The following is a 56,172-nucleotide window of genomic DNA, read 5'->3' on the forward strand; positions in this document are numbered from 1 at the left end:
ATAGTGTTTCGGTGGTCATAGCGTTAGGGAAACGCCCGGTTACATTCCGAACCCGGAAGCTAAGCCTTTCAGCGCCGATGGTACTGCAGGGGGGACCCTGTGGGAGAGTAGGACGCCGCCGAACAATCTTTGTGGGAAGCCCCGCACCGTATGGTGCGGGGCTTTTCTGCGTTTAGGGTCAGAAGCATGCGCTATGACCTGGTCATCTTTGACAACGACGGGGTGCTCGTCGATAGCGAGCCCCTGTCCAACACGATCCTGGCCGGCTATCTCACCGAGCTCGGGCACCCGACGTCGTACGAGGAATCGATACGCGACTACATGGGCTCGGCGATGCACCGCGTTCACGAAATCGTCCTGGAGCGGACCGGGCGGCGGCTGCCGGGGGACTTCGACGAGGTTTTTCACGAGCGGGTCTTCGCGGCTTTCGAGCGGGAGCTGCAGCCGGTGCCGGGGGTGACGGACATCGTGGAGAAGTTGGCCGCGGACGGCATTCCGTACTGCGTCGGCTCGTCCGGGAGTCATGAGCGGATCCGGGTGGGGCACCGCACGACGGGGCTGGACCGGTGGTTCGAGCCGGAGCGGGTCTTCTCCTCGCAGGATGTGGGGCGGGGGAAGCCGGCGCCGGATCTCTTTCTGCATGCGGCGCGTGAGATGGGCGTGGCGCCCGAGCGGTGTGCGGTGGTCGAGGACAGCCCGCTGGGGGTCCAGGCGGCGGTTGCGGCCGGGATGGACGTCTTCGGTTTCACGGCGATGACGCCGGGGGCGAAGCTGGCGGAGGCCGGCGCGACCGCGCTCTTCGGCCGGATGACCGAGCTGCCGGACCTGCTGGTACGCCGGCGCCCCTGAGGGAGTGGGGGGCGAGGGCGGGGCCTGACGTCTCGGGCTGAGGGGCGACGGGGGGCACGGGGGGATGGGGTGTCACCCGTCGGGCGGAGGTCGGAATTGGTGGTGTGATCCATCTACCCAGCGGTAGCCGGGAGTTCTACGCTGAGCGGCCATGACGGCCCCTCTGGTACCGGGAGCGCAGCTGCGGCACGGCCGGGTCTCGCTCGCCCTCAGCTTCTTCGTCCAGGGTGCGGTCTTCGCCCTCCTCGTGACGCGCATACCGGCGATCCAGGACCGGTACGGGATTTCGGACGGGCTGCTGCCGGCGTTCCTGGCGGCGGTGCCGGTGCTGGCAGGCGTCGGCAGTGTGGTCACCGAGCAGCTGGTGAAGCGGGTGCGGCCGAGCCGGGTGCTGCGGTGCGTACAGCCGGTGGTGTGTCTGGCGCTGCTGGCCGTCGGGTCGGTCGGGTCGATGGCGCAGGTGGCCGTGGCGCTGGCGGTGTTCGGGCTGGCGGTGGGAGCGCTGGACGCGTCGATGAACATGCTCGGGGTGAGCCTGCAGCGGGCGTACGGGCGGAGCATCATGCTCGGTTTCCACGCCGCGTACAGCCTGGGCGGCATCGTGGGGGCGTCGCTGGCCTGGGCGGGGGCGCACTGGAAGCTGTCGCTGGGCCTGCTGTACGGGCCGGTGGTGGCGGTGCTGGTGCCGCTGGCGGTGGTCGTGGGCCGATGGTTCGTGGACCAGCGGGACGTGGCCGGGCCCGGGCCCGTTCAGCCGGCGGAGGCCGCTGCCGGAGCACCCTCCGCTCCCGGCATCCCCTCCGCCCCCGTCGCTCCGGCCGCCCCCGCCGCGCTGGTCGCGCCCGTCGCGATGCGGCTGCTGCTGCCGCTGTGTCTGGTGATGGCGTTCGCCTATATAGGCGACTCGACGGTCTCCAACTGGAGCGCCAAGTATCTGCAGGACGTCCTGGGGAGTTCCGAGCAGCTCGCCACGGTTCCGTACAACGTCTACATGGTCACCACGCTGCTCGGGCGGGCGGTGGGGGACCTGGGGGTGCGGCGCTTCGGGGCGGTCGCGGTGGTGCGGTGCGGGACGGTGGTGGCGGCGGCCGGCTTCGCGGTGGTGGCCGCGGCGCCGGGGGCCTGGGCGGGCATGGCGGGGTTCACGCTGCTGGGGCTGGGGCTGTGTGTGATCGTGCCGCAGACGTTCGCGGCGGCCGGGCGGTACGCGTACGACAGCCGGGGTGCCGGGGCTTCGGACATGGCCATCGCGCGGCTGAACATCTTCAATTACGTGGGCTTTCTGATCGGTTCTCCGTTGGTGGGGGCGCTGGGCGACGCCTGGAGCTATCGGGGGGCGATGCTGGTGCCGATGGCGCTGGTCCTGGTGACGCTCGTGTATGCCCGCTCGTTCGGTGCGCCGAGGGCCGGATACGGTGACAGGCATGAGCGGCCGCGCACAGCTGATGTGGGATGAGGCAGTAACGGGCTACAACTTCGGGCCCGGGCACCCGATGGACCCGGTCAGGCTCGCGCTGACCATGCGTCTGGTCGAGGCGTTCGAGCTGGACCGCGGGCCGTTGGAGGTCGTCGCGGCCAAGCCGGCCGGGGACTCCACGCTGCGGCTGGTGCACCGCCAGGACTACATCGAGGCGGTCCGCCGGGCATCGGCGGATCCGGCGGCCGCGGACCTCGCGTACGGGCTGGGGACGGCCGACGATCCGGCGTTCGTGGGGATGCACGAGGTGTCCGCGCTGATCGCCGGGCAGTCGGTCGGGGCGGCGGAGGCCGTCTGGCGCGGCGACGCGACGCACGCCGTCAACTTCACCGGCGGGCTGCACCACGCGATGCCGGGCGGCGCGGCCGGTTTCTGCATCTACAACGACGCGTCGCTGGCGATCGCCCGCCTGCTGGAGCTGGGCGCCGAGCGGATCGCGTACGTCGATGTGGACGTCCACCACGGTGACGGGGTGCAGGCGGCGTTCTGGGACGATCCGCGGGTCCTGACGATCTCGCTGCACGAGCATCCGCGGACGCTGTTCCCGCAGACCGGCTGGCCGGAGGAGACCGGTGGGGAGGGCGCGGCCGGCAGCGCGGTGAACGTGGCGCTGCCCGCCGGGACCGGGGACGAGGGCTGGCTGCGGGCCTTCCATGCGGTGGTGCCGGAGCTGCTGGGCGCGTTCCGTCCGCAGGTGCTGGTGACCCAGCACGGCGCCGACACGCACTTCGAGGACCCGCTGGCGCACCTCGCGGTGAGCCTGGACGCCCAGCGGGCGGTGGCCGAATCCTGTCACTCGCTGGCGCACGAGCACGCGGACGGGCGGTGGGTCGCGCTCGGGGGCGGCGGCTATGCGGTGGTGGACGTGGTGCCGCGCAGCTGGACGCATCTGACGGCGATCGCGGCCGGGCAGCCGATCGAGCCGACCACCCCGGTGCCGGAGTCCTGGCGGCACGAAGTCTTCCGGCGGACGCGCCAGTTGGCGCCGCAGCGGATGACGGACGGCCGGACGCCGGGGTGGCGGGACTTCCTCGACGACGGTTACGACCCGGCCGACCGGCTGGACCAGGCGGTGCTGGCCACCCGGCGGGCGGTGTTCCCGGCGCACGGTCTGCTGCCGTAGCGGAGGCCGGCGGAACGGGACGGTGGGCGCATGCGCCCGGATGTGTGACTACCCGTCGGTTGGGGCATCGACCGGCCGGCCAACGGGTGAGCATGGACGGCGTGTTGGCCACCGGGGAGCTGCGGGCGCATCTGATCGGGGCGCGGCTGGCGGGGACGATCGCGACGACCCGGGAGCAGAGCCTGGGGCGCTACCGGCTCTTCGCGGCGCGCGATCCCCGGGTGCTGCTGGGGCTGGACCCCGAGCGGGAGTGGCCGCTCAGCGCACTCCTGCGACTGATGGGGCGGAAGTGCGGGGTTTCGGTCGATCCCACGCACACTTCCGGCCCGGACATGATCGATCCGGATCGTACGATCGCGGCGCTCGACCGGTTCGCCGACCGGATCGGTCTCGCCGCGGGCCGGGCGGAGCCGGTGCTGCTCGGCACCGGACACCCGCAGGCGCTACTGGAGTTCTACGCCGGCCTCGCAGACGCCCTCTCGGCGGCGGGCTGCCCCGTCCTCACCCCGGCGTATGGCGTCCGTGTCGACATAGCGACCCGGTTCGGCGTACGTACCCGGGCCCTGGGCTACGTACGGGGAGTCGCGATGTTGCGAGAGACCGGCGTGCGGGGCGCGTCCGGGGCGGGGGGCGTACACACCCATTCCCCGCTGCCGGTACGGACCGTTCTGGCGGCCGCCGCGGACGCCGGAGGGCCGCTTCCGGGGCTGGTGATCGGGGACCACGGATGGGCCTGCGGGGCAGGTCAGCTGGGCATTGAGGCGATCGCGCTGGCGGATTCGGACGACCCGGCTCCGTTCGTCGGACAGGCCGAGGGGCGGCTGTCGGAGGTGGTCCCGCTCGACGACGCCGTCCCGGCCGCGTCCTATCGGCCGCTCATGCGCTATGTCCTGGATCGTGTTGGTCTGTCATATTAGGCGGCTGTTCGCTGCTCCTCTTCCCCACTCGCATCACCCGCCCCTAATCTGGGGAGTGAGCGCATAGCGACGAAGAGTCACCGGAGGGGAAGCCGGTGACCGTCTTATGCGGAAGGTGCAGGTGTGTTCATGGCTGCTGACCAGAGGCCTCTGAACGAGGTCGTGTTCCTTACGGTGGCGGAAGTTGCCACGGTGATGCGAGTGTCCAAGATGACCGTGTACCGCTTGGTGCACAGCGGTCATCTGCCCGCGATTCGGGTGGGGAGGTCGTTCCGGGTTCCGGAGCAGGCGGTCCACGACTATCTCCGGGAGTCCTACGTGGGGGTGGAATCGGCCTGACGGACACCTCGCCGACCCTCGGATTACGCCGTTCGCCCGGCGCCGGGTAGGCTGGCCCGATGTAGGTAGTGTGGGCTCGGACGCCCCGCACCGAGTGATTCGAAGTGAGCGAGGGTAGTCGTGGGCTCTGTTATCAAGAAGCGGCGCAAGCGGATGGCCAAGAAGAAGCACCGCAAGCTGCTCAAGCGCACCCGTGTTCAGCGTCGTAACAAGAAGTAAGCGACGCTGATCGCGATTTCGCAGCCCCCCATCGCCTTGGTGCGGTCGGGGGCTGCGGCGCGTTGTGGGCCGTATGGACGGTGGTGGGACGGAAATGTCGTCGTGGGCATCCCGTGGTCATCACTGCGCAACACCGACCCGATAGCGTTGCCCGCACAGCTGGGCTACGCGCAGGTCGCGGCGGGAAGGTGGGGCTGATCTTGGGCAAGGTCGTGCTCGTCACGGGAGTCGCACGGCAGCTGGGCGGCAGGTTCGTCCGCCGGATCCAGCGCGATCCGGACGTCGACCGGGTGATCGGGGTCGACGCCGTGGCACCCGAGCACCATCTCGGCGGCGCCGAATTCCTCCGGGCCGACATCCGGCACCCGGCGATCGCCAGGGTCCTGGCCGAAACCGGCGTCGACACCGTGATCCATATGGACATCAACGGGACGCCGTTGGGCAAGCGCGGCGGCCGCACCTCGGTGAAGGAAACCAACGTCATCGGGACGATGCAGCTGCTGGGCGCCTGCCAGAAGGCCCCGAACGTCGAGCGCGTGGTCATCAAGTCCAGCACCAGCGTCTACGGCTCCGCGCCCCGCGACCCGGCCGTCTTCACCGAGACCACCACCCCGAAGTCGCTGCCCAGCGGAGGCTTCGCCAAGGACATCGTCGAGGTCGAGGGGTACGTCCGCGGCTTCGCCCGGCGCCGGCCCGACGTCGCCGTCTGCATCCTGCGGTTCGCCAACATCCTCGGACCGTGCGCGGATTCCCCGCTCGCCGAGTACTTCTCGCTGCCCGTGCTCCCCACCGTCCTCGGTTACGACCCGCGCCTGCAGTTCGTCCACGAGGACGACGCCCTCGACGTGCTGCGGATCGCCGCCGCCGCGCCGCGCCGGGGCACGCTCAACAGCGGCACCTTCAACATCGCCGGCGACGGCGTCCTGCTGCTCTCGCAGACCTCCCGGCGGCTCGGCCGGCCCACCCTGCCGCTCTTCCTGCCGACGGTGACCTGGGCCGGCACCGCGCTGCGGTCCGTCGGCATCACGGACTTCTCGCCGGAACAGATCCGGCTGCTCACGCACGGCAGGGTCGTCGAGACGACGCAGATGCGCGAGACACTGGGGTTCCACCCCAAGTACACGACGGCGGAGGCCTTCGCGGAATTCGCCCGCAGCCGCGGACCCGGGCTGCTGCCGCCCGAGTCCCTCGCCCGCACCGTCGACCGGCTCGCCGGCGTGCTCACCGCACGCCGGACCCCGGCCCAGTGAGGAGGTCACCCACCATGGCGGACGCCAAGGTCATTCCGTTCGGCGAGGAGCCCCGGGCGCGCCGGAAGGCCCGGCGGGCCGGGCGCGGCGGGCGCGGTACGGCGCTGGCGCCCGTACCGGAGGCCCGGACCGAGCACCCGCCGGCGGCACCCCCGCCGCCGCGGCCGCGCTCCCTGGACGAGCGGATCGCGGGCGGACTGGCGTTCCTGCGCCGCCGGATCACCGGCGACTACGAGGTCGACGACTTCGGCTACGACGAGGAGCTGACCGACCAGGTCCTGATGTCGCTGCTGCGGCCCTTCGCGGAGAAGTACTTCCGGGTCGAGGTCAAGGGCATCGAGAACATCCCCGCGGACGGCGGGGCGCTGGTCGTCGCCAACCACTCCGGGACGCTGCCGCTGGACGGCCTGATGCTGCAGGTCGCGGTGCACGACAACCACCCGGCGCAGCGTCACCTGCGGCTGCTGGCGGCCGATTTGGTGTTCGTGCTGCCGGTGATAAACGAGCTGGCGCGCAAGGCCGGCCATACCCTGGCCTGCGCGGAGGACGCCCAAAGGCTGCTGGAGCGCGGCGAGATCGTCGGGGTGATGCCGGAGGGCTTCAAGGGCATCGGCAAGCCCTTCGCGGACCGCTACAAGCTGCAGCGCTTCGGGCGGGGCGGCTTCGTGTCGACGGCGCTGAAGGCCGGGGTGCCGATCGTGCCGTGCTCGATCGTGGGCGCCGAGGAGATCTACCCGATGATCGGGAACGCCAAGACCCTGGCGCGGGTGCTGGGGCTGCCGTACTTCCCGATCACGCCGACGTTCCCGTGGCTGGGGCCGCTGGGCGCGGTGCCGCTGCCGACGAAGTGGACGATCCAGTTCGGCGAGCCGATCCCGACCGACGGCTATCCCCCGGAGGCGGCGGACGACCCGATGCTGATGTTCAACCTCACCGACCAGGTGCGCGAAACGATTCAGCACACCCTCTACAAGCTGCTGGTGCAGCGGCGTTCGGTGTTCTTCTGACGGCGACGCCCTGCGGCGGCGCGTCCCGTGAAGGGCATCGAACGCCGCCGCACCGGGCGCGGCAGTGGCGCTACTTCGGGAGGTCCTGGCCGTCGATGCCGAGGCCGGGCAGCAGGCCCGGGAGCAGCGGCGGCAGGGTGACGTCGGGATGGCCGCCGGGGTGGCCTCCCGCGCCGTGACCGGCGTCGTGCGGGGACGGACTGCCGGCCTTGTCCTGCGGGTCGAGCAGACCGCCCGTGTTGCCGCCGAGCAGACCGTCCTCCTGGGACGGGGAGGCCGACGGACGGGGGGCGTGCGGGCCCGCGGAGTGGCCCGTGGTGGCGGAGCCGTGGCCCGAGCGGGCCGGGTGGCCGTCGGGACCGGAGCCGGTGCCCGCGGAGGCCGGGGTGTTGCGCGGGTGGTTCTTGCCGTCGGGGGCCTGCGGCAGCAGCGAACGGAGCGGACCGACCTCTTGGTCTATGGCGTCGAAGACCGAGCTCACCTCGTCGCGGACGTCCGTGAGCTGCACCGGGAGCTTGTCGCGCAGCTGCGACCACGTGCTGCGGTGGGACCGGGTGAAGGAGTTCAGCGCCTGGATGGGGCCGAGCGAGCCGTCCCGCTCGTACGCCGCGTGCAGCAGGCGGTGGCCCTCGCCCGCGTCGTGCTTCACCCCGGACAGGGCGCGGCGGACCTCGCCGAGCGACTCGTGGTCGAGGTCGGCGGCCCGGGCCCGCTCCATCAGGCGGCGCACCTCGAACATGCGGGTGGACGCCTGGTCGAGGTAGAGCCGGCCGCGGTCGGAGTCGTCGTCGGCCATGCCGAGCTTGAGGTCCTCCATGCCCCGCTTGAGGCCGTAGAGGGAGTCACCGGGCAGGGCGTCGGAGCTGGCGGCGGCGACCCCGGTGAAGGCTCCGGCCGCGACGCCGACGGTCAGCCCGCCGGCGGCCAGTCCTTTGGAGAGCCGGGAGCGCGGCCGCAGCCGGCCGACCGGTTTGTCGGCGCGGTGTGCGCCCTTGTGTTCGCGCTGCTCGGGCACCCTGGCCCCCTCGGACGGAGCGCCTTCGGCGAAGGCGGACTCCATCGCGGCGAGGAGCTGGGCGCGCTGGACAGTCTTGACCTCGGCGGCCATCTCCGGCCGCGGAAGCCTCCCGAGACCGTCGGCGACCGCCAACAGCCGTGCCTCGCCCGGCGCCTGTGCCGGATTGTCGACCTGCTCCTCGGCCGCCGCGCCCTCGAGGACCTGCTCCTCCAGGGCCTGGGCGAAGGCGTTGGCCCGCCGGTGCACCGAGACATTCGCGATCACGGGCGGCACCTCCTCTCATCATCCCGCTCGACTCCCCGGACTGGCTTTGACTATCCAGACGGACCGGACGGTTGCACACCGATGTCCGCGGCCACTCGATCGAGTGAGAGGCAGCGGGCATGGCGTGACCGCATGGAGCCTGCACTCCGCACAACGAGCGGCGCGGCACTCGGGTTACGCACTCACGATGATCTGACCGACCGGGCACGGCCGGTCACCAGGCGTGAGCGTGGTGCGGCGCGCGGCGGCGCGGAGAAGCGCGGAACGAGGGGGGTGGAGGGTCAGCGGGCGTCTTCGGGGAGGAGGCGCGCGAGGGTGCGGACGGCGCGGTACTGGAGGGTCTTGATGGCGCCCTCGTTCTTGCCCATGACGCGGGCGGTCTCGGCGACCGAGAGGCCCTGCAGGAACCGCAGCGTGACGCATTCCTGCTGTTGGGGGTTGAGCTTGCGTACCGCCTCCAGGAGGGCGGCGTTGGAGAGGGATTCGAGGACCGACTCCTCGGGGCTGCGCTCGACCTCGTTGGCGTCGAGCATCTCTCCGGTGGTGACTTCCAGGCGGAAGCGCGAGGACTTGAAGTGGTCGGCGACGAGGTTGCGGGCGATGGTCACCAGCCAGGCGCCGAAATCACGGCCCTGCCAGGTGAAGGTGCCGATGCGGCGCAGGGCGCGCAGGAACGTCTCACTGGTGAGGTCCTCGGCCGTGGCGCGGCCGCCCACGCGGTAGTAGATGTAGCGGTAGACCGTGTCGGCGTACTGGTCGTAGAGGCGGCCGAAGGCCTCGGCCTCGCCGGCCTGGGCGCGTTCGACGAGGTCCATCATGCGACGGCTGTCGCTGTCGGCGGGGCGCCGGGCGGTGGTCGTGCCGGCGCCGGCGCGGCGGGTTCTGCCGGCGGCCTTGCCGACCGCAGCGCTCCCGTCGGCCAGGGCGTAGCAGGGTCCGGCGGTGGGGACGGCTGAGGCGAATGCGGGGACGGCGTACGCGGTGGGGACGAAACTGCGCAGGTGGTCGACGAGTGTCGTACGCAGCGTAGCCAGGCCCGAGGCGTCAACCCCGACGTGTGGGTACACGGGACTCCCAGAGGCAGAGCTTCCATCACGTGCAGTGCGGGACCGTTCACTCGTCGTAGGGACGTGTGGGTTCCGGATTGCGTCTGAGGAGAATAACGCTTCGTACAGGCAGCGCTACACCCAGTTGCTCAAATCATCGATTACTTACGGTCTGTGACGGGTTGGTGGCAGATCAAGTATCGAATACTGAGCAACTATTGATCGGAAGGGAACGCAATCTGGCTGGTTGGAAGGCGTGTTGTGGTTGTCCCGCGACAAGGGGACTGACCGGGAGCCCGCGGGGGTAGGGAGTGTGGATGGCCCGCCGCGCCGACGGGCGATCAGTGCTGGTCAGCGGCGGCGGCGCTGGAGCGCGACCGCGGCCGCGGCGCCGCCCGCCAGGGCGCCCACTCCGGCCGCCGCGGGGATGCCGATCTTGGCCGCCTTGCGGCCGGTGCGGTAGTCGCGCAGCCGCCATCCGTGTTCCCGGGCGTGCTTGCGCAGCCGGCTGTCGGGGTTGATGGCGTACGGGTGACCGACCAGCGACAGCATCGGGATGTCGTTGGCCGAGTCGCTGTAGGCGGCGCAGTGCGACAGGTCCAGGCCCTCGGCGGCGGCCAGCGCGCGGACCGCCTCGGCCTTGGCCGGGCCGTGCAGCGGCTCGCCGACCAGCTTGCCCGTGTAGACCCCGCCGACGGACTCGGCGACGGTGCCCAGGGCGCCGGTCAGGCCCAGCCGGCGGGCGATGATCGTCGCGGTCTCCACCGGGGCGGCGGTGACCAGCCAGACCTTCTGGCCGGCGTCGAGGTGCGCCTGGGCCAGCGCGCGGGTGCCCGGCCAGACCCGTTCGGCCATGTACTCGTCGTAGATCTCCTCGCCGATGGACATCAGCTCGGAGACGCGGTGGCCCTGGACGATGGACAGCGCGCTGTTGCGGACGTCCGCCATGTGCTCGGGGTTTTCCGAGCCGGCCAGCCGGAAGTAGACCTGCTGCCAGGCGAAACGGGCCAGGTCGCGCTTGTGGAAGAAGTGCCGCTTGTACAGGCCGCGGCCGAAGTGGAACAGCGCGGCGCCCTGCATGACGGTGTTGTCGAGGTCGAAGAAGGCGGCGGCCGCGGTGTCCCCGACGACCGGGAACTCCGGTTCGGCCGGGGTCTCCTCGGCGGCCTGGGCCTCCTCGGCCTCCTGCGAGGTCTTCCGGGCGGCCTCGGCGGCGGCCTCGCCGGCCAGCACGCTGCGGGCGGTGGCGGGGCGTCGGCGGCGCGGGATCCAGCCCAGGTCGAAGAGCGCCCCGGAGGGCATCCAGCCGGAGCGGCGGGCGGGCGAGGAGGAGAGGCGCGTCCCGTCGGGACTCCTGCCGGGGTGGTGGTCGGGCGAGGGGCTGGCCATGGCGCTAGCGTAGCCAGTTTGTTCGGTGCTTCCGGTTACGGGCGCGTGTCCTGTGGGCCGGGAGCCGTCGACGGTCGCATTACGGCCGACTCGCGGGCGGGTCCGGCCGCCCCTGGGACGGCTCAGGCGCCCAGGGCCGTCCGCAGCCGCTGCGGGTCGACGCGCCAGAAGTCGTGCTGGGCGCCGTCGATCAGGACGACCGGAATCTGCTCCCAGTACTTGCGGTGCAGTTCGGCGTCCTCGGTGATGTCCTTCTTCTCCCAGGAGGCGCCGGTCTCGGCGCAGACCTTCTCGATCACCGCCTGGGCGTCGTCGCAGAGGTGGCAGCCGGGCTTGCCGACGAGGGTGACCAGCCGGTCGGCGGGGCGCTTGCGGGGGCTGCGGCTGAACAAGGGGGCCATGGAGCCATTGTGCCGGGTCGGCGGGGAAGCGGGAGGGGCGCCGGGCGGGCCGGGTTCGCTTACCATCGGTGGGCGATTTGTTGGTTTCCGGGGGGTTAGCGGTAAGGAGTGCGCGCGCGTGTCCCCGTCGGTGCTGCCGTGTTGCGCGGGCGGCGCGAGTGAACGGTGTGACGTGGGAGTTGGTTCCACGGAGGGCCGGAAAGGGCGCGTGACCCCCATCACTTTGGCCGGACAAAGCGGACACCATCTTTGTGCACGCGTTCACAAAGACATAGCCTGCAGTAGACAGGGCGGTCGGGTTCCATACGGTCGCCCGCAGCCCCGCTCTACCCGCAGGAGCACCGTGGCAACTGGCCGAACTCACCGACCGGCGACCCGAAGCCGAGGCATCCCCGAGGCCACCGTCGCCCGGCTTCCGTTGTATCTGCGCGCACTGACCGCGCTCTCCGAGCGCTCGGTGCCCACGGTCTCGTCCGAGGAACTCGCGGCCGCGGCGGGGGTCAACTCCGCCAAGCTGCGCAAGGACTTCTCCTACCTCGGCTCCTACGGAACCCGCGGCGTGGGCTACGACGTGGAGTACCTCGTCTACCAGATCTCGCGCGAGCTGGGCCTGACGCAGGACTGGCCGGTTGTCATCGTCGGTATCGGTAACCTCGGCGCCGCCCTCGCCAACTACGGCGGCTTCGCCTCCCGCGGCTTCCGCGTCGCCGCGCTGATCGACGCCGACCCGGCCATGGCCGGCAAGCCGGTCGCCGGCATCGCGGTCCAGCACACCGACGAGCTGGAGCACATCATCGAGAGCAACGGCGTCTCGATCGGCGTGATCGCCACGCCGGCCGGCGCCGCCCAGCAGGTCTGCGACCGCCTGGTCGCCGCCGGCGTCACCTCGATCCTCAACTTCGCCCCGACCGTGCTGACCGTCCCCGACGGGGTCGACGTCCGCAAGGTCGACCTGTCGATAGAACTGCAGATCCTCGCCTTCCACGAGCAGCGCAAGGCCGGCGAGGAAACCCCCGAGGCCGGCGCCCCGGCCACCTCCGGCCGTGCCGCCGCCGTCGCGGCCGCGGCCGAAGCCGCCGCCGCGGCCGACCGCAAGGGACCTGACGGGGACGTGCCCGCCGTGATGCCGGCATGAGTCTTCTCGTCGTCGGACTGAGCCACCGCAGTGCGCCGGTGAGCGTGCTGGAGCGGGCCGCGCTCGCCCCGGAAGCACGCGGCAAGCTGCTGCAGGACGCGGTGTCGGCCGAGCCGGTCACCGAGTCCGCGGTGCTGTCCACCTGCAACCGCATCGAGCTCTACGCCGACGTGGACAAGTTCCACGCCGGTGTCGCCGAGCTGTCCACCCTCCTGGCCCGCCACAGCGGCGTCGGCCTGGAGGAGCTGACCCCCTACCTCTACGTCCACTACGAGGACCGCGCCGTCCACCACCTCTTCTCGGTGGCCTGCGGCCTGGACTCGATGGTCGTCGGCGAGGGCCAGATCCTCGGGCAGATCAAGGACGCGCTGGCCGTCGCGCAGGAACAGCACACCGCCGGACGGCTGCTCAACGACCTCTTCCAGCAGGCCCTGCGGGTCGGCAAGCGCGCCCACAGCGAGACCGGCATCGACAAGGCCGGCCAGTCGCTGGTCACCTTCGGCCTGGAGCAGCTCGCGGCCGGCCGGGACGTCGAGGGCTGGGCGCACGGCAAGCGGGCGCTGGTCATCGGCGCCGGCTCGATGTCGTCGCTGGCCGCCACCACCCTCGTCCGCAACGGCATCGGCGAGCTGGTGGTCGCCAACCGCACCGTCGAGCGCGCCGAGCGGCTGGTGGCCATCCTCACCGAGCCCGGCGGGCCCGGCGCGCGTGGGGGTACCGCCCTGTTCGAGCGGAGCCGAGAACTTGGGGGAGGCCTGACCGCCCGCGCGGTGGCGATGGCCGGCGTCGAGGACGAGCTCGCGCTCGCCGACATCGTGGTGTCCTGTACCGGCGCGACCGGGCTGGTCCTCACCGGCGAGACGGTCGCCGCCGCCCGCGCCGGCCGCACCGCGCCGCTGGCGCTGCTCGACCTCGCCATGCCGCGCGACATCGACGCCGCGGTCCACCGCATCGAGGGCGCCCACCTCGTCGACATCGAGTCGCTGGCCGACGCCTCCGCCGACGCCCCGATGGCGGCCGACGTGGACAAGGTCCGCGGCATCGTCTCCGACGAGGTCGCCGCCTTCGGCGCCGCCCAGCGGGCCGCGCACATCACCCCCACCGTGGTCGCCCTGCGCACCATGGCCGCGGACGTCGTCACGAGCGAGATCGCCCGGCTCGACGGCCGCCTCCCCGACCTGGACGACAAGCAGCGCGCCGAGATCACCCAGACCGTGCGCCGCGTCGTCGACAAGCTCCTGCACGCGCCCACCGTGCGGGTCAAGCAGCTCGCCAGCGAACCCGGCGGCGCCGGGTACGCGGACGCGCTGCGCGAACTCTTCGATCTCGACCCCCAGACTGTCGCCGCCGTCAGCCGGGCCGATACCCGCGGCGGCAGTCATGAAGCACGGGAGCGGGCATGAAAGACAGCACCAACAGACCACTGCGGCTGGGCACCCGCCGCAGTGCGCTCGCCATGGCCCAGTCCGGGCAGGTCGCCGAGGCGGTGCGCGAGCTCACCGGCCGCCCCGTCGAACTGGTGGAGATCACCACGTACGGCGACACCTCCCGCGAGCACCTCGCGCAGATCGGCGGCACCGGCGTCTTCGTCTCCGCGCTGCGCGACGCGCTGCTCGCCGGGGACATCGACTTCGCCGTCCACTCGCTCAAGGACCTGCCCACCGCGCAGCCCGAGTCGCTCACCCTGGCCGCGATCCCCGTACGGGAAGACCCCCGTGACGCGCTGATCGCCCGGGACCGGCTCACCTTCGAGGAACTCACCGCCGACCCGGACCGCGTCGCCCGCATCGGCACCGGCTCCCCCCGGCGGATGGCGCAGCTCAACGCGTGGGCCCGCGCGCTGGGCCGGCACATCGAGACGGTGCCGATACGCGGGAACATCGACACCCGCATCGGTTTCGTCGAGAAGGGCGAACTGGACGCGGTCGTGCTGGCCGCGGCCGGCCTCACCCGCATCGGCCGGATCGACGAGGCGGCGCAGCTGCTGTCGCCCGACGTGGTTCTGCCCGCCCCCGGCCAGGGGGCACTGGCGATCGAGTGCGCCGCCGCCAACGCGGAGCTCGCCGCCACGCTCGCCGAGCTCGACGACCCGGAGACCCGGGCCGCCGTGACCGCCGAGCGTTCCCTGCTCGCCGCCCTGGAGGCCGGCTGTTCCGCACCCGTCGGGGCGCTGGCCGACCTTTCCCCAAGCTCTCGACTTCGTTCGAGCAGGGGACGCCCCAAGGCCGACGAGCAGGCTGTCACCGAATTGCACCTGCGCGGTGTCGTCGGCACGACCGACGGCAGCACGCTGGTGCAACTGTCCACCACCGGGCACGTACCCGCCTCTCCCGACGAGACGTCAGTCCCGCAGCAGCTGGGCCGCGAACTCGCCGTCGAGATGCTCGCCAAGGGTGCGGCCGGTCTTATGGGGGAGCGAGCACTTTGAACCCCACCGCCCCGAACCACTCCACCTCCGGTCAGGTCACCTTCCTGGGTGCCGGGCCGGGTGACCCGGGTCTGCTGACGCTGCGTGCCGTGGAGGCGCTGGCCTCCGCGGACGTACTGATCGCCGACCCGCAGGTGCTCGACGTCGTGCGTGTGCATGCGCGCGCGCAGGTGGACACACCACTGCAGGCGTCAGCTGACGAGGCGTCAATCCCCGCCGACATCCCCACCCTTAGGGACTCCGCCAATCTTGTCATGGCGGCCGCCCGGGCGGGCAAGCGGGTCGTCCGGGCGGTCACCGGCGACCCCGGTCTGGACGGGAACGTCGCCGAGGAGATGCTGGCCTGCGCCGCCGAGGGCATCGTCTTCGAGGTCGTGCCCGGCATCGCCGCGGCCGTCGGCGTGCCCGCGTACGCCGGTGTGCCGCTGCGCGACGCCGAGGGCACCGACGTGCGCTTCGTCGACGCCCGCAGCGCCGATGACCGCTGCTGGTCGGAGCTGGGCACCAGCGACGCCACCGCGGTCGTCTCCACCACCCTGGACGCGGTGGCCGCGGCCGCGGGCGAACTGGTCACCGCGGGCCGCAAGCCCGACACCCCGATGACCGTCACCGTCGCCGGCACCACCACCCGCCAGCGCACCTGGACCGCCACCCTCGGGTCGGTCGCCCAGGTGCTCAAGGCCGCCAAGGTGCTGCCGTCGCCGGACGGCGGCCAGCCGGTCATAGCCGTGGTCGGTGAGCGCAGTGCCGCCGCGCAGCGCGCCCAGCTCTCGTGGTTCGAGTCCAAGCCGCTGTTCGGCTGGCGGGTGCTCGTACCGCGGACGAAGGAGCAGGCCGCGTCGCTCTCCGACCAGCTCGTCTCGTACGGCGCGGTGCCGCACGAGGTCCCGACCATCGCCGTCGAACCGCCGCGCACCCCGCAGCAGATGGAGCGCGCCGTCAAGGGCCTGGTCACCGGCCGCTACGAGTGGATCGCCTTCACGTCGGTCAACGCCGTCAAGGCCGTCCGAGAGAAGTTCGAGGAGTACGGGCTCGACGCCCGGGCCTTCGCGGGCATCAAGGTCGCCGCGGTGGGCGAGCAGACCGCCAAGGCGCTGGTCGCCTTCGGCGTGAAGCCGGACCTGGTGCCGTCGGGTGAGCAGTCGGCCGCCGGTCTGCTGGAGGACTGGCCGCCGTACGACCCGGTCTTCGACCCGATCGACCGGGTCTTCCTCCCGCGGGCCGACATCGCCACCGAGACCCTGGTGGCCGGCCTGATCGAGCTGGGCTGGGAGGTCGACGACGTCACCGCCTACCGGACCGTGCGGGCCTCGCCGCCGCCGGCCGAGACCCGCGAGGCGATCAAGGGCGGCGGCTTCGACGCCGTGCTCTTCACGTCCTCGTCGACGGTGCGGAACCTCGTCGGCATCGCCGGCAAGCCGCACAACGTGACCGTGATCGCCTGCATCGGCCCGGCCACCGCCAAGACGGCCGAGGAGCACGGGCTGCGGGTCGACGTGATGTCGCCGGAGCCCTCGGTGCACAAGCTGGCCGAGGCGCTCGCGGACTTCGGCGCGGCGCGCCGGGACGCCGCGATCGAGGCCGGCGACCCGGTCACCCGCCCCAGCGAGCGCCGGCCCGGCTCGCGCCGCCGGGCGCGCAGCTGACGGCGGTACGGACGGCAGCGTTTCGCGCCCCGCGCCCGGTGATCCGGGCGCGGGGCGCGGCGCGTTGGGGCCCGGGAGGGGTGCCCCGGCCGCCGGGCGGCTGCCGACGACGCGTCGGCAAAGGCGGGTGCGGGGCGGGCGTAGCGTGGTGGGCATGACGAAGTACGGAAGCTTCCCCGGTGCGCGGCCGCGGCGGCTGCGCACCACCCCGGCGATGCGCCGGATGGTCGCCGAGTACCGGCTGCACCCGGCCGACTTGATCCTCCCGGCGTTCGTCCGGGAGGGCATCGCCGAGCCGGCGCCGATCTCCGCGATGCCCGGAGTCGTCCAGCACACCCGCGACTCCCTCCGCAAGGCCGCCGTCGAGGCGGTGGAGGCGGGGGTCGCCGGGATCATGCTGTTCGGCGTGCCGCTGGACGAGAAGAAGGACGCCGCGGGCACCGTCGGCACCGACCCGGACGGCATCCTGCAGGTCGCGATCCGGGACGTCCGGGCCGAGGTCGGCGACGACCTGGTGATCATGTCGGACCTGTGCCTGGACGAGTACACCGACCACGGCCACTGCGGTGTCCTGGACGCCGCCGGGCGGGTCGACAACGACGCCACGCTGGAGCGCTACGCGGAGATGGCGCAGGTCCAGGCCGACGCGGGCGTGCACGTCGTGGGCCCCAGCGGCATGATGGACGGCCAGGTCGGCGTGGTCCGGGACGCCCTGGACCAGACCGGCCACGAGGACGTGTCGATCCTCGCCTACACGGCGAAGTACTCCTCGGCGTTCTACGGCCCGTTCCGCGAGGCGGTGGGCTCGTCGCTGAAGGGCGACCGCAAGACGTACCAGCAGGACCCCGCCAACCTCCGCGAGTCGCTGCGCGAGCTGGCGCTCGACCTGGACGAGGGCGCCGACATGGTCATGGTCAAGCCGGCGCTGCCCTACCTGGACGTACTGGCGAAGATCGCCGACGCGGTGGACGTGCCGGTGGCCGCGTACCAGATCTCCGGCGAGTACGCGATGATCGAGGCGGCCGCCGAGAAGGGCTGGATCGACCGTGACAAGGCGATCCTGGAGGCCCTGACGGGCATCAAGCGGGCCGGCGCGAACATGATCCTCACGTACTGGGCGACGGAGGTCGCGCGGGGCCTGTGAGGCGCCCGGCGCCGCCCCACTCCTGAACGAGCTCCCGCCCCGGGTCCCGGGGCGGGAGCTTTGTCTTGCTTGTCAGGTTTTGACTGCCCCGTGCGGGGCACGGACTCGATGTTGACGAAGACCGCGACTGATCGAGGAGCGGGTCACCGTGACTGCAAAGGACACGATGCGGGCCAAGGGCGCCCAGGTCATCGGCACCATGAAGGAGGTCGTCGGCAAGGCGACCCACAACCGCAAACTGCAGGCCGAAGGCAAGGCCGAGAAGACGGCCGGGCACGGGCTGGACGCGAAGGAGAAGGCTGCGCATCGGCTGCGCAGGCATTGAGCCGTACGTACCTGTCTGCGGCGCCGCGGTTGTTCTCGCCGTTGCGCCTGCGGCGGGCTGGGTTGTTGTTGGGTGCGGTGACGGGCCTCCGGGGCCGGTTGTGTGGACTGCTGACGCTTTACGTCCACACAACCGGCCCCTCCGGCCCGTCCCCTCCCGTTGGGGGAGTGGGAAAAGGCCGGTGGGGGACGTGACGTCCACGTGCCCGCAGGCAACAGATCAGGCCCGCCCCCGACCAGCTCTTACCTCCCACTCACGGGAGGGGCTGGACCGGAGGACGAAGTCTGGAGGGCCGGCACCGCACCCGAAAACACCACGCCCGCCGCCAGGCGCAACGGCGAGCGAGCCCCGCGGCGCCGCAGACGGGTACGTGCGGGGCGCCGCAAAGCGCGCAACGGCGAGCGAGCCCCGCGGCGGGACAGACGGGTACGTGGGAAGGACCTACAGGCGCTCGGGGGTGCGGATGCCCAGGAGGGCCATGCCCTGGTGGAGGGTGCGGGCGGTCAGGTCGCAGAGGAAGAGGCGGTTGGCCACCTGGTCGGGGCCGGACTCGGCCTTCAGGACCGGGCACTGGTCGTAGAAGGTCGTGAACAGCGAGGCGAGGCCGTACAGGTACGCGGCGACCTTGTGCGGCTCGTAGGACGCGGCGGCCTCGATGACGGTCTCGCCGAACTGGTCGAGGTGCAGGCCCAGCGCCCGCTCCGCGGGGGCCAGCGCCAGCTCCGGGTGGGCCTCCGGGCGGGCGTCGCCGGCCTTGCGGAAGATCGAGCGGATCCGGGCGTAGGCGTACTGGAGGTAGACGGACGTGTCGCCGTTGAGCGACACCATCTGGTCCAGGTCGAACTTGTAGTCCCGGCTCGGCGACGTCGACAGGTCCGCGTACTTCACCGCGCCGATGCCCACCTGCGCACCGTTCTCGGTGATCTCCTGCTCGGTCAGGCCGATCGGCTCGCCCTTCTCCCGCACCACCGCCGTGGCCCGCTCGGCCGCCTCGTCGAGGAGGTCCTCCAGGCGGACCGTCTCGCCCGCGCGGGTCTTGAACGGCTTGCCGTCCGCGCCGAGCACCGTGCCGTAGCCCATGTTGTGCGCGGTGACGTCGTCGCTGAGCCAGCCCATCCGGCGGGCCGCCTCGAAGACCATCTTGAAGTGCAGCGACTGCCGCACGTCCACGACGTACAGGAGAGTCGTCGCGTTCAGGTCGACGACGCGGTTACGGATCGCCGAGAGGTCGGAGGCCGCGTACCCGAAGCCGCCGTCCGCCTTCTGCACGATCAGCGGTACCGGCTCGCCGTCCTTGCCGCGGATCTCGTCGAAGAACACGACGAGCGCGCCGTCCGAGCGCACGGCGACACCCGACTCCTCCAGGAGCCGCGCCGTCTCCGGCATCAGGTCGTTGTACGCGGACTCGCCGACGATCTCGTCGTCGCGGATCTCCATGTCCAGCTTCTCGAAGACCGAGTAGAAGTAGACCTTCGACTCGTCCACGAACCGCTGCCACAGGTCGAGGGTCTCCTTGTCGCCGGACTGCAGGGCGACGACCCGCTTGCGGGCCCGCTCCTTGAACTCCTCGTCGGAGTCGAAGACCGCGCGCGACGCCTTGTAGACCCGGTTGAGGTTGCTCATCGCCTGCTCGCCGTCGACGTCGGCCGCCGGGGCCAGCTCGCCGGGGTGCTCGATCAGGTACTGGATGAGCATGCCGAACTGGGTGCCCCAGTCGCCGATGTGGTGCCGGCCGATCGTCCGCTCGCCGGTGAAGTCCAGCATGTGGCGCAGCGCGTCGCCGATGACCGCCGAGCGCAGGTGCCCGACGTGCATCTCCTTCGCCACGTTCGGCTGGGCGTAGTCGATGACCGTGACGCCCGGCTTGTCCTTCAGGGGCACGCCGAGCCGGTCGCCGTCGGCGGCGCGGGCGGCCAGCGTCTCGGTGATCGCCTTGTCGGTGATCGTGATGTTCAGGAAGCCGGGGCCGGAGACCTCGACCTCCTTGAGGAGGTCGTTCTCGCCGATCGCGTCGACGACCTTGGCGGCCAGCTCCCGGGGGTTGCCCTTCAGCTTCTTCGCCAGCGCCAGCAGGCCGTTGGCCTGGAAGTCGGCCCGGTCGCTACGTCGCAGCAGCGGGTCCGCGGCGCCGGCCTCCGGCAGGGCTGCCGAGAGGGCGTCCGCGAGGCGCTGGTGGACCGAAGCTGCGAGGGAAGGGACCGAGGCCATGAAGCTGCGCTCTCTTCTAGACGAAGGTGTCTTTGAAAGGGAAAGGGTTTGCCACTGAGTATCCCACGCCGTTACCACTGAATTTCCGGACGGCGGGCGTCTGGGACAATGGCACCGTCAGGCTTTTGTGCGTCGCACGCGCAAGACGGCGCAATCGAGGAAGCACCAGGAAGAGGAAGGGCCGATCGTGGCTCAGCAGAGCACCGAGACCGACTGGGTCTCCAGGTTCGCGGACGAGGTCATTGCCGAGGCGGAGCGCCGCGCCCCCGGCAAAGCGGCATCGGGTGCTTCCGCCCCGGTCATCGTCTGCGCCTCGGGCCTGAGCCCCTCCGGCCCGATCCACCTCGGCAACCTCCGCGAGGTCATGACCCCGCATCTGGTCGCCGACGAGATCCGCCGCCGTGGCCACGAGGTCCGGCACCTCATCTCCTGGGACGACTACGACCGCTACCGCAAGGTCCCGGCCGGCGTCGAGGGCGTCGACGAGTCCTGGGCCGAGCACATCGGCAAGCCGCTGACCTCGGTCCCGGCGCCGGCCGGCTCGGCGTACCCGAACTGGGCGGAGCACTTCAAGGCCGCCATGACCGAGGCGCTGGCCGAGCTGGGCGTCGAGTACGACGGCATCAGCCAGACCGCGCAGTACACCTCCGGTGTCTACCGCGACCAGGTCCTGCACGCGATGAAGCACCGCGCGGACATCGACGCGATCCTCGCCCAGTACCGCACCAAGAAGGCCCCCGCGAAGAAGTCGCAGAAGCCCGTCGACGAGGCGGAGCTGGAGGCGGCGGAGGGTTCCGGCGCGGCCAGCGAGGACGACGGCAGCGGCGGCTCGGCGGGCTACTTCCCGTACAAGCCGTACTGCGGGCAGTGCGAGAAGGACCTCACCACCGTCACCTCGTACGACGACGAGACCACCGAGCTGACCTACACCTGCACCGCCTGCGGCTTCGGGGAAACGGTCCGGCTGAGCGAGTTCCACCGCGGCAAGCTGGTCTGGAAGGTCGACTGGCCGATGCGCTGGGCGTACGAGGGCGTGGTCTTCGAGCCGTCCGGCGTCGACCACTCCTCGCCCGGCTCGTCCTTCGTCGTCGGCGGGCAGATCGTCCGCGAGATCTTCGACGGCGCCCAGCCGATCGGCCCGATGTACGCCTTCGTCGGCATCAGCGGCATGGCCAAGATGTCCTCGTCGCGCGGCGGCGTGCCGACCCCGGGCGACGCGCTGCAGATCATGGAGGCGCCGCTGCTGCGCTGGCTGTACGCCCGCCGCAAGCCCAACCAGTCCTTCAAGATCGCCTTCGACCAGGAGATCCAGCGGCTCTACGACGAGTGGGACAAGCTGGAGGCCAAGGTCGCCGACGGCAGCGCGCTGCCCGCCGACGCGGCCGCCCACTCCCGCGCGGTCCGCACCGCCGCCGGCGAGCTGCCCCGCACGCCCCGCCCGCTGCCGTACCGCACCCTCGCCTCCGTCGCGGACATCACCGCCGGCCACGACGAGCAGACCCTGCGGATCCTCGGCGAGCTGGACCCGGCCAACCCCGTCACGTCCCTGGACGAGACCCGGCCCCGGCTCGACAAGGCCGAGCACTGGATCAACACCCAGGTCCCGGCCGACCAGCGCACCATCGTGCGCGACGAGCCGGACGCCGAGCTGCTGGCCTCGCTGGACGACCAGGGCCGCGAATCGCTGCGGCTGCTGCTCGACGGCCTCGACGAGCACTGGTCGCTGGACGGCCTGACCACGCTGGTCTACGGCGTGCCGAAGGTCCAGGCGGGCCTGGCCCCGGACGCCAAGCCGACGCCCGAGCTGAAGGTCGCCCAGCGTGCCTTCTTCGCGCTGCTCTACCACCTGCTGGTCGGCCGGGACACCGGCCCGCGGCTGCCCACGCTGCTGCTGGCGGTCGGCGCCGACCGGGTGCGCAAGCTGCTCGGCGGCTGACGGCGCCGCCGACTGGTCGTAGACGCCGCGCCGGCGGATGCGACTCAAGGGTGAGAACGGGTTCGGCCCCGGGGAGGAGGATCCCCGGGGCCGAACCCGTCACGCTGGTGCCCATGAGGGGAATCATCGGCTTCATCGCCATGCTGCAGGGAGCGCTCGGCTTCATCGGCAAGACGTTCTTCGACGGTGCCTGGGGGCTGCTGGCCCACCTGTTCGACCTGCCGTCGGTCGCCTACCTCGGCCTGTTTCTGGCCGGCGCGGCGCTTGCCGTGTGGGGCGATGTGGACAAGAAGCGGAAGGCGGAGCGGGCGTAGGGGAGGGCGGAGCCGCCTCCCCGGTCCGCGCGTCCGCGGGAGGTGCCCGCCCTCAGCGCGTCAGGCGATGTGCTCGTCCATCAGCTCGGCGTTGAGGCGGTCGGTGAACTGGTCCATGTAGCGGTTGAGTTCCCGCGACCGCAGACGGATCCCGTACTGCGCCTCCAGGTTCGCCGCGAACGCCCCCGGCGTCGGCATGCCCTCGCCTTCGACCGAGCGCCGGAACACCTGGTAGGCCTCCTCTTCGTTGGGGGCCGCGGCCGGAGCCTGGACGGGCTGCGGGTCCGCCTCCGCGATGCCCTTGCCGAGCGGACGCGTCCCGCCCGCCCCGTTCGGCACCGGGACCTGCGGCGCCGGCTCGGGCTCCGGCGCGCGCGGCGCCGGCACCGGGGCCTGCGGGACCTGCTCGCCCGCCGGCATCTGCTGCTGCCCGTCGTACGAGGGCTGCTGCGCCGGCTCCGGGACGTACGCCGGGTCGTAGTCCCCCTGGTACGCCACTTGCTGCGACGCCGCGAACCACTGGTTGGGCAGCTGCTCGCCGGGCATCTCCCCGGCCGGCTCCTGGGCCTGCGGCTCCAGCGCGGGCTGCACGGACTGCCGCGGCGCCGGCAGCAACTGCGGCTCGATGCCCGCCGCGGCGAGGCCCGCGGGAGCGGTCTGGGCCAGCGGCACGCCGTACCGGGCGAGCCGCAGCGGCATCAGGGACTCCACCGGCGCCTTGCGGCGCCACGAGCGCCCGAAGCGCGAACGCAGGCGCGCCTGGTACACCAGCCGTTCCTGCTCCAGCTTGATCACCGCGTCGTACGACCGCAGTTCCCACAGCTTCATCCGCCGCCACAACAGGAACGTCGGGACGGGCGCGAGCAGCCAGCGGGTGAGGCGCACACCCTCCATGTGCTTGTCGGCCGTGATGTCGGCGATCCGGCCGATCGCGTGCCGGGCGGCCTCGACGGCGACCACGAACAGCACCGGGATCACCGCGTGCATGCCCACGCCCAGCGGGTCGGGCCAGGCCGCCGCGCCGTTGAAGGCGATCGTCGCCGCCGTCAGCAGCCAGGCCGTCTGCCGCAGCAGCGGGAACGGGATGCGGATCCAGGTGAGGAGGAGGTCCAGGGCGAGCAGGACACAGATACCGGCGTCGATGCCGATCGGGAACACGTAGGAGAAGTTCCCGAAGCCCTTCTTGATGGCCAACTCGCGGACCGCCGCGTAGGAGCCGGCGAAGCCGATGCCTGCGATCACCGCCGCACCGGCGATGACCACACCGATGAGGATGCGGTGGGTACGAGTCAACTGCGCCGTCTTCGTCGCGGACACCCGCGGTCCCTCCCCGGCTCGGCGAAATGGCGCGCCTAGCCTGGCACACCTCCCGCCGGGCCCCGCCGGGAGGTGCCCGGCGGAGCGGGGCGGGACGGGCGGGGCCGGGGCGGTGGAGGCGTCGGGCCGGTGGCGGCGGGGAAAGTACGTCGGGCCGACACCGGGCCGGCACCGGACCGGCGTCAGATCGGCGCCGGACCGACGTCAGATCGAGCTCGAATCGACCCCGGATCGACCTTGGATCGATGTCAGATCGAGCTCGGATCGACGTCAGATCGACCTCAGAACGGACTCAGAACGACCTCAGTGGTTCGCCTTGAGGGCGGTGGCGACCGCTTCCTTGGCGGCGGCCTGGGCGTTCTTGAGCAGGTCGGCGCCCTTGGGGGTGTCGGCGCCGGCCAGGCCCGCGCCGTTGTAGTTGATCGTCACGACGATGTTGGAGGCGCGGGCGACGATGGTGGTGTTCTTGAAGTCGTTGCCCTCCTTCTTCACGTCGTAGGTGATCGCGGTGGCCTCGTCGCCGGTGCCGCCGGTCTGCGCGGCCTTGAGCTTCTTGGCGCCCTTGGCGGCCTTCGCGTCGCTGACCTGCTTGGTGTAGAAGTCGGTGGCGCGCTTCTCGCCGGAGCCGATGCCCGGGTCCGAGTCGTAGCGCTGGTAGCCGATGTCCAGCCAGCGGAACTGGGTGCCGTCGACGCCGTGCTCGTCGGAGCTGCTCCAGGAGCACGTGCCGTGCGAGGCGTTGTCCGTGGACTGGCCCTGGTCGCCGGCGGCGTCCTTCACCTTGGGCAGCAGCTTCTTGACGGTGTCCTTGGAGAACGCCGAGCAGGGGTTCGGCAGCTTCTTGTACTTCGCGGGCGCCACGGTCGGCGACGGCTGGGCGGAGTGGCTGGCCGCGTTGGAGGAGGCATCACCGGAACCGGAGTCCGAGCTGCCGCTGTCCGAGCCGGAGCAGCCGGCGACGAGCAGCACCGGTACTGCTGCGCAGGTGAGGAGGCTGGCGAGGCGCTTGGCTGAACGGTGCATGGTTCCTTCGCTGTTCGTCGTCGTGCGTCGGCGCCGTGGGTCGGCGTCGTGCGGCGTTCGGCGTGGTGAGTCGTCGTGCGTCGTCGGTTCGCTAGAGGGCACGGTACGCGGCGCGGCGAGGTGGGTGACCGTTTCGTACCGATGAGTACAAGGAGCGAAACGGGCATACGGTCATGTCCGGGATCATCGGCCCGAGTCGCTCAACTCGGGCTATTCGGCGAGGCGATCGGACAGCTCGTCAGCCAGCGAACGGGCCTTGTCCTGCAGTTCCTGGCTCTCCGGCAACATCGACTTGTCCGTGGACCACTGGTCGTAGGTGATCGTCACGATGACGTTCGACGTGCGAAAGACCACAGTGACGTCGCGGTGCACACCGGAGTCCGCGGTGATCAACTTGTCGTTGAGGAACGCCGCGTCCGCCAGGCCGTCGAGCACGCGCGGCGCGGTGGAGGCGTCGGCACTCGCACTCGGGTCCGTGGTCGAGGGCGTGGTCGAGGCCGCGCTCGGGTCTCCGCTCGGCTTCGCGCTCGCGCCGGCGCCGGGCTTGTCCGTGGCGCCACCCTTGCCCGAGGGGGCCTTTTCGGGGTTCTTCCCGGCGGCGGTCGCTCCGCCCTTCGTGCCCTTCGTGCCTTCTGTGCTCTTCGTTCCCTTCGCGCCCTTCGACGGGGGAGCGGTGGGGGAGGAGCCGGAGCCGCCGGACGGGATCTGCGCGGCCAGTTCCTTGCTGTCGTAGATCTCCTGCGCCTTGTCGTCGTCGCTGACGGCGGCGTCGTACGAGACCACGCGCTGGATGTCGAGGCTCAGGTGGCGGGTGCCCGCGTCGGTCTCGCGGGTCCAGTGGCAGCCGACCCGGCGGTCGGTGTCGTACGTGATGTCGGCCTGGCCGCCGTAGAGCTTGTCGGCCTCGGCGCCGGAGAGGTGCTGGCCGTCGCCGGGCAGCATGGCGCGGACGGTGCTGCGCGAGGGCAGCCCGCACGCCTCCGGGAGGGTCTGGTAGCGGCCCGGTTCGGCGGACTGGCTCGTCGCGGCGGGGTCGCCGCCCTTGGCGTCGGCGGCGTCACCGTCGGTGCCGGGACCGCCGGTGCAGCCGGCGAGGCCGGCGGCCAGCGCCGCGACGGCCACCAGTGCGGCACCGGGTGCGAACGGTTTGCGGGGCATCGCTCGCGGCTCCTTCCCTCGAATTCCCTCGAAAAATGCGGTTGCCGCCCGGCGGCGGCCGATGGACACAATGTCTATCGCACGTCTTGCCGCGCACGCCGGTTCACCGTCCAAGATCAGGTAATTTGTCCGGCTTTTGCGTTTTTCAGGTTTTCGGGGGAATGAGGAAGTTATGTCGTACGTCGAGGTACCCGGCGCCCAGGTGCCCATCCGGATGTGGACCGACCCGGCCACGGTCGAGGACGTGGCGATGCAGCAACTGCGCAACGTCGCCACCCTCCCGTGGATCAAGGGCCTGGCCGTGATGCCCGACGTGCACTACGGCAAGGGCGCCACGGTCGGCTCGGTGATCGCGATGCGCGGGGCGGTCTGCCCGGCGGCGGTTGGCGTCGACATCGGCTGCGGAATGAGCGCGGTGAAGACCTCGCTCACCGCCAACGACCTGCCCGGCGACCTGTCCCGGCTGCGCTCGAAGATCGAGCAGGCCATTCCGGTGGGCCGGGGCATGCACGACGACCCGGTCGCCCCCGGCCGGCTGCACGGTTTCCCGACGGCCGGCTGGGAGGACTTCTGGGCGCGGTTCGAGGGGGTGGCGGACGCGGTCAAGTTCCGCCGCGAGCGGGCCGTCAAGCAGATGGGAACGCTCGGCGGCGGCAACCACTTCCACGAGATCTGCATCGACGAGGACCAGTCCGTCTGGATCATGTTGCACTCCGGGTCGCGCAACATCGGCAAGGAACTCGCCGAGTACCACATGGGCGTGGCCCAGAAGCTGCCGCAGAACCAGGGCCTGGTCGACCGCGACCTCGCCGTCTTCATCGCGGACACCCCGCAGATGGCGGCGTACCGCAACGACCTCTTCTGGGCGCAGGAGTACGCCAAGCACAACCGCGAGATCATGATGGCGCTCACCCAGGACGTCGTCCGCCGGGAGTTCAAGAAGGCCAAGGTGACCTTCGGCGAGGTCATCTCCTGCCACCACAACTACGTGGCGGAGGAGCAGTACGACGGCATGGACCTGCTGGTGACCCGCAAGGGCGCGATCCGGGCGGGCGGCGGCGAGTACGGCATCATCCCCGGCTCGATGGGCACCGGCTCGTACATCGTCCGCGGCCTGGGGAACCCGGCGTCCTTCAACTCCGCCTCGCACGGCGCCGGCCGCAAGATGAGCCGGAACGCCGCCAAGAAGCGCTTCACGACGCGCGACCTGGCGGAGCAGACGCGGGGCGTGGAGTGCCGCAAGGACTCCGGGGTGATCGACGAGATCCCGGGCGCCTACAAGCCGATCGAGAAGGTCATCGACCAGCAGCGCGACCTGGTGGAGGTCGTCGCACACCTCAAGCAGGTGGTGTGCGTGAAGGGTTGAGGGCCGCGAGCCGGGGCCGGCTCCCCGGGCCGGTGGCTCGGTGGTCCGGGAGTTCGGTGGTCCGGGGGTCTTTTCGTGGGGCGGCGTGGCGCGAGTGCGCCACGCCGCTCTTCGCTCTGCGGTTGCGGTTGCGGTTGCGGCTGGGGTTGTGGCTGGGGGGACTCCGGTGCCGGCTGGGCGCTCAGCTGGTGCGGGTGCGGTGCACCTTCGTGTTGGAAGCCTGGGCGCGGGGCCGGACCACCAGGAGGTCGATGTTGACGTGGGAGGGGCGGGTGATCGCCCAGGCGATGGTGTCGGCCACGTCCTCCGCGCTGAGCGGCTGCTCCACACCCTCGTAGACCTTGGCGGCCTTTTCGGCGTCCCCGCGGAAGCGGGTGGTGGCGAACTCGTCGGTCTTCACCATCCCCGGGGCCACCTCGATGACCCGCACCGGCTCACCGCACAGCTCCAGCCGCAGCGTCTCGGCGATCACATGCGCACCGTGCTTGGCCGCGACATAACCGCCGCCGCCCTCGTACGTGGCATGACCCGCGGTGGAGGACAGCACGACGACGGTGCCGTCCCCGGAGGCGGTGAGCCTGGGCAGCAGCGCCTGGGTCATGTGGAGCACGCCGAGCACATTGACCTCGTACATCGCGCGCCAGTCGGCGGGGTCCCCGGTGGCCACCGGTTCCGCGCCGAACGCACCACCGGCGTTGTTGACCAGGACGTCGACGGACGGCAGCTCGTCGAGCGAGGCCACGAAGGCGTCGACGGCGGCCCGGTCGGTCACATCCAGCGCATGGGCCTGGGCGTTCGGCAGCTCGGCGGCGAGCGCTTCGATGCGGTCCTTGCGGCGGGCGGTGAGCACGACGCGGTAACCGGCGGCGGCCAGCGCCCGCGCGGTCGCGGCCCCGATGCCGCTGCTCGCTCCGGTGACAACGGCGGTACGGGCCTCAGCGCTGGGGGTCTGGGCGCTCAGGGCATCGGCGCTACGGGCATCGGCGGTCATGACGCTCTCCTCGGAGCCGGTGGGACGGCGGGACGGCGGATCGGCGGATCGGTGCGCGTCGGCATGACCGTTGTGCGGTCCGGCCGCGGTCGCGGTGTGCCCAGGATATGCAGCCCCTGATCAACCACTGATCAATTACTGATGAGCACCTGATCAATGGTTGGGCGGTGGGGGGTTGGGGGTGGTCGGTGATGGTCGAGGTGGTCGGCCGATGGTGGGGGCGGAGGGTTGGGGAGACCGGGGAAGCCGGAAGCCGGGGAGGCCGGGGGAGCCGGAAGCCGGGGAAGCCGGGGAAGCCGGAAGCCGGGGGAGGCGGCGCGGGCGACCCGTCGCCGGAACGGTCAGCGGCTCCTCGGGGCGTACATGATCACTGCCATCCCGGCCAGGCAGATCAGCGCCCCGATGACGTCCCACCGGTCGGGGCGATAGCCGTCGGCCACCATTCCCCAGGCCAGCGATCCGGCGACGAAAACCCCGCCGTACGCGGCGAGGATGCGCCCGAAGTGGGCGTCGGGCTGGAGCGTGGCCACGAAGCCGTACACCCCGAGGGCGATCACACCGGCCCCGATCCACGCCCAGCCACGGTGTTCGCGGACCCCCTGCCACACCAGCCACGCCCCACCGATCTCGAACAGCGCGGCAACGACGAACAGGGCAGTGGAACGCGCAATGAGCATGCGGCCGAGCCTAAGCCCGGGCAGCCCCGGCCCCGCGAGTCCCGTCGCTCCGAGCCCTCCGGGTGTTCTGTCCCGAGTGCCCCCAGGGGACTGTCAGTGGTGCATGAGAGCTTCGGAGCATGTTGATCGAACGGGCTTATCTGGACCTTCCGACGGGGACGGGGGCGGCCGAGGACGGCTGGCCGTGGACGGTGCCCTGTGTCCGGCAACTGGCCGCCGAAGGACTGCCCTTCCGCGCGCCCGTCACCTTCCTGGTGGGCGAGAACGGTTCGGGGAAGTCCACGCTGGCCGAGGCGCTGGCGGAAGGCTTCGGTCTGGATTCGTACGGCGGGTCGGCGGGCTACAAATACGCCTCCTCCCGTGAGGCCTCTCTGTTGGGCAGTCGGCTTCGGTTCGATCCGACGCGGGAGGGGCGGCGGATGGTGCGGGGGCCGCGGACGCGTCGCCGCGGCTTCTTCCTCCGGGCCGAGACAGCGCTGGAAGCACTGAACGGCGAGCGGAACACCCTGCGGCTCTCCCAGGCCCCGGACGAGATGAGCCACGGCGAGAGCTTCCTGCTGGCCTTCCGCGAACGGTTCGCCGAGCGCGGGCTGTACGTGATGGACGAGCCGGAGGCGGCGCTGTCCTTCTCCTCCTGCCTGGAACTGGTCGGGCTGATGGACGAGTTGGCGCGGATAGGCGCCCAGGTCGTGTGCGCCACCCACTCACCGCTGCTGACGGCACTCCCCGGCGCGGAGATCGTGGAGGTCGGCGAGCACGGCATGCGGTCGGTGGAATGGGCGGAGCTGGGCCTCGTCGACCACTGGCGCCGGTACCTCAGCGACCCGCGGGCCTATCTGCGCCATGTGCTGGCATCGGGCTGAGCCGCGACGAGCCCCGACGCCCCCCGCGCCGCCGCCCGTCCCCGCGCAACCTTCCGCCTCCGCTTGGCCGGCCCGCCCCGCTCAGCCGTTCGCCGGCGCGGCGCCGGTCCACCGTATGAGCGCGCTGCGCAGGGCCGCGGCACGCTCGGCGGGGGCCGTGGAGTCGGTGGCCCAGGCGATATAGCCGTCGGGGCGTATCAGCAGGGCGGTACGGCGGCCGCTGTCCCAGGTGGCCGGGATGACGCGGTCGTCGTCCGGACGCGGGGCGGTGGGCTCGTCGGCGGGGGTGACGAGGACGAACTTCCCCTCGCGGAGGCGTTCGTAGAGCCGGCCGCCACCGGCCAGGCGGAGGTCCGGGGCGCGGTGGCCGGCGAGCCGATGGGCACCCGGCCCGGCCGGATAGCTGATGCCGATACCGGAGAGCGTGCGTATCGCGCGGCGGGACACCGGCCTCAGATGGTTGATGAGCCGCGCGGCGATTCCCCGGACCGCACGCCCGGGAGCGGAGTGCAGCAGGGTCAACCGCAGGATGGCGCCGCTGCTGCGCAGCACCGACTTGCCGACGGGATGCCGCTCGGCCTGATAGCTGTCCAGCAGGGACTCGGGGGAGTGGCCGCGTAGCACGGCGGCCAGCTTCCAGCCGAGGTTGGCGGCGTCCTGAAGACCGGTGTTCATGCCCTGACCGCCCGCCGGGGAGTGGACATGCGCGGCGTCCCCGGCGAGGAAGACCCGCCCGACGCGGTACTGCGGGGCCTGGCGTTCGTCGCTGTGGAAGCGGGAGATCCAGCGGGCGTCCCGCATGCCGTAGTCCGTACCGAGCGCGAGCCGGGTGACCTCGCGGACCTCGTCGAGATCGGCGGGCGCGCTGTCGTCGGCCTGGCGGTGGCGGTTCCAGCCGATGACGCGGTACCAGCCGTCCCCGAACGAGCCGATCAGCGCGAATGCCTCCCCCGTGGCGTTGACGATGAACGGGGACGGTGGCTCCTCGGCCAGCCGGACGTCGGCGAGGATCACCGAGCGGATCACCGACTTCCCGGGGAAGGGCAGGCCCACGGCCTCCCGGATCGTGCTGCGCACGCCGTCGGTGCCGACGAGGTAGGCGGCGCGGGCGCTGCCGATGCCGTCGGCGGTGCGCAGCTTCACCGTCACCCCCTCCTCGTCCTGGGCGAGGCCGAGCACCTCCGAGTCGTACCGGAACACCACACCGGCCTTCCGCGCGCGGCGCTCAAGCAGCCGCTCGACCTCGAACTGCGGAGTGATCAGGACGAAGGGGAAGCGGGTGGTGAGCCGGCTGGGGTCGAGAGTGGCCTCCCCGAAGAGCCGGAGGCGGGGGATCGGATGGCCGCCGGCGACCAGCTCATCCGCGAGACCGCGGGCATCGAGCTGTTCGAGCGTGCGCGCATGGACGGCGAGGGCGCGGGTGAGGTTGCTGGTGGTGTCGGCGCGGCGTTCGAGAAGCGTGACGGACAGGCCGGCCTCGGCGAGGTCCCCGGCGAGCAGCAGCCCGGTGGGCCCGGCGCCGACGACGAAGACGTCCGCGGTGTCCGTCACCTCTGCGGCGTCCGCACTCCCAGCACTGGGTGCGAGGCGCGCGGCGGCTTCCGGGACGTCCCTGACCTCGGCGTCCCTGACCTCGGCGTTTCTGGCCGTGCTGAGCCCCTGGTCCCGGCTGCCGGACCGGTCCGGTGTGCGGTTCGTGGCGTCCATGGCTTCCGCCTCCTCTTGCGTGCGCCTGGGCCTATGCCAACGCATGTTGGTCAACGCTTGTTGGCAAGCGTAGGGCGCGTCGGGTTGGCGTGTCAACAGTTGTTGGCCTACAGTTGTTGACATGCGGCACGATCGCCCTCCTACTGCTGCTGAGCCCGACGCCCCCGCCGAATCCGCGGCCCGCGGCACCGGCAGCGGCAGCGACGCGGAAGCCGCTGCCGGCGCCCGGTCCGACGGTGCCTCCGGTGCCCCATCCGCCGGCGCCCGGCCCGCCGGCCCCGCGGACCCGCCCCGCCGGTCCGCCGCGACCCGGGCCGCGATCCTGGCCGCCGCCCGTGACCGCTTCGCCGCGGACGGCTACGAGCGCGCCACGATCCGCGCCATCGCGCGCGAGGCAGGCATCGACCCGTCGATGGTCATGCGGTACTACGGCAACAAGGCCGGCCTCTTCGCGGCCGCCTCCGAGATCGAGGTGCACGCGCCCGATCTGAGCCACGTACCGCGGGAAGAAGTCGGCGCCCGGCTCGTACGCCACTTCCTCGAACGATGGGAGGGCGACGAGGTGCTGACCGGCATGTTGCGCGTCGGCGCGACGAACGAGGCGGGCGCGGAGCGGATGCGCGGGGTGTTCGCCGAACAGATCAGGCCGGTGCTCACGGCGGTCTGCCCGGTCCCCGAGGAGGCCCCGAAGCGCGCCGCGCTGATCGCCTCCCAGATACTCGGCATGGCGCTGTGCCGTTACGTCCTGCACCTCCCGCCGGCCGTCGCCCTCAGCCATGACGAGGTCATCGCCTGGCTGGCGCCCACGATCCAGCGCTACCTGACGGCGGAGCAGCCGTAGGGCGGGCGGTCGCGGCGGCGCGCCCGGCGCCCCGTGGTTGAGGCGGACGAGCGCCCGAGGGGGCGGTGCCGGAACGCCGTCCCCGGCCCCCGGGCGGACGCCGCCGTTCAATCCCGTACGGACGCCGCCGTTCAGTCCCGCACGGACGCCGCCGTTCAGTCCCCGGACAACGGCCGCGGCACCCGTCCGGCCACCCGCCCCATATGCCCTTCGAAGACCTGCCGCGCCTCCGGAGTCAGCGTCCGGAGCGCCACCATCGCCGTGAGGATCACATCGCACAGCTCGCTGTGCACGTCGTCCCAGGTGTGGCTGTGACCCTTGCGCGGGTTCTGGCCGGTGGCGCCGATCACCGCCTGCGCGACCTCGCCCGCCTCCTCGGAGAGCTTCAGGATGCGCAGCAACCGCTCCTGCTCCGGCGGCAGCACGCTCGCGCCGTCGAGCCAGCGCACCAGGTGGTCGACGGTCTCCCAGACGGCTGACGGGCGTCGGCCGGAGGCAGGGGCGAGGTGTCGACGGGTGGAGGCGTATCGGACATGGCCCGATTGTGCCCGTCTTCGGCGCCGTACGCGCCTAGGGTGGTCAACCGCCGTATGTGAAGCACGGTATGTGAACCGCCACAGGTGAAACGTCGTATACGCCTCGCCGTCTACGCATCGCCGTGTACGAACTGCCGCACACGAACTGCCGCACACGAACCCCGTATTGCTGCTGACTGGTGGGAAGGGGCACGCCGCAGATGGCCGAGCACCGCACGTCCCGCGATCCGCTCCCCGAGGCGCTGGTCGACTTCTACGGCCTGGTGCCGCTGCCGCGTGAGGGCGGACGGTTCCGGCCTACGTGGGCGGGCCCGCCCCGGCCCGACGGGCGGCCCGAGGGTACGGCGATCGTGATGCTGCTGACCGCCGAGCCGGGCGACTACTCCGCCCTGCACCGGCTGCCGACCGACGAGATCTGGCACTTCTACCGGGGCGATCCGCTCACCCTCTTCCTGCTGACCGAAGGGCCCGAGGAAGACGGGCCGCCCCAGGGGGGCGAGGAGCGCGGCGCGAGCACTCCGGATGGCCGCGCGGCCCGTACGGTCGTCCTCGGGCCGGACGTCCTGGGCGGCCAGCACGTCCAGTTCACCGTGCCGGCCGGGACGTGGATGGCCGCCGAGGTCGCCGACGGCGGCTCGTGGACGCTGTTCGGCTGCACGATGGCGCCCGGTTTCACCTTCGAGGACTACGAACACGGGGACGGCGCCGAACTGGCGGCGCGGTTTCCGCGGGAGGCAGCGCGGATCGCCGCGCTGAGCCGGCCATGACAGGGGGGCGAGCCCCTTTCGGCCTGAACGGCGGCGGGGCGGCGATTACTCCCAGTGACGGCCGGGAACCGGTCGCATCCGGCCAGGCCGACGCGGGCGGCCCAAGCGGCCCCTGCAGTCCAGACGGCCCGGGCGGCCCAGGCGGCTCGGAGGGTTCGGCCGGTCCGGATGGTCCGGGTGGCCAGGCCAACCCACCCCACCCCCATCGCCGGCCCCACCCCCACCCCCACCTCCCCGATCTCACCGGGCAGGTGGTGCTCGTCACCGGGGCCGCGGGTGGGGTCGGGCAGGGCATTGCGGGGCGGTTCGCGCAGGCCGGGGCGGCGGTGGTGGTGCACTACCGGACCGGGGCCGAGGCGGTGCGGGCGCTGGTGGGGCGGATCGAGGACGGCGGCGGGAGTGCGCTGGCGCTGGCGGCCGACCTGGCCGTCGAGGAGGAGTGCCACCGGCTGGTGACCGAGGCGGCCGGCTGGCGCGGGCGGCTCACCGCGCTGGTGAACAACGCCGCGGTGCAGCCGACGCAGGAGCTGGCGGGGATGTCGCTCGCCGATTGGCGGGCGGTGGCCGACCTCAACGTGCACTCGGTGTTCGCCTGCACCCAGGCCGCGGCGGCCGTGATGCGGGAGGGCGGCGGCGGGTCGGTGACGCACATCGCGTCGATCGAGGCGGACCGTCCGGCGCCGCAGCACGCCCACTACTGCGCGTCCAAGGCGGCGGTGGTGATGCACGCCCGCGCCGCCGCGCTGGAGTACGGCCCGTACGGCATCCGCGTCAACAGCGTCTCGCCGGGCCTGATCGACCGGCCCGGGCTGGCCGAGGACTGGCCCGACGGAGTACGGCGCTGGCACGCGGCGGCGCCCACCGGGCGGTTGGGGCGGCCGGAGGACGTGGGCGACGCCTGTGTGTTCCTCGCCTCACCGATGGCCTCCTGGATCACCGGCCAGGACCTCGTGGTGGACGGCGGGGTCTCGGCCCGCCCTACGTGGTGAGGACCACACCGTATGGAGACCCCGTCCGGGGCGGTGACCCCTCCGCCCGGAGACGCAGTGCTTTCACCGCGCTACGAGACGACGAGGCACACCGCCCTACGAGACGAGGGCCCACCGCGCTACGAGACGAGGCCCACCGCCCCAACACCCCAGCCCATCCCGGCCCGTCCCGGCCGTCCAGGCCAGCCAAAACCCCAGCCCAGCCGCGACGAACCGTTACGGCCACACCAAGCAATACGCCTGGTGCCCCGCCTCGTGGAGGCGGTGGCTGAAGTCCTGCCATTCGTGGAGGAGCTGGTAGACGGCGAAGGCGTCGCGGGGGCCGCCGCGGTCGGGGACCGTCGACCAGATGAAGGCGGCCGCGCCGACCGATTCCTCGCCGATGCCGCGCAGCGGGTCGACCACGGTCATGGGGAGCTTGACGACGGCGTAGTCGGGGTGGAGGACGACGAGTTCGAGCGGCGGAACCTTATGGAGGGGTATGCCCTCTATACCGGTGAGGACCATGGCGGCCATGGTCTCCGGCTTGATCTTGGTGAACATCCCGCCCATGCCGAGCTCGTCACCGCCGAGTTCCTCAGGGCGCATGGAGATCGGGACCCGGGCCGCCGTCGCGCCGTTGGGCGCGCCGAAGTATTTGTAGGTCACCCCCATGCGGCCGCCCCTGATGTCCCCACCCTTGATGCCTTCGGTCTCGCGCCGGTGACGGCCGCGCTGGGCGCGCCCGGAACCCCGGTCATCGGTTCCTTCGCCCAGTTCGCCACCGCGATGCATATCTCCACCCGACCACTCGCAGCCCCAGCCGCGCAACCCGATCATCGTCTCAGAGACCTCCCCCGTCACCGGCGCGCGAAACGCCCGGCCGCACGCCCCCGTGCGCCTCTGAGACCATTGCTTGCGTGACTCACTCGTCCGTCGCCCCAGTTTCGCAGACAAGCGGGGGCTGACGCCCGGTCGGAAGCGAGAGGAATCAAAAAAGGATCGAGTGGGAACCGCGCGGCGCCTTAGGTGGTCCAAGCGGGGATTCCCATGCCGTTGTCAGCCGGGGCGGTGCCCGTGCGCCGCTGCCCTCCCCGTTTATGCAGGTCAGGATCACAGTGTCTTTTCCGTATGAAGCCCCTGTTTCGCAGTCGCTGTTCGAGCGCGCCTCCGTGGTGACGCCCGGCGGCGTCAATTCACCGGTGCGGGCGTTCCGCGCCGTCGGCGGTACGCCCCGGTTCATGGTGTCCGGTACCGGTCCGTACCTCACCGACGCCGACGGCCGTGAGTACGTCGACCTCGTGTGCTCGTGGGGGCCGATGATCCTCGGGCACTCGCACCCCGAGGTGATCGCGGCGGTCCAGGAGGCGGTCGCGCGCGGCACGTCCTTCGGTACGCCCGGCGCGGGCGAGGTCGAGCTGGCCGAGGAGATCGTGGCCCGGATCGAGCCGGTCGAGCAGGTGCGCCTGGTGTCGTCCGGCACCGAGGCGACGATGTCGGCGATCCGTCTGGCGCGCGGATTCACCGGCCGCCCCAAGGTGGTCAAGTTCGCCGGCTGCTACCACGGGCACGTGGACGCGCTGCTGGCCGCGGCCGGCTCGGGCGTGGCGACCTTCGGACTGCCCGACACGCCCGGCGTGACCGGCGCGCAGGCCGGCGACACGATCGTGCTGCCCTACAACGACCTGGAGGCGGTGCGGGCCGCGTTCGCCGCGCACCCGGGCGAGATCGCCTGTGTGATCACCGAGGCGTCGCCCGGCAACATGGGCGTGGTGCCGCCGCTGCCCGGCTTCAACCAGGGCCTTGCCGACCTGTGTGCCGAGGACGGCGCGCTGTACATCTCCGACGAGGTGATGACCGGCTTCCGCGTCAGCAAGGCCGGTTGGTACGGGATCGACGGGGTTCGCCCGGATCTGATGACCTTCGGCAAGGTCATGGGCGGCGGTTTCCCGGCCGCGGCGTTCGGCGGCCGCGCCGACGTCATGGCGCACCTCGCGCCGGCCGGCCCGGTCTACCAGGCGGGCACCCTGTCCGGGAACCCGATCGCCACCGCCGCCGGTGTCGCGCAGCTGCGGCTGCTGGACGACGCCGCGTACGAGAAGGTCGACGCGGTCTCCGCCGAGCTGCGCTCGCTGGTCAGCGGGGCGCTGACCAAGGAGGGCGTGGCGCACCGGCTGCAGGTGGCGGGGAACATGTTCTCCGTCTTCTTCACCGAGCGGGACGTCACCAACTACGACGAGGCCAAGGCGCAGGAGTCCTTCCGCTTCACCGCCTTCTTCCACTCGATGCTGTCCCAGGGCGTCTACCTCCCGCCGTCCGCGTTCGAGTCGTGGTTCGTCTCGACCGCGCACGACACCGCGGCCGTCGAGCGGATCGCGGCCGCCCTGCCGGCCGCCGCCCGGGCCGCCGCCGAAGCGACGGAATGAGGGGGAAATGAACCAGAGCAGCAACGACGTCTCCGCCGGCGACAACGGTGACGACATCACCGTCGTCCACCTCATGCGGCACGGCGAGGTGCACAACCCGGAGGGGGTGCTGTACGGGCGCCGGCCCGGCTACCACCTCTCGGAGCTGGGGCGGAAGATGGCCGACCGGGTCGCCGAGCACCTCGCGGACCGGGACGTCACCCATGTCGTCGCCTCGCCGCTGGAGCGGGCCCAGGAGACCGCGACGCCGATCGCCGCGGCGCACGGTCTCGGCCTGGCCACCGACGAGCGGCTGATCGAGGCGGCCAACGTCTTCGAGGGCAAGACCTTCGGGGTCGGTGACGGGGCGCTCAAGAAGCCGGGCAACTGGAAGTACCTGACGAATCCGTTCCGGCCCTCGTGGGGCGAGCCGTATCTCGAACAGGTCGTACGGATGATGGCGGCGCTCGGCGCGGCGCGGGACGCGGCACGCGGGCACGAGGCGGTGGCGGTCAGCCACCAGCTGCCGATCTGGATCGTGCGCAGTTTCGCGGAGCGGCGGCGGCTGTGGCACGACCCGCGGAAGCGGCAGTGCACGCTGGCCTCGCTGACGTCGTTCACGTTCCACGGCGACAAGATCATTTCGGTGGGGTACAGCGAACCGGCGCGCGACCTGGTTCCCTCCCACCTCCTGGCCGGCGCCAAACCGGTGAAGGGAAAGAGCAAGGCCTACGGGGCCTGACACTGCATCAGGTGGCGGAACGTCAAAGGCAAGCAAAAATGGAATATCCGGCCGATTAACTCGGCGTCCCGGTGCTCAACATGCCCTCCTCTCGATTGTCCGTTTATATGGATATCGAGTTCCGGCGAGCACGGATGGGGACGAGGGTATGTGCGCGATCAGTCGGCGAAACCTGCTGGGCCTGGGAGTTGGAGCGGCCGCGGCGCTGGGCGTCGCCGGCTGCTCCACGTCCGGCCCGCAGGCGAGCGTCGACAAGCAGAAGGTCAAGAGATCCGTCCAGGCCCGCCCCAGGCTCATCGGTGACGGCTCGACCGCGAATTACGGCGCGCAGCCGAACCAGCCGAAAGCACCCGAACGGATGGAGCCCGGACAGACCCCGCCGCAGTTCGTGGTCTTCTCCTGGGACGGCGCGGGAGAGGTCGGCAACGGCCTCTTCCCCCGCTTTCTCCAGCTCGCCAAGGACCACGGCGCGGCCATGACCTTCTTCCTCTCCGGCCTCTATCTCCTGCCGGAATCCCAAAAACACCTCTACGAGCCGCCGAACAACCCGCCCGGCGCCTCCGCCATCGGCTACCTCGCCGACGACCACATCAGGGAGACGCTGAGGTACGTGCGCCAGGCCTGGCTGGACGGCCACGAGATCGGCACCCATTTCAACGGCCACTTCTGCGGTGACGCCCCGACCTCGGTCAAACACTGGACCCCCACCCAGTGGTACTCCGAGATCGACCAGGCGATGGAATTCGTCACCAAATGGCGGACCAACACCGGCTTCGCCGAGGTCGACCCGCTGCCGTTCGATTACCGGCAGGAATTGGTCGGCGGCCGCACGCCCTGTCTGCTCGGCCAGAGAAATCTGCTGCCCGCCGCCCGGGAACTCGGCTGGCGCTACGACGCCAGCTCGCCCGGCGGCCTCCAGATGTGGCCGAAGAAGAAATTCGGCGTCTGGGACTTCCCGCTCCAGCAGATTCCGTTCCCGGGGCACTCTTTCGAGGTGCTCTCGATGGACTACAACATCCTCGCCAACCAGTCCAGGAACTCCACCAAGGCCCCGCCGGCCAATTACCCGGGCTGGCGGCAGCAGGCCACCGACGCGTACATCTCCGGATTCCGCCGCGCCTACGAGACCAACCGCGCCCCCCTCTTCATCGGCAACCACTTCGAGGAGTGGAACGGCGGCATCTACATGGACGCCGTCGAGGACGCCCTCAAGCACATCGCCAACGAGCAGAACCGCGACGTCCATCTGGTGTCGTTCCGGCAGTTCACCGACTGGCTCGACGCCCAGGACCCCGAGGTGGTGCGCAGGCTCCAGGAGGTCCCGGTCGGCCGGCGGCCCGCCGAGGGCTGGAAGGAGTACCTGTCGGTCCCGTAGCGGCGCGGCCCCGTGACCACGTAACCGAGCCACCGCGCAACGTGCCGATCCGGCCCGGTGCCCCCGTGCCCCACCGCCTGACATGCCCCTTCGGCCGGAGCCGGACCGGGACCGGACCGGGGACAGGCCGGGCGAGGGGGGCGCGGAAGATCCGCAAATGGCCCATGCGAAACTTTTCACATGAGTGCTGACGCCCCACGCCGCCGCACGCGCCGCCGCCGGATCATCCTGCTCGCCGCAGGGGCCGCGGCCGCCTCGCTGTCGCTGAGCGCCTGCGGAGACGGCGCCTCCGGAGGCTCGGCCCAGACCCGCTTCGTCCAGGGCAAGGACGGCGTCGACACCGTCAAGAAGGCCGACCGGCAGCCCGCCCCCGACCTGTCCGGCGAGACCACCACCGGCAAGAAGCTCGACGTCGCCGACTACAAGGGCAAGGTCGTCATCCTCAACGTCTGGGGCTCCTGGTGCGGCCCCTGCATCGCCGAGGCGCCGAACTTCGCCAAGGTCGCCAAGGAGACCAGCGGCAAGGGCGTCCAGTTCATCGGGATCAACACCCGCGACTCCGAGAAGTCCCAGGCCACCAGCTTCGAGGAAGAGCACAAGGTGCCCTACCCGAGCCTGTTCGACCCCACCGGCCGGCTCATGCTGCGCTTCCCCAAGGGCAGCCTCAACCCGCAGTCCATCCCCTCCACGATCGCCATCGACCGGCACGGCAAGATCGCCGCCCGCTCGATCGGGCCGCTCACCGAGGACGAACTGCGCAGCATGGTCAAGCCGCTGATCGCCGAGAAGTGATCCCGCCAGAGATGGAACTCACCCAGCTCGCCGTCGCCGCCGACCCCACCGTCTCCACCGGCACCCTCTTCGCCGCCGTCCCCATCGCGCTCCTCGCCGGACTCGTCTCCTTCTTCTCCCCCTGCGTCCTGCCGCTGGTCCCCGGCTACATGTCGTACGTGACCGGCGTCACCGGCACCGACCTCGGCGAGGCCCGCCGCGGCCGGATGCTCGCCGGCGCCGGCCTCTTCATCCTCGGCTTCACCGCGGTCTTCGTCTCCGGCGGCGCCCTCTTCGGCTTCTTCGGCAGGACCCTGCTGGACTACAAGGACGTCATCTCCCGCGTCCTCGGCGCCCTGCTGATCCTCTTCGGACTGGCCTTCGCCGGCGTCCTGCAACGCTTCGGACAGCGCGAATTCCGCTTCCACAAGAAGCCCGCCATGGGCCTCGCCGGCGCGCCGCTCCTCGGCGTCCTCTTCGGCATCGGCTGGACCCCCTGCCTCGGCCCCACCTTCGCCGCCGTCCAGACCCTCTCCTTCTACGACGCCAGCGCCGGCCGCGGCGCCCTCCTCACCGTCGCCTACTGCTTCGGCCTCGGCGTGCCGTTCATCGCCGTCGCCCTGGCCTTCCGCCGCGTCCTCGGCGCCTTCGGCTGGGTCAAGCGGCACTACCAGTGGGTGATGCGGATCGGCGGCGGCATGATGGTCGTCCTCGGCGTCCTCCTCGTCACCGGCATCTGGGACAGCCTGATGTCCGAGCTCCAGAGCTGGACACAAAGCTCCACCGTTGGGATCTGATCGATGTCCACCAAGACCGACACCCCCCGCGACCCCGGCACCGGCACCCCCGGCACCGACGACGCGGGCAGCGACCTCGGCGCGGCCGGCTCCCAGCTCTCCACCGCGCCCCAGGAAGACGTCACCCTGCCCTCGCTCGGCCCGGTCGGCTGGGCCCGCTGGTTCTGGCGGCAGCTGACCTCCATGCGGGTCGCGCTGCTGCTGCTGTTCCTGCTGTCGATCGGCGCCATCCCCGGCTCGCTGATCCCGCAGACCAGCATCGACCCCGTCAAGGTCGACCAGTTCAAGGCCGACCACCCCACCCTCGGCGACGTCTACGACAAGCTGGGGATGTTCCACGTCTACAGCTCGGTGTGGTTCTCCGCCATCTACCTGCTGCTGTTCATCTCCCTGATCGGCTGCATCATCCCGCGCAGCTGGCAGTTCGTCGGCCAGCTCCGCGGCCGCCCGCCGGCCGCCCCCCGCCGGCTGACCCGGCTGCCCGCCTACACCACCTGGCGCACCGACGCCGCACCCGACGACGTGCTCGCCGCCGCCGAGCGGATGCTGAAGAAGCGCCGCTTCCGCGCCCACCGCGCCGGCACCGCGGTCGCCGCCGAGAAGGGCTACCTGCGCGAGGTCGGCAACCTCGTCTTCCACCTCGCGCTGATCGTGATGCTCGTCGCGTTCGCCGTCGGCAGCCTGTGGAAGTCCGAAGGCGGCAAGCTGATCACCGAGGGCGACGGCTTCGCCAACAGCCTCACCCAGTACGACGACTTCAAATCCGGCGCGTTCTTCGACACCGACACCATGGAGCCGTTCGGCTTCACCCTCGACAAGTTCGACGCGACCTACGAACGCTCCGGACCGCAGAAGGGCACCCCGCGGATCTTCCGCGCCCACATCCGGTACTTCTCCGGCGCCGACGGCAAGGAACACAAGACCACCATCGAGGTGAACACCCCCCTCGACATCGCCGGCTCCAAGGTCTACCTGCTCTCCCACGGCTACTCGCCCGACGTCACCGTCAAGGACGGCCGCGGCAAGACCGTCTACAACGGCGCCGTGCCCTTCCTCCCCCAGGACCCGAAGAACTTCACCTCCACCGGTGTCGTCAAGGTCCCCGGCGCCCGCACCAAGGACGACAAGCCCAACCAGCTCGGCTTCCAGGGCTTCTTCGTCCCCACCTTCGGCGGCAAGGGCTCCGGCTCGATGTTCTCCACCTTCCCGGCGCTCGACAACCCGCGCCTGGTGCTCACCGCCTACCACGGCGACCTGGGCGTCGCCTCCGGCCTGCCGCAGAACGTCTACCAGCTCGACAAGAAGAACCTGAAGCAGTACCAGGTCCACGGCCGCGCGGTCGCCCAGATGATGAAGCCCGGCGAGACCATGAAGCTCCCCGGCGGCGACGGCAGCATCACCTTCAACGGCGTCAAGACCTGGGCCAGCTTCAAGATCAGCCACCAGCCCGGCAACGGCCTCGCCCTCACCGGCGCGGTCGCCGCCCTCCTCGGCCTGGCCGGCTCCCTCTTCATCCAGCGGCGCCGCGTCTGGGTACGCGCCGAACACGGCGAGGAGGACGGCGTCACCGTCGTCGAGATGGCCGGACTCGGCCGCAGCGAATCCGCCCGCCTCCCCGAGGAACTCGGCGACCTCGCCGCGGCCCTGGAGCCCGACGCCCCGCTCGCCCCGCACCCCGACCCGGACGCCGGAACCACCCCCGCCACCCCCTTGGAAGACCCCGCGGAGCCCACCGACTCCGACGGTCCTGCTGACCCCTCCGAAGGAGCGCGCGCGTGAACCTCGCCGCCGCAGCCAACGAGACACTGGCGCACAACAGCAATGTCCTGGTCTATTCGGCCATGGCGATCTACACCCTCGCCTTCGTCGCGCACATGGCCGAGTGGGTGTTCGGCAGCCGCAGCAAGGTCGCCCGCACCGCCGCCGCCCTCACCCCGAACGCCACCGCGGCGGCGCCCGCCACCGCCACCGCCGAACGCCGGGGCGGCGGCACCGCCGTACTGGAACGGCCCAAGGTCATCACCAAGTCCGCGGCCGGCAGCCGCGACGTCCCCGACGGCCCCGGCGCCGCCGGCGGCACCGAGAAGGGCGACCTCTACGGCCGCATCGCCATCTCGCTGACCGTCCTCGCCTGGGCGCTCCACGTCGGCGGCGTCATCACCCGCGCCCTGTCCGTACAGCGTGCCCCCTGGGGCAACATGTACGAGTTCTCCACCACCTTCGCCGCCGTCGCCACCGGCATCTACCTGCTGCTGCTCGTCCTCAAGAAGAACGTCCGGTGGATCGGCCTCCCCCTGATCACCACCGTCCTGCTCGACCTCGGCCTCGCCGTGTCCGTGCTCTACACCGCCAGCGACCAGCTCGTCCCCGCGCTGCACTCCTACTGGCTGTGGATCCACGTCAGCTGCGCGATCCTCTCCGGCGCCGTCCTCTACCTCGGCGCCGTCGCCACCCTGCTGTTCCTCTTCCGCGACCGCCACGAGGCCAAGCTCGCCGACCCCGCCGGCAAGCAGCCCGGCGCCTTCGCCTCCTCCGTCCTGGAGCGGCTGCCCTCCGCCGCCTCCCTGGACAAGTTCGCCTACCGCGTCAACGCCACCGTCTTCCCCCTGTGGACTTTCACGATCATCGCGGGCGCCATCTGGGCCGAGGCCGCCTGGGGCCGCTACTGGGGCTGGGACCCCAAGGAGGTCTGGTCCTTCATCACCTGGGTCGCCTACGCCTGCTACCTGCACGCCCGCGCCACCGCCGGCTGGAAGGGCCGCAAGGCCGCCTGGCTCGGCCTGATCGCCTTCGCCTGCTACCTCTTCAACTACTACGGCGTGAACATCTTCGTCACCGGCCTGCACTCCTACGCCGGCGTCTGACCCGCCCGCACCACCGCGCGGTGCCGTACGGAACGCCCTCGGGCGAACCCGTACGGCACCGTCGTCCGTTCACGGCCACCCGCCCCGGCCCACGGCGCGCCGACGGCCGCGACTCACCGCCGCCGGCGCCGCCCCCGCTCCTGCCGCGGCGGCACCTGCCCCGCCCCCGGCAGCGTCGGCTTCGGCAGATGCGCCACCTCCCACTGCGCCTCCGCCAGCTGCTCCGCCGTGTCGTCCGGCAGCCGCGGCGGCCGGCGCGCCGCGTGCCGGAAGCCGAACGCCGACGTCAGATCGCCGAACGCCGCCCGCCGCCAGTCACTGATGTTCGGCTCCTCCACACCCGTCCAGCGCTCCAGGAACTGCAGCACCGACGTGTGATCGAACGGATCACCGGCCGCCCAGCCGCCCACCGTCCACGGCGACACGATCAGGCACGGCACCCGGAACCCACCGCCGATCGGCAGCCCCCGGACGAACTCGTCCTTCGTCCCCGGCGGCGGCACCGGCGGCGGCACATGATCGAAGAGCCCGTCGTTCTCGTCGTAGTTGAGGATGAAGACCGTCTTGGCCCACACCCGCGGGTTCGACGCGATCGCCTCCAGCTTCTGCGCCACGTAGTCCGCGCCGGCCGCCGGCAGATAGTCCGGGTGCTCCGACTGGTGACTCGTCGGGATCAGCCACGACACCGCCGGCAGCCGGTCGTTGCGCGCGTCGTCCTCGAACGTGCCGGCCGGCTGCGGCCGCACCCCCCGCTCGTACAGCGGATCGCCCGGCTGGGAGTCCCGGAACGTCTGGAACTGCTCCAGCAGGTTGCAGCCGTAGTCGTCCTCCTCCTGGTACACCTTCCAGCTGATCCCCGCCGCCTGGAGCCGCTCCGCGTACGTCGTCCAGCGGTACGGCTTCGGCGCGGTGTTGTTCAGCACCGGCCCGCCCAGCGTGCCGCCCGGGTCCAGCGTGCCGGTCATCCAGTACAGCCGGTTCGGCCAGGTCGGCCCGAAGACCGAACAGAAGTAGTTGTCGCACAGCGTGAACGCCTCGGCCAGCGCGAACTGGAACGGGATGTCCTCCCGCGTGTGATAGCCCATCACATACGGGCCGTTGACCCCGTCCGCCTTGCGGTGCGCCGGCAGCCAGCGGTCCATCTTGCCGCCGTTCCACGCCTCGTGCTGCACCGACCAGGCATGACTCGTGGAGGGGATGGCCTGGGCGCTGGACGTGTGGGTGTTGAGCCGGAACGGCAGCAGATAGCCGTCCGGATTCTCCGCGTCCGGCTGGTGGAAGACGTCACGGCCGTCCGGGAGCGTCAGCGCGTCCGGGTCGGCGAAGCCGCGGACGCCGCGCAGCGTGCCGAAGTAGTGGTCGAACGACCGGTTTTCCTGCATGAGCATGACGACGTGCTCGACGTCGTGCAGCGAACCGTGACGTGCGGGTCCGGCGGCGACGGCCTTTTGAACGCTGGGCGGCAACAGAGTCAGCGCGGCGGCGCCACCGACCGCGCCGGCCGCGGAGCCGAGGAGTCTGCGTCGGGTCATGTCGGGCATATGTGCCACTCTCCCTGAGTCGCGTGAGCCCTCAGTGGGCCGACATGACTGTGGCGGCGGGGGAGTTTCCCGGGCAGGGGGAGGAATCTGAACACTGCATCAATTGGCCATGAAATGCCGTGAGTTGGCCAAACCACGCTACGTCCCGTACGCCACGCGAAGCAGTCCCCCACGGACCGCGCGGTGGCCGGAATTACGCGTTTACCGACCTGCGTCAGGACACGCGGCCGAGCCCCGGAGTTCCCTCGGGTGCCGGGTACGGACGCTCCTCGGGCAGCAACCCGGCCGCCCCCGCCACGTCCCCCGCCGCCACCCGCGACCGCACCTCACGCGCCAGCCCGGTCACGTCCGTGATCCCCACCGTCCACTCGTCCGCGTACCGCCGCGACGCCTCCCCCGCCAGGCCCAGCTGCAGCGAACGGTACGGCAGCGCCCGCAACCACAGATCCCGCTCCGGATCCCACTGCACCCGCGCCGGCGACTCCCTCAACTGCCGCCGCCAGGCATCCCGGTCCGCGTGCTCACCCCGGTCGTAGTGCGACAGACACGCGTGCCGCAGCGCCCAGTCGAAACCCGCCCGGTCGATCTCCACCGCCAGCACCGTCTCCTGACCGGCCTTGGACGCCCAGCCGCAGCGGTACATCATCCACAGGAACGACGGCTTGATCCACGTCATCCGCTCCCGCTTCCACGCCACCGGGAACCGCCCGTCCCGCGCCGCCGGAAGCCCCAGCTCAGGCGCGTACGCCTGATAGACCGTGACGGTCCGTTCGGTGTAACGGGCGCGGATACGACGGAGAGGCTCGGTGCCGGTGGGGGAGGTGCTGCCGGCGAGGTCGGCGCTGACGGGCTCGCCGCTGACGGGCCCGGAGGCGTGCGGGACGGTGCTCATGAGCGGCCATCCTGGCGGACGGCGATCGGGCGGGCCACCGAATTGCGGACCGGCAGGACCACGTCATCGCAGGCCGCGAGAGGGGCCGACCACCCGCCGAGCGCCGGTGCCCGGCCGACCGCCGGCCGATCGCCGTGCCCGGCCGACCGCTAGTCCTTGGCCGACGGCGGCGTGTCCTCGTTGCCCTCCGACGCCTCACGGCTCCTGCGCCGCAGCTCCTCCTCACGGCGCCGCAGATCCGCCTCCCAGTCCTTCAGCAGCGCCTCGTCCTTCTTGTTCTCCTCCTTGAGGGAACGCAGGAACTCCGGATTGTCGTCCGGCGCCACCCACTTCGCCGTGCTGTGGTTGCGGTGCCACTCCGCGGGCGTACTGCCGCCCCCGCCCGCGACCGCATGCCGGTGCTTGCCCGCCACCAGCCACGCGATCGGACCGATCAGCACCTCGCCGAAGAGCAGGATGACGATCACCCAGACCACCTTCGGCAGCCCGCGCACCTGCGACTCAGGGGTGTTGAGGCAGTCGATGAACGCGTAGATCCACAGTGCCAGCACCAGAAGGAACGGCAGATACCTGAGCATTGCGGAACGGGCCCCCTGCAGACGACGGCGGGCCCTCGGCAGGGCCCGGTGACCCGCCCAGGGTAGTGCGTACCCGATACTGGAACGCATGGCTTACGACGATCTCCGCTCGTTCCTGCGCGCTCTTGAGCGGGAAGGTGACCTCAAGCGCATCAAGGCCGAGGTCGACCCGCATCTGGAAGTCGGCGAGATCGTGGACCGGGTGCAGAAGGCCGGCGGCCCCGCGCTGCTCTTCGAGAACGTCAAGGGCTCGGCGATGCCCCTCGCCATGAACGTCTACGGCACCGACCGCCGCCTTCTCAAGGCCCTCGGCCTCAGGGCGTACGAGGACATCAGCGCCAAGATCGGCGGCCTGCTCAAGCCCGAACTCCCGCACGGGTTCGTGGGGATCCGCGAGGCGTTCGGCAAGCTCGCCGGCATGACGCACGTCCCGCCCAAGAAGGTCAAGGGCGAGAGCGCCCCCGTCCAGGAGGTCGTGCTCACCGGCGACGACGTCGACCTGGACAAGCTCCCCGCCCTCTTCACCTGGCCCAAGGACGGCGGCTCGTTCTTCAACCTCGGCCTCACGCACACCAAGCACCCCGAAACCGGCGTCCGCAACCTCGGCCTCTACCGCCTCCAACGCCACGACAAGCGCACCATCGGGATGCACTGGCAGATCCACAAGGACAGCCGCAACCACTACCAGGTGGCCGCCAAGCGCGGCGAGAAGCTGCCGGTCGCCATCGCCTTCGGCTGCCCGCCGGCCGTCACCTACGCCTCCACCGCCCCGCTCCCCGGCGACATCGACGAATACCTCTTCGCCGGCTTCCTCCAGGGCAAGCGGATCGAGATGGTCGACTGCAAGACCGTCCCGCTCCAGGTCCCGGCGCACGCCGAGGTCGTCATCGAGGGCTGGCTGGAGCCCGGCGAGATGCTCCCGGAGGGCCCCTTCGGCGACCACACCGGCTTCTACACCCCGCAGGAGCCGTTCCCCGCGCTGACCATCGACTGCGTGACGATGCGCAAGCGCCCGCTGCTCCAGTCCATCGTCGTCGGCCGCCCGCCGACCGAGGACGGCCCCCTCGGCCGGGCGACGGAACGCTTCTTCCTGCCCCTCCTCAAGATCATCGTCCCGGACATCGTGGACTACCACCTCCCCGAGTCCGGCGGCTTCCACAACTGCGCGATCGTCTCGATCGACAAGAAGTACCCCAAGCACGCCCAGAAGGTGATGCACGCCATCTGGGGCGCGCACATGATGTCCCTCACCAAACTCATCGTCGTCGTCGACGCCGACTGCGACGTCCACAACCTCCACGAGGTCTCCTGGCGCGCCCTCGGCAACACCGACTACGCCCGCGACCTGACCGTCGTCGAAGGCCCCGTCGACCACCTCGACCACGCCTCCTACCAGCAGTTCTGGGGCGGCAAGGCGGGCATCGACGCAACGAAGAAGTGGCCCGAGGAGGGCTACACCCGCGACGGCGGCTGGCCCGACATGGTCGAGTCCGACCCCCGCACGGCGGCCCTCGTCGACCGCCGCTGGAAGGAGTACGGCCTCTGATGACCAGCGCCTCCGCCGCCCTCCCGCAGCCCGGCCGCACCAAGGCCTTCCTGCGCCTCGTCATGATCGAGCACTCCGTCTTCGCGCTCCCCTTCGCCTACATCGCCTCCCTGACCGCGATGTACCAGCGTGACAAGCGCATCGACTGGCTCCTGCTGCTCCTCGTCACCATCTGCATGGTCGGCCTGCGCACCTTCGCGATGGCCGCCAACCGGATCATCGACCGCGAGATCGACGCCCGTAACCCCCGCACCGCCCACCGCGAACTCGTCACCGGCGCGGTCTCCGTGAAGTCCGCCTGGACCGGCGCCCTGATCGCCCTCGCCGTCTTCCTCGGCGCGGCGGCCCTGCTCAACCCCCTCTGCCTGGCCCTCGCCCCGGTCGCCGTCGTGCCGATGGTGGTCTATCCGTACGGCAAGCGCTTCACCAACTTCCCCCAGGCCATCCTCGGCCTCGCCCAGGCCATGGGCCCGATCGGCGCCTGGATCGCCATCACCGGCACCTGGTCCTGGGACGCCGTGATCCTCGGCCTCGCGGTCGGCATCTGGATCGGCGGCTTCGACCTGATCTACGCCTGCCAGGACGTCGACACCGACCGCGAGATCGGCGTCCGGTCCGTCCCGGCCCGCTTCGGCATCCCCGCCGCGATCTGGGGCGCCCGCGGCTGCCACCTCGTCACCACGGCACTCTTCGCCTGGTACGCACTGGCCACCGGCGCCGGCCCGTTCTTCTGGCTCGGCCTGCTGATCGTGGCGGCGGCTTTCCTCTACGAGCACACCATCGTCCGGCCGCACGACCTCACCCGCCTGAACCGGGCCTTCTTCCAGGTCAACGGCTTCATCGGCATCGCGCTGTTCGTGTGTGCGCTGCTGGACCTGGTGGTGCGGGGCTTGTCGGTCTGAACCTGGTGGGGCGGGGCTGTCGGTCTGAACCTGGTGGTGCGGGGCTGTCGGTCTGAGGTCGCTCTGAGGTCGGTTTGAAGTCGGTCTGAGGGGCGCTGCTGCTTGGGCCGCGCTCCTGCGTCGTGTTCCTGCTCGGGGCGTGTGCTGCTGCTTGGGTCGTGCTCCTGCGCCGTGCTGCTGCTCGGGGCGTGTGCTCCTGTGCCTGCCGTGGGTGCCTGCTGTGTGTGCCCGCCAGGTGTGCCCTTGTGCCTTCCGGGGTGCCTCCTTGCCTCGTGCGCCTCCTTCTTTTCCGGCAACGATTACGGAGCGTAATTTGTTCCGGAGGGTGATGGGGTCTTCGCCGTGAGTGAGGGCTAGCTGTGTGGGCTGTGAGTGAGGGCTAGTTGAGTGGGGGGAGTGAGGGGCTCGACAGGGCGGGGTGGGGGCGGGTGCGGAGGGTGAAGGCCGCGGTGATGCCGCCCAGGAGGCCGAAGAGGTGGGCCTGCCAGCTGACCTGGCCGGCGGTCATCGGGAGGGCGCCCCAGAGGATCGAGCCGTAGACCGCGCCGACGGCGAGGCCGATGACGATGTCGAGGGGGGAGCGCTCGATGAAGCCGCGCACCAGGAGGTAGCCGAAGAGTCCGAAGATGACGCCGGAGGCGCCCGCGGTGTTGCTGCCGGGTGCGGCGGTGAGCCAGACGCCGAGGCCGCTGGCGAGGATGATCAGGAGGACGACGGCCAGGAAGCGGCGGATGCCGCTGCGCAGGGCGGCGAGGAAGCCGAGCACGAGCAACGGCAGGGTGTTGGCTGCCAGGTGGCCGAAGCCGAAGTGCAGGAAGGCGGCCGGTACGACGTCGACGAGCTCGGAGGGCTCGCGCGGCTGTATGCCGAAGGTGTCCAGGGCGCCGCCGGTGATGACGTCGACGCCTTCCAGCAGCCAGAGCAGCGCGACCCAGCCCAGCATCAGCACCAGGCACGTCGCCAGCTTGGCCCGTCCTTGTTGCATCCCGGTGCGCCCTGTCGCTGTCATCCCTGTCCGCCCGTCATCGCGTCCCGTCCCCGTCATCGCGTCCCGTCCCCGTCATCGCGTCCTGTCCCCGTCATCGCGTCCCGTTCCCGTCATCGAGTCCCGCCCCGTCATCCGGTCATTCGTCCGGTAGCCGTCGCGGTTGCCCGTTCTGCTCCCGCTCGGCCCCACCTCACAGCTAAGAACGGCCATGACCGGGTTCCTGGTTCCGCCGGATAGGCTCGATGCGTGGAGCCGCCGCACAACAACACCAGTCACGACACGAGTCGCCACGTCCGTCAGGACGCCCCTCATGACGCCTCCCAAGACGCCCGAGACGACACCGGCCGGGACGACCGGCGCGAAACCGGCCTGGACGACCGACCCGACACCGGCCGGCCGGGCGCCGAGCGTCGTCGGCCCTGGGTGGTCGGGATTTCCGGGGCATCCGGGACGCCGTATGCGGCGTCCGTGCTGCGCGGGCTGCTCGCTGCCGGGGAGGCGGTGGACCTGGTCGTGAGCCGGGCGTCGCGGCTGACGTTGCTGGATGAGACCGGGATCGCGTTCCGGGACGCGCATTGGCGTGCCGACCTGCGGGAATGGCTGGCGCGCGGGGCGGACGGGAAGCCGGGGACGTTTCCGGTGACCGACGCGGAGCTGGCGCGGGTGCGCTACTGGGCGGCCGGGGATCTGGCGGCGGGCCCGTCGTCGGGTTCGTACCCGGTGAAGGGGATGCTGATCGTCCCCGCCAGTACGGCGTGCGTGGCCGGGGTGGCGCTGGGGTTGTCGAAGGACCTGCTGCAGCGGGTGGCGAGCGTGACGCTCAAGGAGCGGCGCCGGCTGGTGGTCGCGGTGCGGGAGACTCCGCTGAACGGTCCGACGCTGAAGCATCTGGTGACGCTGGACGAGGCGGGCGCGATCGTGCTGCCCGCCTCGCCGGCGTTCTACGCGGGGGCGACGCACATCCAGGATCTGGTGGATTTCGTCGCGGGCCGGGTGCTCGATGCGGCGGAGGTGCCGCACGGGTTGTACCGGCGCTGGGAGGGGGAGCTTCGGGGTGGCTCCAAGGACCAGGAGGAGGCCCCGGACGCTCCTTAGCGCTTCTTCGCCGCGGCGGCGCGCCCGAAGAGGCGCCGGGCCCGCGGTTCGGCGAGCTTGTGGGCACGTGAACGATTGGCCTGGTCCTGCAGCTCGCGCATGCGGGCGTAGGCCATCTCGATCGAGTACACGGTGACAACTCCTGTGAGATCGTCTTTGATCGCTTGAAAATCGCAGGGACTAGGCCCTGTGTGCCTTAGATTCTACATGCAGAACTCGAAAATGCGTAAAGATTGGAAGGCTTGAGGGCATGGACGCGGTGGATAGGCAGCTCATCCAGGCGCTGCGCGAGAACGGCCGGGCCTCGTATGCGGAGCTCGGCCGGCTCGTCGGCCTCTCCGGGCCCAGCGTCACCGACCGGATCAACCGCCTCGAAGCGGCCGGAGTGATCACCGGTTACCGCGCGACGGTCGACGCCGCCTCGCTCGGCCTCGGCGTCACCGCCCTGGTCGGCATCTCGCTGTCGGACGCGGCCGACCACGAGGACGTGGCCCGCCGGCTGCGCGACCTCGAAGAGATCGAGGACTGCTGGTTCATCGCCGGCGACGACTCGTACATGCTCAAGGTCCGGGTGGGCGACGTGGACGGGCTGGAGCGCACCATCCGGCGGCTGTCCGGCACCAAGGGCGTCTCCCGTACGCGCACCACGATCGTGCTGTCCACCAAGTGGGAGAACCGCGTCGGGGAACTGCCCGAAGAGGCCGAGTAGGACGACGGGGGAGGCGGCGGGCGCGAGCGAGCCCCCGGGGCCGCCCTCGGCCCCGGCCCTACCCCGGCCGGCGGCCGCCCGCGGACACGCCGCCCGCGGGCGGGTGCGCCAAGGGCGCCCCGTCCGCGCCGATTACGGGGGAGTACGCTCGACGAAGCCCGTTTCCGGCACCGAGACCGTGCCGCGGGTCGGCACAGATACGGCAGAGACTGGGAGGCGACCGGATGGCTGCGTCGATGGATGTGGGCCTCAAGCGTGAGCTGGAGGCGAAGGTCCACGCCGGGGAGCGGCTGACCCGCGAGGACGGTATCGCCCTCTACGAGTGCGACGACCTGGCCTGGCTGGGCGGTCTCGCCCACGAGGTGCGCACCCGCAAGAACGGTGACGTCGTCCACTTCAACGTCAACCGTCACCTCAACATGACGAACGTGTGCACCGCCTCCTGCGCGTACTGCTCCTTCCAGCGCAAGCCGGGCGAGAAGGACGCGTACACGATGCGCATCGAGGAGGCCGTTCGCCTCGCCAAGGCGATGGAGAACGAGAACCTCACCGAGCTGCACATCGTCAACGGCCTGCACCCGACCCTGCCGTGGCGCTACTACCCGCGCTCGCTGCGCGAGTTGAAGAAGGCGCTGCCGAACGTCTCCCTGAAGGCGTTCACCGCGACGGAGATCCACCACTTCGAGACCATCTCGGGCCTGTCCGCCTCGGAGATCCTCGACGAGCTGATCGACGCGGGCCTGGAGTCGCTCACCGGCGGCGGTGCCGAGATCTTCGACTGGGAGGTCCGGCAGCACATCGTCGACCACCGCACCCACTGGGAGGACTGGTCGCGGATCCACCGCCTGGCGCACGAGAAGGGCCTCAAGACCCCCTCGACGATGCTCTACGGGCACATCGAGGAGCCCCGGCACCGCGTCGACCACGTGCTGCGGCTGCGTGAACTCCAGGACGAGACCGGCGGTTTCCAGGTCTTCATCCCGCTGCGCTACCAGCACGACTTCGTCGACATGCAGGACGGCAAGGTCCGCAACCGGCTCCAGGCGCGCACGACCATGGCCACCGGCGCCGAGGCGCTGAAGGTCTTCGCGGTCTCCCGCCTCCTCTTCGACAACGTCCCGCACGTCAAGTGCTTCTGGGTGATGCACGGTCTGCAGACCACCCAGCTCGCGCTGCAGCACGGTGCGGACGACATGGACGGCTCGGTCGTCGAGTACAAGATCACGCACGACGCGGACAACTACGGCACGCCGAACAAGCTGACCCGCGAGGACCTGCTGGAGCTGATCCGCGACGCCGGTTTCCGGCCCGTCGAGCGCAACACCCGCTACGAGGCGATCCGCGAGTACCCGGGCCCGGACCCGGACCGCCGCGAGTCGCCCCAGCCGATGCGCGTCTGAGGACGTCTCCCGGCCTCCGGGCCCCTCGGTGGGGGTCCGGAGGCCCAGAGCAAGGGTGCGAAAGCAGGTGCAAAGCCGTGCGGCAGGGGCCCGGAAGATCGCCCCTTCCGTTGTGCTTGACTGGAGGCGACCCTTTCGGTTGCCGTTGAGAAGAAGGTCCCGTCCGTGAGTAGCCACAAGTTCGCCACGCTCCGCTACACCGCCCTTCGCCTCGGCCTGTTCGTCGCCTGCTTCGCGGTGGTGTGGGTGCTGGCCTACTTCCGGATCATCCCGCTCGCGGTGGGCGCGGCGAACACCGTCTGGATGCTGCTGCTCTCCATCGTGATCTCCGCGCCGCTCAGCTTCGTGCTGCTGCGCAAGCAGCGGGACGCGATGTCCGAGCAGCTCGTCGCCAAGGTCGACCGCCAGCGTGAGCGCATCGCGGCCAACGCGGGCCAGGAGGACGACCTCGTCTGAGGCCGCCGCCCGGCGTCCCTCCAGTGGCGCCCGCGGCCGTGGACACCCGTGGCCGTGCGGCCCCCTGGCCGTGAGACACCTCACGCCCCCTCATCCGTCCGGCAGGCGCCGGTCCGTGGAGCTCCCTCCACGGACCGGCGCCTGCCGCGTTGTTGACGCCCGTTCCGCCGCCGGCTCCCCGGGGATCCCTCATGGAACTCAAAGATTTTCTTTGGGTTCCTCAAAGTTCGAGTGTTAACGTACTTGTCATGAAGACAGCAGCCGCGCCTCCGTCCCCCATGAGCGTTCCGCTCGTGGCGCGCCTGCACGTCGATCTTTGCCGCTGTATGTCCGCGGCCTGTCGTCGCCGCTGACCGACCTCATCCAGCGGCCGGAGATCCTGCCTCTTCCGTACGGACCTCCTGGCGCTCTTTCACGCCGTTTCCCGACGCCTTATCTGTCCCCGGAGTGTGTCCGTTGTCCACGTCGTCCGTGCCGTCCACGAAGACGCCGAAGTCCTCCCGCATACCCAAGGTCCCGTTCTGGGCCCAGATCCTGGCGGGTCTCGCCCTGGGTGTGCTGCTCGGCTGGACAGCCAAGAGCAATGACCTCGGCTGGCTCACCTCGACGCTCCAGCACATCGGCGACCTCTTCGTCCAGCTGCTGAAGCTGGCCGTCGCCCCGCTGGTGTTCTTCGCGATCCTGGTGTCGATCACCAACCTGCGGCAGGTCAACAACGCCGCCCGGCTCGCCACCCGCACCCTGCTGTGGTTCATGGCCACGTCGCTGATCGCGGTGGCGATCGGCCTGGCCATCGGCCTGCTCACCAACCCCGGCGCGGGCACCGGCCTCACCCCCAAGGACGGCAAGCTCCCCGAGCACGCCGGCTCCTGGATCGACTTCCTGACCGGCATCGTCCCGACGGACGTCATCACCCCGTTCACCGAGCTGAACGTCCTGCAGATCGTCTTCATGGCGGCCGTCGCCGGTATCGCGGCGCTCCAGCTCGGCGAGAAGGCCGAGCCGGTCCTGAAGCTCAGCCGCTCGGTCCTCGAACTGCTGCAGAAGGCCCTGTGGTGGGTCATCCGCCTCGCCCCGATCGGCACCGTCGGCCTCATCGGCAACGCCATCGCGACGTACGGCTGGAACCTGATCGGCAAGTACGCGACCTTCACCGTCGACATCTACGTCGGCTGCGCGATCGTCCTCTTCGGCGTCTACCCGCTGCTGCTGGCGACGGTCGCCAAGGCCAACCCGCTGCAGTTCTTCCGCGGCGCCTGGCCCGCCATCCAGCTGGCCTTCGTCTCCCGCTCCTCGGTCGGCACCATGCCGGTCACCCAGCAGGTCACCGAGCGCCTCGGCGTGCCGCGCGAGTACGCCTCCTTCGCGGTGCCGTTCGGCTCGACGACCAAGATGGACGGCTGCGCCTCGATCTACCCGGCGATCGCCGCGATCTTCATCGCCCAGATCTTCGACGTCCACCTCGCCGTCGGCGACTACGTCCTGATCGCGTTCGTCTCCGTCATCGGCTCGGCCGCCACCGCCGGCCTCACCGGCGCCACGGTCATGCTGACCCTGACCCTCTCCACCCTGGGCCTGCCCCTGGAGGGCGTCGGTCTGCTGATGGCCATCGACCCGATCCTGGACATGATGCGGACGGCCACGAACGTCGCCGGCCAGTCGGTCATCCCGATCCTGGTCTCCGCCAAGGAGAAGATCCTGGACCGCGAGGCGTACAACAGCGCCAAGAGCATCAGCCTGACCGCGGCCACTGCTCCTGACACGGAGGAGAAGGTCGCCGTGCCGGCTGCCGCATAGCCTGAGCCGGTTGCTTTTCCCCTGCGCCCCGACCTCCTTGAGGTCGGGGCGCAGGCGTGTCCGCCTCGTCTGCCGGCCGGGCTCTGTCGGCTCTAAGCTCTCCGGCTCCTCGCGTCGCGCGCGCCTAGCTGCGCTGGCGGACCCGGCGGGCGGTGGGGCCCGGGCCGGGGGTGGGGGTGCCCAGGGGGCCGGTGGCCAGGTGGGTCAGCAGGCGTAGGAACGTCTCCCGGTCCTCGTCCGGAAGGTCTGCGAGGGCGCGTTCGTGCACCGCGTCGACGATCTGCCGGCTGCGCTCGGCGGTGCGTGCGCCCTCCTCCGTGACGGCGATGATCCGGGCCCGGCGGTCGGTGCTGGAGGGGCGGCGCTCGGCGAGCCCGGCCTTCTCCAGGGCGTCGACGGTCACCACCATCGTGGTCTTGTCCATGTCGCCGATCTCGGCGAGCTGGATCTGGGTGCGTTCCTCCTCCAGCGCGTGCACCAGGACGCAGTGCATGCGGGCGGTGAGTCCGATCTCGGCGAGCGCCGCCGCCATCTGGGTGCGCAGCACATGGCCGGTGTGGTCCAGCAGGTAGGAGAGGTCCGGCTGGGTGCGGGCGGGGGGCGGCGACATGGCGGTCATGGCTCCAGCGTAAGCGACGATCGATCCGAGAAATATAGTCTGCAAC

At 71.0% G+C, this 56,172-nt stretch carries 54 protein-coding genes and 1 rRNA gene; 36 read left to right on the top strand and 19 right to left on the bottom strand.

All coding sequences use genetic code 11. From position 1 onward, the window contains the following. The first annotated feature begins 7 nt into the window (after nt 1-7). From rrf to V2J85_RS31925, 9 genes are all read left to right on the top strand, one after another. Nucleotides 8-124: ribosomal RNA gene (gene rrf, locus V2J85_RS31885) — 5S ribosomal RNA — on the top strand. Nucleotides 125-186: 62 nt separating this feature from the next. Further along, a complete protein-coding gene (locus V2J85_RS31890; RefSeq protein ID WP_261956933.1) occupies nt 187-849 on the top strand; it encodes an HAD family hydrolase in 663 nt (220 codons plus the stop codon). Nucleotides 850-1,000: 151 nt separating this feature from the next. Beyond that, nucleotides 1,001-2,305, top strand: coding sequence for an MFS transporter (locus V2J85_RS31895; protein WP_330823555.1), 1,305 nt, complete (start codon nt 1,001-1,003; stop codon nt 2,303-2,305). Then, the gene (locus tag V2J85_RS31900; RefSeq protein ID WP_330823556.1) at nt 2,274-3,449 is read left to right on the top strand and encodes an acetoin utilization protein AcuC; all 1,176 of its coding nucleotides are present in this window, start codon (nt 2,274-2,276) and stop codon (nt 3,447-3,449) included. Before V2J85_RS31895 ends, V2J85_RS31900 begins: the two co-directional genes overlap by 32 nt. A gap of 101 nt (nt 3,450-3,550) precedes the next feature. Further along, nucleotides 3,551-4,366: a phosphatase gene (locus tag V2J85_RS31905; RefSeq protein ID WP_261957550.1), complete on the top strand. Its 816-nt coding sequence runs from the start codon at nt 3,551-3,553 to the stop codon at nt 4,364-4,366. Between the two features lie 129 nt (nt 4,367-4,495). Continuing rightward, nucleotides 4,496-4,705, top strand: a complete 210-nt coding sequence (locus V2J85_RS31910) for a helix-turn-helix domain-containing protein (RefSeq protein WP_014144137.1) — start codon at nt 4,496-4,498, stop codon at nt 4,703-4,705. Between the two features lie 120 nt (nt 4,706-4,825). Continuing rightward, nucleotides 4,826-4,924, top strand: a complete 99-nt coding sequence (locus V2J85_RS31915; RefSeq protein WP_003948845.1) for a 30S ribosomal protein bS22 — start codon at nt 4,826-4,828, stop codon at nt 4,922-4,924. A 200-nt stretch (nt 4,925-5,124) separates the two neighbouring features. Further along, entirely contained in the window at nt 5,125-6,174 is a 1,050-nt protein-coding gene (locus V2J85_RS31920; protein ID WP_261956936.1) for an NAD-dependent epimerase/dehydratase family protein, read from the top strand. A 14-nt stretch (nt 6,175-6,188) separates the two neighbouring features. Next, on the top strand, nt 6,189-7,181 hold the full coding sequence (locus V2J85_RS31925) for a lysophospholipid acyltransferase family protein (RefSeq protein ID WP_261956937.1): 993 nt from the start codon (nt 6,189-6,191) through the stop codon (nt 7,179-7,181). A 70-nt stretch (nt 7,182-7,251) separates the two neighbouring features. Here the strand turns inward: V2J85_RS31925 and V2J85_RS31930 are convergent, their stop codons facing one another. The 4 genes from V2J85_RS31930 to V2J85_RS31945 all read right to left on the bottom strand — a co-directional run bounded on the left by V2J85_RS31930 (nt 7,252) and on the right by V2J85_RS31945 (nt 11,299). Beyond that, a complete protein-coding gene (locus V2J85_RS31930; RefSeq protein ID WP_330823557.1) occupies nt 7,252-8,463 on the bottom strand; it encodes a DUF5667 domain-containing protein in 1,212 nt (403 codons plus the stop codon). A gap of 281 nt (nt 8,464-8,744) precedes the next feature. Next, the gene (locus V2J85_RS31935) at nt 8,745-9,530 is read right to left on the bottom strand and encodes an ECF subfamily RNA polymerase sigma factor, BldN family (RefSeq protein ID WP_261956939.1); all 786 of its coding nucleotides are present in this window, start codon (nt 9,528-9,530) and stop codon (nt 8,745-8,747) included. Between the two features lie 330 nt (nt 9,531-9,860). Beyond that, complete coding sequence (locus V2J85_RS31940; RefSeq protein WP_330823583.1) at nt 9,861-10,811, bottom strand: HAD family hydrolase; 951 nt, start codon at nt 10,809-10,811, stop codon at nt 9,861-9,863. A 209-nt stretch (nt 10,812-11,020) separates the two neighbouring features. After that, nucleotides 11,021-11,299, bottom strand: a complete 279-nt coding sequence (locus V2J85_RS31945; RefSeq protein WP_030804011.1) for a glutaredoxin family protein — start codon at nt 11,297-11,299, stop codon at nt 11,021-11,023. Between the two features lie 343 nt (nt 11,300-11,642). Between V2J85_RS31945 and V2J85_RS31950 the strand changes: the two genes are divergently transcribed. From V2J85_RS31950 to V2J85_RS31975, 6 genes are all read left to right on the top strand, one after another. Then, a complete protein-coding gene (locus V2J85_RS31950; protein ID WP_261956940.1) occupies nt 11,643-12,434 on the top strand; it encodes a redox-sensing transcriptional repressor Rex in 792 nt (263 codons plus the stop codon). Further along, the gene (locus V2J85_RS31955; RefSeq protein ID WP_330823558.1) at nt 12,431-13,837 is read left to right on the top strand and encodes a glutamyl-tRNA reductase; all 1,407 of its coding nucleotides are present in this window, start codon (nt 12,431-12,433) and stop codon (nt 13,835-13,837) included. The genes V2J85_RS31950 and V2J85_RS31955 overlap by 4 nt, the downstream gene beginning before the upstream one ends. Next, nucleotides 13,834-14,862 carry a hydroxymethylbilane synthase gene (gene hemC / locus V2J85_RS31960; RefSeq protein ID WP_330823559.1) on the top strand — a complete coding sequence of 343 codons (1,029 nt, stop codon included), beginning with the start codon at nt 13,834-13,836 and terminating at the stop codon, nt 14,860-14,862. The genes V2J85_RS31955 and hemC overlap by 4 nt, the downstream gene beginning before the upstream one ends. Next, a complete protein-coding gene (locus tag V2J85_RS31965) occupies nt 14,859-16,508 on the top strand; it encodes a bifunctional uroporphyrinogen-III C-methyltransferase/uroporphyrinogen-III synthase (protein WP_261956943.1) in 1,650 nt (549 codons plus the stop codon). The genes hemC and V2J85_RS31965 overlap by 4 nt, the downstream gene beginning before the upstream one ends. 154 nt (nt 16,509-16,662) lie before the next feature. Continuing rightward, nucleotides 16,663-17,652: a porphobilinogen synthase gene (hemB, locus tag V2J85_RS31970; protein ID WP_261956944.1), complete on the top strand. Its 990-nt coding sequence runs from the start codon at nt 16,663-16,665 to the stop codon at nt 17,650-17,652. A 148-nt stretch (nt 17,653-17,800) separates the two neighbouring features. Beyond that, nucleotides 17,801-17,977, top strand: coding sequence for a CsbD family protein (locus V2J85_RS31975; RefSeq protein ID WP_261956945.1), 177 nt, complete (start codon nt 17,801-17,803; stop codon nt 17,975-17,977). 441 nt (nt 17,978-18,418) lie between these two features. Here the strand turns inward: V2J85_RS31975 and argS are convergent, their stop codons facing one another. Further along, nucleotides 18,419-20,185 (bottom strand): arginine--tRNA ligase, encoded by a 1,767-nt coding sequence (argS, locus tag V2J85_RS31980; RefSeq protein WP_261956946.1) that lies wholly within the window; start codon nt 20,183-20,185, stop codon nt 18,419-18,421. Between the two features lie 187 nt (nt 20,186-20,372). Between argS and lysS the strand changes: the two genes are divergently transcribed. Then, nucleotides 20,373-22,121 (top strand): lysine--tRNA ligase, encoded by a 1,749-nt coding sequence (lysS, locus tag V2J85_RS31985; RefSeq protein WP_261956947.1) that lies wholly within the window; start codon nt 20,373-20,375, stop codon nt 22,119-22,121. 113 nt (nt 22,122-22,234) lie between these two features. After that, on the top strand, nt 22,235-22,435 hold the full coding sequence (locus V2J85_RS31990) for a hypothetical protein (RefSeq protein ID WP_261956948.1): 201 nt from the start codon (nt 22,235-22,237) through the stop codon (nt 22,433-22,435). Nucleotides 22,436-22,495: 60 nt separating this feature from the next. Here V2J85_RS31990 and V2J85_RS31995 read toward each other — a convergent pair whose 3' ends face one another. The 3 genes from V2J85_RS31995 to V2J85_RS32005 form a co-directional block, all read right to left on the bottom strand. Then, nucleotides 22,496-23,752 carry a DUF2637 domain-containing protein gene (locus V2J85_RS31995; protein WP_261956949.1) on the bottom strand — a complete coding sequence of 419 codons (1,257 nt, stop codon included), beginning with the start codon at nt 23,750-23,752 and terminating at the stop codon, nt 22,496-22,498. Between the two features lie 303 nt (nt 23,753-24,055). After that, the gene (locus V2J85_RS32000; protein ID WP_261956950.1) at nt 24,056-24,775 is read right to left on the bottom strand and encodes a DUF3558 family protein; all 720 of its coding nucleotides are present in this window, start codon (nt 24,773-24,775) and stop codon (nt 24,056-24,058) included. Nucleotides 24,776-24,985: 210 nt separating this feature from the next. After that, complete coding sequence (locus V2J85_RS32005; protein WP_330823560.1) at nt 24,986-25,933, bottom strand: hypothetical protein; 948 nt, start codon at nt 25,931-25,933, stop codon at nt 24,986-24,988. Between the two features lie 172 nt (nt 25,934-26,105). On the opposite strand from V2J85_RS32005, the gene V2J85_RS32010 reads away from it, so the two are divergent. After that, the gene (locus V2J85_RS32010; RefSeq protein WP_265362141.1) at nt 26,106-27,299 is read left to right on the top strand and encodes an RtcB family protein; all 1,194 of its coding nucleotides are present in this window, start codon (nt 26,106-26,108) and stop codon (nt 27,297-27,299) included. Between the two features lie 181 nt (nt 27,300-27,480). On the opposite strand, the gene V2J85_RS32015 is transcribed toward V2J85_RS32010, so the two are convergent. Together V2J85_RS32015 and V2J85_RS32020 are read right to left on the bottom strand one after the other, a co-directional pair. After that, nucleotides 27,481-28,290 carry an SDR family NAD(P)-dependent oxidoreductase gene (locus V2J85_RS32015; RefSeq protein WP_410011310.1) on the bottom strand — a complete coding sequence of 270 codons (810 nt, stop codon included), beginning with the start codon at nt 28,288-28,290 and terminating at the stop codon, nt 27,481-27,483. A 341-nt stretch (nt 28,291-28,631) separates the two neighbouring features. Next, complete coding sequence (locus tag V2J85_RS32020) at nt 28,632-28,967, bottom strand: YnfA family protein (protein WP_261956954.1); 336 nt, start codon at nt 28,965-28,967, stop codon at nt 28,632-28,634. A gap of 119 nt (nt 28,968-29,086) precedes the next feature. Here V2J85_RS32020 and V2J85_RS32025 point away from each other — a divergent pair, with 119 nt between their 5' ends. Beyond that, nucleotides 29,087-29,830 (top strand): AAA family ATPase, encoded by a 744-nt coding sequence (locus V2J85_RS32025; RefSeq protein WP_261956955.1) that lies wholly within the window; start codon nt 29,087-29,089, stop codon nt 29,828-29,830. Between the two features lie 81 nt (nt 29,831-29,911). Here the strand turns inward: V2J85_RS32025 and V2J85_RS32030 are convergent, their stop codons facing one another. Next, nucleotides 29,912-31,537, bottom strand: a complete 1,626-nt coding sequence (locus tag V2J85_RS32030; protein WP_330823561.1) for an FAD-dependent oxidoreductase — start codon at nt 31,535-31,537, stop codon at nt 29,912-29,914. 121 nt (nt 31,538-31,658) lie between these two features. Here V2J85_RS32030 and V2J85_RS32035 point away from each other — a divergent pair, with 121 nt between their 5' ends. Further along, complete coding sequence (locus V2J85_RS32035; protein WP_330823562.1) at nt 31,659-32,378, top strand: TetR/AcrR family transcriptional regulator; 720 nt, start codon at nt 31,659-31,661, stop codon at nt 32,376-32,378. A 155-nt stretch (nt 32,379-32,533) separates the two neighbouring features. On the opposite strand, the gene V2J85_RS32040 is transcribed toward V2J85_RS32035, so the two are convergent. Further along, nucleotides 32,534-32,827, bottom strand: a complete 294-nt coding sequence (locus tag V2J85_RS32040; protein WP_419836853.1) for a MazG-like family protein — start codon at nt 32,825-32,827, stop codon at nt 32,534-32,536. 287 nt (nt 32,828-33,114) lie between these two features. Between V2J85_RS32040 and V2J85_RS32045 the strand changes: the two genes are divergently transcribed. Both V2J85_RS32045 and V2J85_RS32050 read left to right on the top strand, forming a co-directional pair. Further along, nucleotides 33,115-33,681 carry a cupin domain-containing protein gene (locus tag V2J85_RS32045; protein ID WP_330823563.1) on the top strand — a complete coding sequence of 189 codons (567 nt, stop codon included), beginning with the start codon at nt 33,115-33,117 and terminating at the stop codon, nt 33,679-33,681. Nucleotides 33,682-33,932: 251 nt separating this feature from the next. Next, nucleotides 33,933-34,670: an SDR family NAD(P)-dependent oxidoreductase gene (locus V2J85_RS32050; protein WP_330823564.1), complete on the top strand. Its 738-nt coding sequence runs from the start codon at nt 33,933-33,935 to the stop codon at nt 34,668-34,670. 216 nt (nt 34,671-34,886) lie between these two features. Here V2J85_RS32050 and V2J85_RS32055 read toward each other — a convergent pair whose 3' ends face one another. Beyond that, on the bottom strand, nt 34,887-35,444 hold the full coding sequence (locus tag V2J85_RS32055; protein ID WP_078866473.1) for a hypothetical protein: 558 nt from the start codon (nt 35,442-35,444) through the stop codon (nt 34,887-34,889). Between the two features lie 323 nt (nt 35,445-35,767). Between V2J85_RS32055 and hemL the strand changes: the two genes are divergently transcribed. The 7 genes from hemL to ccsB all read left to right on the top strand — a co-directional run bounded on the left by hemL (nt 35,768) and on the right by ccsB (nt 43,603). Continuing rightward, complete coding sequence (gene hemL, locus V2J85_RS32060; protein ID WP_330823565.1) at nt 35,768-37,075, top strand: glutamate-1-semialdehyde 2,1-aminomutase; 1,308 nt, start codon at nt 35,768-35,770, stop codon at nt 37,073-37,075. Between the two features lie 7 nt (nt 37,076-37,082). After that, nucleotides 37,083-37,796, top strand: coding sequence for a histidine phosphatase family protein (locus V2J85_RS32065; protein ID WP_330823566.1), 714 nt, complete (start codon nt 37,083-37,085; stop codon nt 37,794-37,796). Between the two features lie 148 nt (nt 37,797-37,944). Then, entirely contained in the window at nt 37,945-39,171 is a 1,227-nt protein-coding gene (locus V2J85_RS32070) for a polysaccharide deacetylase family protein (RefSeq protein WP_261956962.1), read from the top strand. 180 nt (nt 39,172-39,351) lie between these two features. Continuing rightward, the gene (locus V2J85_RS32075; RefSeq protein WP_261956963.1) at nt 39,352-39,963 is read left to right on the top strand and encodes a TlpA family protein disulfide reductase; all 612 of its coding nucleotides are present in this window, start codon (nt 39,352-39,354) and stop codon (nt 39,961-39,963) included. 11 nt (nt 39,964-39,974) lie between these two features. Beyond that, nucleotides 39,975-40,739, top strand: a complete 765-nt coding sequence (locus V2J85_RS32080; protein ID WP_261956964.1) for a cytochrome c biogenesis CcdA family protein — start codon at nt 39,975-39,977, stop codon at nt 40,737-40,739. Between the two features lie 3 nt (nt 40,740-40,742). Further along, nucleotides 40,743-42,518, top strand: coding sequence for a cytochrome c biogenesis protein ResB (resB, locus tag V2J85_RS32085; RefSeq protein WP_261956965.1), 1,776 nt, complete (start codon nt 40,743-40,745; stop codon nt 42,516-42,518). Next, complete coding sequence (gene ccsB / locus V2J85_RS32090; RefSeq protein ID WP_261956966.1) at nt 42,515-43,603, top strand: c-type cytochrome biogenesis protein CcsB; 1,089 nt, start codon at nt 42,515-42,517, stop codon at nt 43,601-43,603. The genes resB and ccsB overlap by 4 nt, the downstream gene beginning before the upstream one ends. 113 nt (nt 43,604-43,716) lie before the next feature. Here the strand turns inward: ccsB and V2J85_RS32095 are convergent, their stop codons facing one another. From V2J85_RS32095 to V2J85_RS32105, 3 genes are all read right to left on the bottom strand, one after another. Then, nucleotides 43,717-45,144, bottom strand: coding sequence for an alkaline phosphatase family protein (locus tag V2J85_RS32095; RefSeq protein WP_261956967.1), 1,428 nt, complete (start codon nt 45,142-45,144; stop codon nt 43,717-43,719). Nucleotides 45,145-45,358: 214 nt separating this feature from the next. Then, a complete protein-coding gene (locus V2J85_RS32100) occupies nt 45,359-46,036 on the bottom strand; it encodes a DUF4291 domain-containing protein (RefSeq protein WP_330823567.1) in 678 nt (225 codons plus the stop codon). 149 nt (nt 46,037-46,185) lie between these two features. Next, entirely contained in the window at nt 46,186-46,614 is a 429-nt protein-coding gene (locus V2J85_RS32105) for a PLD nuclease N-terminal domain-containing protein (protein ID WP_261956969.1), read from the bottom strand. An 88-nt stretch (nt 46,615-46,702) separates the two neighbouring features. Between V2J85_RS32105 and V2J85_RS32110 the strand changes: the two genes are divergently transcribed. After that, nucleotides 46,703-48,160, top strand: a complete 1,458-nt coding sequence (locus V2J85_RS32110; protein WP_330823568.1) for a menaquinone biosynthesis decarboxylase — start codon at nt 46,703-46,705, stop codon at nt 48,158-48,160. Continuing rightward, on the top strand, nt 48,160-49,062 hold the full coding sequence (mqnP, locus tag V2J85_RS32115) for a menaquinone biosynthesis prenyltransferase MqnP (RefSeq protein WP_330823569.1): 903 nt from the start codon (nt 48,160-48,162) through the stop codon (nt 49,060-49,062). Before V2J85_RS32110 ends, mqnP begins: the two co-directional genes overlap by 1 nt. Before the next feature lie 379 nt (nt 49,063-49,441). Here mqnP and V2J85_RS32120 read toward each other — a convergent pair whose 3' ends face one another. Next, nucleotides 49,442-50,071: a rhomboid family intramembrane serine protease gene (locus tag V2J85_RS32120; RefSeq protein WP_419836854.1), complete on the bottom strand. Its 630-nt coding sequence runs from the start codon at nt 50,069-50,071 to the stop codon at nt 49,442-49,444. A 348-nt stretch (nt 50,072-50,419) separates the two neighbouring features. On the opposite strand from V2J85_RS32120, the gene V2J85_RS32125 reads away from it, so the two are divergent. Beyond that, nucleotides 50,420-51,145 (top strand): UbiX family flavin prenyltransferase, encoded by a 726-nt coding sequence (locus tag V2J85_RS32125; protein ID WP_261957555.1) that lies wholly within the window; start codon nt 50,420-50,422, stop codon nt 51,143-51,145. Here the strand turns inward: V2J85_RS32125 and V2J85_RS32130 are convergent. Next, entirely contained in the window at nt 51,142-51,276 is a 135-nt protein-coding gene (locus tag V2J85_RS32130) for a hypothetical protein (RefSeq protein ID WP_261956972.1), read from the bottom strand. The two genes, V2J85_RS32125 and V2J85_RS32130, sit on opposite strands and share 4 nt — an antisense overlap. A gap of 119 nt (nt 51,277-51,395) precedes the next feature. Between V2J85_RS32130 and V2J85_RS32135 the strand changes: the two genes are divergently transcribed. The 4 genes from V2J85_RS32135 (at nt 51,396) to V2J85_RS32150 (ending at nt 55,507) form a co-directional block, all read left to right on the top strand. Beyond that, the gene (locus V2J85_RS32135) at nt 51,396-51,854 is read left to right on the top strand and encodes an Lrp/AsnC family transcriptional regulator (protein ID WP_261956973.1); all 459 of its coding nucleotides are present in this window, start codon (nt 51,396-51,398) and stop codon (nt 51,852-51,854) included. Between the two features lie 236 nt (nt 51,855-52,090). Further along, the gene (gene mqnE / locus V2J85_RS32140; protein ID WP_261957556.1) at nt 52,091-53,254 is read left to right on the top strand and encodes an aminofutalosine synthase MqnE; all 1,164 of its coding nucleotides are present in this window, start codon (nt 52,091-52,093) and stop codon (nt 53,252-53,254) included. Nucleotides 53,255-53,419: 165 nt separating this feature from the next. Further along, complete coding sequence (locus V2J85_RS32145; protein ID WP_261956974.1) at nt 53,420-53,710, top strand: DUF4229 domain-containing protein; 291 nt, start codon at nt 53,420-53,422, stop codon at nt 53,708-53,710. Between the two features lie 456 nt (nt 53,711-54,166). Then, on the top strand, nt 54,167-55,507 hold the full coding sequence (locus tag V2J85_RS32150; RefSeq protein WP_330823570.1) for a dicarboxylate/amino acid:cation symporter: 1,341 nt from the start codon (nt 54,167-54,169) through the stop codon (nt 55,505-55,507). A gap of 124 nt (nt 55,508-55,631) precedes the next feature. Here V2J85_RS32150 and V2J85_RS32155 read toward each other — a convergent pair whose 3' ends face one another. Further along, the gene (locus V2J85_RS32155; protein ID WP_261956976.1) at nt 55,632-56,126 is read right to left on the bottom strand and encodes a MarR family winged helix-turn-helix transcriptional regulator; all 495 of its coding nucleotides are present in this window, start codon (nt 56,124-56,126) and stop codon (nt 55,632-55,634) included. Nucleotides 56,127-56,172: the final 46 nt, after the last annotated feature.

The sequence above is a fragment of the Streptomyces bugieae genome (assembly GCF_036352915.1).
Classification (GTDB): domain Bacteria; phylum Actinomycetota; class Actinomycetes; order Streptomycetales; family Streptomycetaceae; genus Streptomyces; species Streptomyces endophytica.

Excerpts from the sequence above, each read along its gene's own strand:
- V2J85_RS31890 (WP_261956933.1), top strand. The coding sequence starts at position 187 with ATGCGCTATGACCTGGTCATCTTTGACAACGACGGGGTGCTCGTCGAT.
- V2J85_RS31895 (WP_330823555.1), top strand. The coding sequence starts at position 1,001 with ATGACGGCCCCTCTGGTACCGGGAGCGCAGCTGCGGCACGGCCGGGTC.
- V2J85_RS31900 (WP_330823556.1), top strand. The coding sequence starts at position 2,274 with ATGAGCGGCCGCGCACAGCTGATGTGGGATGAGGCAGTAACGGGCTAC.
- V2J85_RS31910 (WP_014144137.1), top strand. The coding sequence starts at position 4,496 with ATGGCTGCTGACCAGAGGCCTCTGAACGAGGTCGTGTTCCTTACGGTG.
- V2J85_RS31925 (WP_261956937.1), top strand. The coding sequence starts at position 6,189 with ATGGCGGACGCCAAGGTCATTCCGTTCGGCGAGGAGCCCCGGGCGCGC.
- V2J85_RS31940 (WP_330823583.1), bottom strand. The coding sequence starts at position 10,811 with ATGCCCTCCGGGGCGCTCTTCGACCTGGGCTGGATCCCGCGCCGCCGA.
- V2J85_RS31945 (WP_030804011.1), bottom strand. The coding sequence starts at position 11,299 with ATGGCCCCCTTGTTCAGCCGCAGCCCCCGCAAGCGCCCCGCCGACCGG.
- V2J85_RS31955 (WP_330823558.1), top strand. The coding sequence starts at position 12,431 with ATGAGTCTTCTCGTCGTCGGACTGAGCCACCGCAGTGCGCCGGTGAGC.
- hemC (WP_330823559.1), top strand. The coding sequence starts at position 13,834 with ATGAAAGACAGCACCAACAGACCACTGCGGCTGGGCACCCGCCGCAGT.
- hemB (WP_261956944.1), top strand. The coding sequence starts at position 16,663 with ATGACGAAGTACGGAAGCTTCCCCGGTGCGCGGCCGCGGCGGCTGCGC.
- argS (WP_261956946.1), bottom strand. The coding sequence starts at position 20,185 with ATGGCCTCGGTCCCTTCCCTCGCAGCTTCGGTCCACCAGCGCCTCGCG.
- V2J85_RS31990 (WP_261956948.1), top strand. The coding sequence starts at position 22,235 with ATGAGGGGAATCATCGGCTTCATCGCCATGCTGCAGGGAGCGCTCGGC.
- V2J85_RS32000 (WP_261956950.1), bottom strand. The coding sequence starts at position 24,775 with ATGCACCGTTCAGCCAAGCGCCTCGCCAGCCTCCTCACCTGCGCAGCA.
- V2J85_RS32005 (WP_330823560.1), bottom strand. The coding sequence starts at position 25,933 with ATGCCCCGCAAACCGTTCGCACCCGGTGCCGCACTGGTGGCCGTCGCG.
- V2J85_RS32010 (WP_265362141.1), top strand. The coding sequence starts at position 26,106 with ATGTCGTACGTCGAGGTACCCGGCGCCCAGGTGCCCATCCGGATGTGG.
- V2J85_RS32015 (WP_410011310.1), bottom strand. The coding sequence starts at position 28,290 with ATGACCGCCGATGCCCGTAGCGCCGATGCCCTGAGCGCCCAGACCCCC.
- V2J85_RS32020 (WP_261956954.1), bottom strand. The coding sequence starts at position 28,967 with ATGCTCATTGCGCGTTCCACTGCCCTGTTCGTCGTTGCCGCGCTGTTC.
- V2J85_RS32025 (WP_261956955.1), top strand. The coding sequence starts at position 29,087 with ATGTTGATCGAACGGGCTTATCTGGACCTTCCGACGGGGACGGGGGCG.
- V2J85_RS32030 (WP_330823561.1), bottom strand. The coding sequence starts at position 31,537 with ATGGACGCCACGAACCGCACACCGGACCGGTCCGGCAGCCGGGACCAG.
- V2J85_RS32035 (WP_330823562.1), top strand. The coding sequence starts at position 31,659 with ATGCGGCACGATCGCCCTCCTACTGCTGCTGAGCCCGACGCCCCCGCC.
- V2J85_RS32045 (WP_330823563.1), top strand. The coding sequence starts at position 33,115 with ATGGCCGAGCACCGCACGTCCCGCGATCCGCTCCCCGAGGCGCTGGTC.
- V2J85_RS32055 (WP_078866473.1), bottom strand. The coding sequence starts at position 35,444 with ATGCATCGCGGTGGCGAACTGGGCGAAGGAACCGATGACCGGGGTTCC.
- V2J85_RS32065 (WP_330823566.1), top strand. The coding sequence starts at position 37,083 with ATGAACCAGAGCAGCAACGACGTCTCCGCCGGCGACAACGGTGACGAC.
- V2J85_RS32070 (WP_261956962.1), top strand. The coding sequence starts at position 37,945 with ATGTGCGCGATCAGTCGGCGAAACCTGCTGGGCCTGGGAGTTGGAGCG.
- V2J85_RS32075 (WP_261956963.1), top strand. The coding sequence starts at position 39,352 with ATGAGTGCTGACGCCCCACGCCGCCGCACGCGCCGCCGCCGGATCATC.
- V2J85_RS32080 (WP_261956964.1), top strand. The coding sequence starts at position 39,975 with ATGGAACTCACCCAGCTCGCCGTCGCCGCCGACCCCACCGTCTCCACC.
- resB (WP_261956965.1), top strand. The coding sequence starts at position 40,743 with ATGTCCACCAAGACCGACACCCCCCGCGACCCCGGCACCGGCACCCCC.
- V2J85_RS32095 (WP_261956967.1), bottom strand. The coding sequence starts at position 45,144 with ATGCCCGACATGACCCGACGCAGACTCCTCGGCTCCGCGGCCGGCGCG.
- V2J85_RS32100 (WP_330823567.1), bottom strand. The coding sequence starts at position 46,036 with ATGAGCACCGTCCCGCACGCCTCCGGGCCCGTCAGCGGCGAGCCCGTC.
- V2J85_RS32105 (WP_261956969.1), bottom strand. The coding sequence starts at position 46,614 with ATGCTCAGGTATCTGCCGTTCCTTCTGGTGCTGGCACTGTGGATCTAC.
- V2J85_RS32110 (WP_330823568.1), top strand. The coding sequence starts at position 46,703 with ATGGCTTACGACGATCTCCGCTCGTTCCTGCGCGCTCTTGAGCGGGAA.
- mqnP (WP_330823569.1), top strand. The coding sequence starts at position 48,160 with ATGACCAGCGCCTCCGCCGCCCTCCCGCAGCCCGGCCGCACCAAGGCC.
- V2J85_RS32120 (WP_419836854.1), bottom strand. The coding sequence starts at position 50,071 with ATGACAGCGACAGGGCGCACCGGGATGCAACAAGGACGGGCCAAGCTG.
- V2J85_RS32135 (WP_261956973.1), top strand. The coding sequence starts at position 51,396 with ATGGACGCGGTGGATAGGCAGCTCATCCAGGCGCTGCGCGAGAACGGC.
- mqnE (WP_261957556.1), top strand. The coding sequence starts at position 52,091 with ATGGATGTGGGCCTCAAGCGTGAGCTGGAGGCGAAGGTCCACGCCGGG.
- V2J85_RS32155 (WP_261956976.1), bottom strand. The coding sequence starts at position 56,126 with ATGACCGCCATGTCGCCGCCCCCCGCCCGCACCCAGCCGGACCTCTCC.